This is a genomic window from Psychrobacter faecalis (assembly GCF_016107575.1).
Lineage (GTDB): Bacteria > Pseudomonadota > Gammaproteobacteria > Pseudomonadales > Moraxellaceae > Psychrobacter > Psychrobacter faecalis.
Genome location: NZ_JABAST010000014.1, coordinates 1 through 57,671, shown reverse-complemented (window position 1 = coordinate 57,671; position 57,671 = coordinate 1). Strand labels below are relative to the sequence as shown.

General features: G+C 44.0%; 47 protein-coding genes, 1 tRNA gene and 1 pseudogene. 28 read left to right on the top strand and 21 right to left on the bottom strand.

Annotation, left to right across the window (positions count from 1 at the left end; genetic code table 11):
- Positions 1–93: 93 nt before the first annotated feature.
- Positions 94–582, bottom strand: a complete 489-nt coding sequence (gene rlmH, locus JFC07_RS06425) for a 23S rRNA (pseudouridine(1915)-N(3))-methyltransferase RlmH (RefSeq protein WP_068406749.1) — start codon at positions 580–582, stop codon at positions 94–96.
- A gap of 275 nt (positions 583–857) precedes the next feature.
- Between rlmH and JFC07_RS06420 the strand changes: the two genes are divergently transcribed.
- Positions 858–1,304 carry a DUF2147 domain-containing protein gene (locus JFC07_RS06420; RefSeq protein WP_144296396.1) on the top strand — a complete coding sequence of 149 codons (447 nt, stop codon included), beginning with the start codon at positions 858–860 and terminating at the stop codon, positions 1,302–1,304.
- Between the two features lie 166 nt (positions 1,305–1,470).
- Here the strand turns inward: JFC07_RS06420 and JFC07_RS06415 are convergent, their stop codons facing one another.
- The 6 genes from JFC07_RS06415 to dapC all read right to left on the bottom strand — a co-directional run bounded on the left by JFC07_RS06415 (position 1,471) and on the right by dapC (position 9,298).
- Entirely contained in the window at positions 1,471–2,031 is a 561-nt protein-coding gene (locus JFC07_RS06415; RefSeq protein ID WP_198328671.1) for a DUF421 domain-containing protein, read from the bottom strand.
- Positions 2,032–2,212: 181 nt separating this feature from the next.
- Complete coding sequence (locus JFC07_RS06410) at positions 2,213–2,737, bottom strand: ABZJ_00895 family protein (RefSeq protein ID WP_191691646.1); 525 nt, start codon at positions 2,735–2,737, stop codon at positions 2,213–2,215.
- A 99-nt stretch (positions 2,738–2,836) separates the two neighbouring features.
- The gene (locus tag JFC07_RS06405) at positions 2,837–4,894 is read right to left on the bottom strand and encodes a D-alanyl-D-alanine carboxypeptidase/D-alanyl-D-alanine-endopeptidase (RefSeq protein ID WP_191691648.1); all 2,058 of its coding nucleotides are present in this window, start codon (positions 4,892–4,894) and stop codon (positions 2,837–2,839) included.
- Positions 4,895–4,959: 65 nt separating this feature from the next.
- A complete protein-coding gene (locus JFC07_RS06400; RefSeq protein ID WP_191691650.1) occupies positions 4,960–5,571 on the bottom strand; it encodes a 3'-5' exonuclease in 612 nt (203 codons plus the stop codon).
- A gap of 59 nt (positions 5,572–5,630) precedes the next feature.
- Positions 5,631–7,727 carry a DUF294 nucleotidyltransferase-like domain-containing protein gene (locus JFC07_RS06395; protein ID WP_191691652.1) on the bottom strand — a complete coding sequence of 699 codons (2,097 nt, stop codon included), beginning with the start codon at positions 7,725–7,727 and terminating at the stop codon, positions 5,631–5,633.
- 296 nt (positions 7,728–8,023) lie between these two features.
- A complete protein-coding gene (gene dapC / locus JFC07_RS06390; protein ID WP_191691654.1) occupies positions 8,024–9,298 on the bottom strand; it encodes a succinyldiaminopimelate transaminase in 1,275 nt (424 codons plus the stop codon).
- Between the two features lie 313 nt (positions 9,299–9,611).
- Here dapC and JFC07_RS06385 point away from each other — a divergent pair, with 313 nt between their 5' ends.
- Positions 9,612–10,280, top strand: a complete 669-nt coding sequence (locus tag JFC07_RS06385; RefSeq protein WP_068406706.1) for a hypothetical protein — start codon at positions 9,612–9,614, stop codon at positions 10,278–10,280.
- A 165-nt stretch (positions 10,281–10,445) separates the two neighbouring features.
- Here JFC07_RS06385 and glnD read toward each other — a convergent pair whose 3' ends face one another.
- Together glnD and map are read right to left on the bottom strand one after the other, a co-directional pair.
- Positions 10,446–13,232 carry a [protein-PII] uridylyltransferase gene (glnD, locus tag JFC07_RS06380; protein ID WP_198328670.1) on the bottom strand — a complete coding sequence of 929 codons (2,787 nt, stop codon included), beginning with the start codon at positions 13,230–13,232 and terminating at the stop codon, positions 10,446–10,448.
- A gap of 146 nt (positions 13,233–13,378) precedes the next feature.
- A complete protein-coding gene (gene map, locus JFC07_RS06375) occupies positions 13,379–14,170 on the bottom strand; it encodes a type I methionyl aminopeptidase (RefSeq protein ID WP_369811258.1) in 792 nt (263 codons plus the stop codon).
- A 372-nt stretch (positions 14,171–14,542) separates the two neighbouring features.
- Here map and JFC07_RS06370 point away from each other — a divergent pair, with 372 nt between their 5' ends.
- The 5 genes from JFC07_RS06370 (at position 14,543) to JFC07_RS06350 (ending at position 19,141) form a co-directional block, all read left to right on the top strand.
- A complete protein-coding gene (locus JFC07_RS06370; RefSeq protein ID WP_068406697.1) occupies positions 14,543–15,613 on the top strand; it encodes a lipase family alpha/beta hydrolase in 1,071 nt (356 codons plus the stop codon).
- Between the two features lie 172 nt (positions 15,614–15,785).
- Entirely contained in the window at positions 15,786–16,892 is a 1,107-nt protein-coding gene (locus JFC07_RS06365) for a lipase secretion chaperone (RefSeq protein WP_068406695.1), read from the top strand.
- A 346-nt stretch (positions 16,893–17,238) separates the two neighbouring features.
- Positions 17,239–17,730, top strand: coding sequence for an META domain-containing protein (locus JFC07_RS06360; protein WP_198328669.1), 492 nt, complete (start codon positions 17,239–17,241; stop codon positions 17,728–17,730).
- A gap of 223 nt (positions 17,731–17,953) precedes the next feature.
- The gene (locus tag JFC07_RS06355) at positions 17,954–18,964 is read left to right on the top strand and encodes a beta-propeller domain-containing protein (RefSeq protein ID WP_191691658.1); all 1,011 of its coding nucleotides are present in this window, start codon (positions 17,954–17,956) and stop codon (positions 18,962–18,964) included.
- Between the two features lie 27 nt (positions 18,965–18,991).
- Positions 18,992–19,141, top strand: coding sequence for a DUF2256 domain-containing protein (locus JFC07_RS06350; RefSeq protein WP_082894404.1), 150 nt, complete (start codon positions 18,992–18,994; stop codon positions 19,139–19,141).
- A gap of 71 nt (positions 19,142–19,212) precedes the next feature.
- Here the strand turns inward: JFC07_RS06350 and JFC07_RS06345 are convergent, their stop codons facing one another.
- The gene (locus tag JFC07_RS06345; protein WP_191691660.1) at positions 19,213–20,745 is read right to left on the bottom strand and encodes a hypothetical protein; all 1,533 of its coding nucleotides are present in this window, start codon (positions 20,743–20,745) and stop codon (positions 19,213–19,215) included.
- A 322-nt stretch (positions 20,746–21,067) separates the two neighbouring features.
- Positions 21,068–24,724 carry a methionine synthase gene (gene metH, locus JFC07_RS06340; protein WP_373429180.1) on the bottom strand — a complete coding sequence of 1,219 codons (3,657 nt, stop codon included), beginning with the start codon at positions 24,722–24,724 and terminating at the stop codon, positions 21,068–21,070.
- 938 nt (positions 24,725–25,662) lie between these two features.
- On the opposite strand from metH, the gene JFC07_RS06335 reads away from it, so the two are divergent.
- Together JFC07_RS06335 and JFC07_RS06330 are read left to right on the top strand one after the other, a co-directional pair.
- Positions 25,663–26,217 (top strand): fasciclin domain-containing protein, encoded by a 555-nt coding sequence (locus JFC07_RS06335; protein WP_068408549.1) that lies wholly within the window; start codon positions 25,663–25,665, stop codon positions 26,215–26,217.
- Positions 26,218–26,614: 397 nt separating this feature from the next.
- Positions 26,615–27,235, top strand: coding sequence for a fasciclin domain-containing protein (locus JFC07_RS06330; protein ID WP_068408547.1), 621 nt, complete (start codon positions 26,615–26,617; stop codon positions 27,233–27,235).
- A 364-nt stretch (positions 27,236–27,599) separates the two neighbouring features.
- Here the strand turns inward: JFC07_RS06330 and JFC07_RS06325 are convergent, their stop codons facing one another.
- Positions 27,600–29,150 carry an alanine/glycine:cation symporter family protein gene (locus JFC07_RS06325; RefSeq protein WP_193030099.1) on the bottom strand — a complete coding sequence of 517 codons (1,551 nt, stop codon included), beginning with the start codon at positions 29,148–29,150 and terminating at the stop codon, positions 27,600–27,602.
- Between the two features lie 974 nt (positions 29,151–30,124).
- Here JFC07_RS06325 and JFC07_RS06320 point away from each other — a divergent pair.
- The 4 genes from JFC07_RS06320 to JFC07_RS06305 all read left to right on the top strand — a co-directional run bounded on the left by JFC07_RS06320 (position 30,125) and on the right by JFC07_RS06305 (position 33,882).
- The gene (locus JFC07_RS06320) at positions 30,125–30,757 is read left to right on the top strand and encodes a LemA family protein (protein ID WP_144296370.1); all 633 of its coding nucleotides are present in this window, start codon (positions 30,125–30,127) and stop codon (positions 30,755–30,757) included.
- Positions 30,758–30,966: 209 nt separating this feature from the next.
- Positions 30,967–32,145 (top strand): TPM domain-containing protein, encoded by a 1,179-nt coding sequence (locus JFC07_RS06315; RefSeq protein WP_198328667.1) that lies wholly within the window; start codon positions 30,967–30,969, stop codon positions 32,143–32,145.
- An 86-nt stretch (positions 32,146–32,231) separates the two neighbouring features.
- Complete coding sequence (locus JFC07_RS06310; RefSeq protein WP_068408537.1) at positions 32,232–32,756, top strand: TPM domain-containing protein; 525 nt, start codon at positions 32,232–32,234, stop codon at positions 32,754–32,756.
- A gap of 127 nt (positions 32,757–32,883) precedes the next feature.
- On the top strand, positions 32,884–33,882 hold the full coding sequence (locus JFC07_RS06305; RefSeq protein WP_198328666.1) for an adenosine deaminase: 999 nt from the start codon (positions 32,884–32,886) through the stop codon (positions 33,880–33,882).
- A 93-nt stretch (positions 33,883–33,975) separates the two neighbouring features.
- Here JFC07_RS06305 and JFC07_RS06300 read toward each other — a convergent pair whose 3' ends face one another.
- Positions 33,976–34,776, bottom strand: a complete 801-nt coding sequence (locus JFC07_RS06300; RefSeq protein WP_198328665.1) for an SIR2 family NAD-dependent protein deacylase — start codon at positions 34,774–34,776, stop codon at positions 33,976–33,978.
- A 35-nt stretch (positions 34,777–34,811) separates the two neighbouring features.
- Between JFC07_RS06300 and JFC07_RS06295 the strand changes: the two genes are divergently transcribed.
- The gene (locus JFC07_RS06295) at positions 34,812–35,177 is read left to right on the top strand and encodes a hypothetical protein (protein ID WP_198328664.1); all 366 of its coding nucleotides are present in this window, start codon (positions 34,812–34,814) and stop codon (positions 35,175–35,177) included.
- A 162-nt stretch (positions 35,178–35,339) separates the two neighbouring features.
- Here JFC07_RS06295 and JFC07_RS06290 read toward each other — a convergent pair.
- Positions 35,340–35,416, bottom strand: a tRNA-Arg gene (locus JFC07_RS06290).
- Between the two features lie 371 nt (positions 35,417–35,787).
- Here JFC07_RS06290 and JFC07_RS06285 point away from each other — a divergent pair.
- The 4 genes from JFC07_RS06285 to queF all read left to right on the top strand — a co-directional run bounded on the left by JFC07_RS06285 (position 35,788) and on the right by queF (position 39,663).
- Entirely contained in the window at positions 35,788–36,468 is a 681-nt protein-coding gene (locus tag JFC07_RS06285; RefSeq protein WP_198328663.1) for a c-type cytochrome, read from the top strand.
- Between the two features lie 387 nt (positions 36,469–36,855).
- Positions 36,856–37,803 carry an ABC transporter ATP-binding protein gene (locus tag JFC07_RS06280; RefSeq protein WP_068408527.1) on the top strand — a complete coding sequence of 316 codons (948 nt, stop codon included), beginning with the start codon at positions 36,856–36,858 and terminating at the stop codon, positions 37,801–37,803.
- Positions 37,804–37,935: 132 nt separating this feature from the next.
- Complete coding sequence (locus JFC07_RS06275; protein WP_068408525.1) at positions 37,936–38,709, top strand: ABC transporter permease; 774 nt, start codon at positions 37,936–37,938, stop codon at positions 38,707–38,709.
- 66 nt (positions 38,710–38,775) lie between these two features.
- On the top strand, positions 38,776–39,663 hold the full coding sequence (queF, locus tag JFC07_RS06270) for an NADPH-dependent 7-cyano-7-deazaguanine reductase QueF (protein WP_198328662.1): 888 nt from the start codon (positions 38,776–38,778) through the stop codon (positions 39,661–39,663).
- A 101-nt stretch (positions 39,664–39,764) separates the two neighbouring features.
- On the opposite strand, the gene JFC07_RS06265 is transcribed toward queF, so the two are convergent.
- Positions 39,765–41,483, bottom strand: a complete 1,719-nt coding sequence (locus JFC07_RS06265) for a proline--tRNA ligase (RefSeq protein WP_198328661.1) — start codon at positions 41,481–41,483, stop codon at positions 39,765–39,767.
- 661 nt (positions 41,484–42,144) lie between these two features.
- Between JFC07_RS06265 and JFC07_RS06260 the strand changes: the two genes are divergently transcribed.
- Positions 42,145–42,885 (top strand): DUF4230 domain-containing protein, encoded by a 741-nt coding sequence (locus tag JFC07_RS06260; RefSeq protein ID WP_198328660.1) that lies wholly within the window; start codon positions 42,145–42,147, stop codon positions 42,883–42,885.
- 163 nt (positions 42,886–43,048) lie between these two features.
- The gene (locus tag JFC07_RS06255) at positions 43,049–43,297 is read left to right on the top strand and encodes a hypothetical protein (RefSeq protein WP_198328659.1); all 249 of its coding nucleotides are present in this window, start codon (positions 43,049–43,051) and stop codon (positions 43,295–43,297) included.
- An 18-nt stretch (positions 43,298–43,315) separates the two neighbouring features.
- Here JFC07_RS06255 and JFC07_RS06250 read toward each other — a convergent pair whose 3' ends face one another.
- Positions 43,316–44,950, bottom strand: coding sequence for a cryptochrome/photolyase family protein (locus JFC07_RS06250; protein WP_198328658.1), 1,635 nt, complete (start codon positions 44,948–44,950; stop codon positions 43,316–43,318).
- A gap of 225 nt (positions 44,951–45,175) precedes the next feature.
- On the opposite strand from JFC07_RS06250, the gene JFC07_RS06245 reads away from it, so the two are divergent.
- The 7 genes from JFC07_RS06245 (at position 45,176) to JFC07_RS06215 (ending at position 53,267) form a co-directional block, all read left to right on the top strand.
- Positions 45,176–45,859: a phosphoribosylanthranilate isomerase gene (locus JFC07_RS06245; protein WP_190295464.1), complete on the top strand. Its 684-nt coding sequence runs from the start codon at positions 45,176–45,178 to the stop codon at positions 45,857–45,859.
- Between the two features lie 99 nt (positions 45,860–45,958).
- Positions 45,959–47,233 (top strand): tryptophan synthase subunit beta, encoded by a 1,275-nt coding sequence (gene trpB, locus JFC07_RS06240; protein ID WP_227671257.1) that lies wholly within the window; start codon positions 45,959–45,961, stop codon positions 47,231–47,233.
- Between the two features lie 111 nt (positions 47,234–47,344).
- Positions 47,345–48,169 carry a tryptophan synthase subunit alpha gene (gene trpA / locus JFC07_RS06235; protein WP_198328657.1) on the top strand — a complete coding sequence of 275 codons (825 nt, stop codon included), beginning with the start codon at positions 47,345–47,347 and terminating at the stop codon, positions 48,167–48,169.
- Positions 48,170–48,455: 286 nt separating this feature from the next.
- Positions 48,456–49,418, top strand: coding sequence for an acetyl-CoA carboxylase, carboxyltransferase subunit beta (gene accD, locus JFC07_RS06230; protein WP_198328656.1), 963 nt, complete (start codon positions 48,456–48,458; stop codon positions 49,416–49,418).
- A 181-nt stretch (positions 49,419–49,599) separates the two neighbouring features.
- Entirely contained in the window at positions 49,600–50,967 is a 1,368-nt protein-coding gene (locus JFC07_RS06225) for a bifunctional folylpolyglutamate synthase/dihydrofolate synthase (RefSeq protein ID WP_198328655.1), read from the top strand.
- A gap of 275 nt (positions 50,968–51,242) precedes the next feature.
- Positions 51,243–52,412, top strand: a complete 1,170-nt coding sequence (locus JFC07_RS06220; RefSeq protein ID WP_198328654.1) for an SPOR domain-containing protein — start codon at positions 51,243–51,245, stop codon at positions 52,410–52,412.
- Between the two features lie 324 nt (positions 52,413–52,736).
- Complete coding sequence (locus tag JFC07_RS06215; RefSeq protein ID WP_144296353.1) at positions 52,737–53,267, top strand: DUF2726 domain-containing protein; 531 nt, start codon at positions 52,737–52,739, stop codon at positions 53,265–53,267.
- A gap of 33 nt (positions 53,268–53,300) precedes the next feature.
- On the opposite strand, the gene JFC07_RS06210 is transcribed toward JFC07_RS06215, so the two are convergent.
- Positions 53,301–54,224 carry a DUF1853 family protein gene (locus JFC07_RS06210; RefSeq protein WP_198328653.1) on the bottom strand — a complete coding sequence of 308 codons (924 nt, stop codon included), beginning with the start codon at positions 54,222–54,224 and terminating at the stop codon, positions 53,301–53,303.
- Between the two features lie 160 nt (positions 54,225–54,384).
- Between JFC07_RS06210 and JFC07_RS06205 the strand changes: the two genes are divergently transcribed.
- On the top strand, positions 54,385–54,669 hold the full coding sequence (locus JFC07_RS06205) for a monooxygenase (RefSeq protein ID WP_227678267.1): 285 nt from the start codon (positions 54,385–54,387) through the stop codon (positions 54,667–54,669).
- 395 nt (positions 54,670–55,064) lie between these two features.
- Here the strand turns inward: JFC07_RS06205 and JFC07_RS06200 are convergent, their stop codons facing one another.
- From JFC07_RS06200 to JFC07_RS06185, 4 genes and pseudogenes are all read right to left on the bottom strand, one after another.
- Positions 55,065–55,559, bottom strand: a complete 495-nt coding sequence (locus tag JFC07_RS06200; RefSeq protein ID WP_198328652.1) for a glycoside hydrolase family 108 protein — start codon at positions 55,557–55,559, stop codon at positions 55,065–55,067.
- A 64-nt stretch (positions 55,560–55,623) separates the two neighbouring features.
- Complete coding sequence (locus JFC07_RS06195) at positions 55,624–56,016, bottom strand: hypothetical protein (RefSeq protein WP_198328651.1); 393 nt, start codon at positions 56,014–56,016, stop codon at positions 55,624–55,626.
- A gap of 126 nt (positions 56,017–56,142) precedes the next feature.
- Entirely contained in the window at positions 56,143–56,322 is a 180-nt protein-coding gene (locus JFC07_RS06190; RefSeq protein WP_198328650.1) for a hypothetical protein, read from the bottom strand.
- A 3-nt stretch (positions 56,323–56,325) separates the two neighbouring features.
- Positions 56,326–57,671, bottom strand: a pseudogene (locus JFC07_RS06185) (hypothetical protein); the annotation flags it as partial.

Sequence of the window (57,671 nt, the reverse complement as noted above, 5' to 3'; positions counted from 1 at the left end):
CTATATTTCAATCCGTTTTACCATGACGCGTCGCCATTATTTTTGATAGGGCATGGTTGATTTTTATAGCAAATGACTGTTTTTATAAAGGTTTTAATTACCGCGATGATAAGGATGGTTGTGATTGATACTCATGGCGCGATACAGCTGTTCCATTAATACCACGCGCACTAAAGGATGCGGCAGCGTCAGTGCAGATAACGACCATTTCACATCTGCTTTTGCCAATACCTCTGGCGATACGCCGTCAGCGCCGCCAATGACCAACGCAATATCATCGCCTTGCTGCATGCCATCCGCCAATTTTTCAGCCAGCTGTTCGGTTGAGAGCATTTTACCTTTTACGTCGAGCACCCATAATTGCTCGCGTCCAGCCGCAGCATGAGCGGCCAATATCGCTTGACCTTCTTGCTCACGGTACTGCGCCAAATTGGCGTCTGAGGGGTTTTTGGCGCGTTTAGCGGCGGCAATTTCTACGATTTCAGTATTAAGCATGGGCTGGATACGCTTAAAATATTCATCAAAACCAGTTTGTACCCATTTGGGCATTTTATTTCCAACACTCAATATTCTTACTTTCATAATATAGACCACTTTTATAATGGGTTAAATGTAACAAAAAGATTCTGCGCTTAAGGTATTGTAACAAACAGACCTTTTACAAAGTATTTTTTTATGCTTTACTAGCATTTGACCAACAGTTGTTCTTTTCTACACTCATTGCTTTTATCGTTACATGGTCTTATCTTTACATAGTCTTATCGTTGAATGGTAAAGAAAGCGTCAGCAACCCTGTACCGTCTTTTTGATAGAGCATAAGATAGTTTGCAATATTATTTAAACGAAAGGAGTCGTTCATGAACCGTACTATATCAAGCCTATTAGCACTTAGCGCAGGTGCGCTACTCTCAACCTCTGTGTTTGCTGCTTCTTTAAACGGCACGCAGTGGCAAACCATTGATGATAAAACCGGCGAGAAAAAAGCCGTTATTCAATTGACCGAAAGCGGTGGTAAAGTTTCAGGAAAAATCATCAAAGTATTGAATAAAGAAAAGGCAGACGCGCTTTGTACCAAATGTCCTGGCAGCCTAAAAAACAAACCGGTTGAAGGCCTACAGATCCTGTCAGGTCTAAAAGCCGATGGTAATAACCAGTGGAGTGACGGTAAGCTGGTCGACCCTGAGTCGGGAAAAACTTACTCTGGTAAGCTAACCTTGAGTGATAATGGCCAAAGCTTAAAACTGCGCGGTTATGTCGGTACACCTGTCTTTGGTCGCTCGCAAACCTGGCAACGCATTAAGTAGTTTTTACCAGTGCTCTTATAAAAGCAAATTTATAAAGCAAGCTTATAAAACAAAAAGGATAGCAGATTGAGATGTGCTGTCCTTTTTTCATGTTTTAAATTTTAGATTTTAACTCAATGTTTTTATTTTAAAACGCTATCACCTTAAAGCGCTTAGAGCATCTTTCCTAGTCATCATTTGACATTAGCGGCTTGATGGTTTCTGATACGCCGTCATCACTCTGTTGCTCGTCGTTTTTACTATTCGAGGGCGTAGGTTTTGGAATAATCGTCAATGTCGCATCTGACTCAAAAACAATCGCTTCGATATCATCAAAACTATTAATACCTTCAGAACGCATCGCGCTTTCTAGCTCTTGACGCGTTAGGCGCTCATTACGCATGGCATCTGGTAAGAATTGCCCTTGATAAAAAACAATCCGCGGCTCCGATAAAATAAGATGACTAAAACTGACCGAGACAGAAGCATATTTAGTCACTAAAAACTGTAAACAATACAAGGTCACAATAGCGGCGCTGCCTTCGATAAACGGGATTTCTTCGAGTAAAATCGTACTGGCGCTCAAAGAGCCAATCATCACCGTCACAATCCAGTCGAAGTGATTAAGCTGCGAGGTTGAGCGTTTGCCAGATACTTTGGTAATTAACACAATTAACGCATAAACCATGACCGCTGTTAAGATAATGCGCCCAAGTTTTTCTATATTGTCAAAAAGCAGCATGTCCATTATCTGGGCTCCTATTAATCATAAAATACTGTCCGCTATTTTGTCGCTAGCAAATATGGTTTGGCTACAAACAGCGTAACGGAATTTCATCATTAATAGGGCAAAAAGTTTGTATGAGGTTGTATTTTTGAGCATTTAGTAGCGAGTTAAGGGCAGCGATGGTCGTTCAATAAATTTATGCTTAACGGCTTTGCTTAGGATTAAGGAGGCGGTTGATTAATAAGATACTAAGACGCGCGCTGACTAAGCTCAACACCAATATCATCACCAATGCCGAAAGCAGCGGTAGCGGTCGCTGTATAGCCATCTCGGTTAATACCTCACGGCTTACGGCATCAAATAAGAAAAACCAGATACCTAAGAAATAAACTATGGTAAGTAGCCAAACCACCGCAACGCCGCCAAACATCAAGCGATTGATTTCCTTTTTATCTAGCGCGCGCTGTTGATGCTTAATAAATTTATGCACCGCGATATAAGCGCCGACGATGATGGATACGACAGTGACCAGCTGTGAGTTTAGGGCAAATTTGGTTTGCACCATCATAAATATGGCGCTGGCCAAAACATAACCCACCGCAAAGAATCCGATATATGGCGCCATTTTAGGCGGCATTACGTTTAGGTTGCTAGAAGTATTGCCCGCTGTTTGACCATCTTTTGCTGGACTAAGACGCTTGCTAAGCTGCATTGGTTTGCGTGACATAAAAATAACCTTTATAAAGGGTAAAGCATAGAGTGTTAAAACATATTAAGCATGAACGCTGATTTTTATTAATGCTTTCTATCAGTGTGGTCGATATTGTCAATGCTGTGCTGTCCAATCTAACATGCTATCTAATACGGTACGGGCAGTATAGGTATTAAGCGCATGATCGGTATTAATCAGTCCGACTACCACATAGTCTTGCCCAGACAAACCTTTGACATAGCCTGCCATCGAGGTGACATTATTTAAGGTACCCGTTTTTATCCAAGCGCGACCGATGGCTTGCGACTTGGGTAAACGGTCACTATGGGCGCTGATGGTGCCACTGACGCCAGCAATGCCTAGCGAGCTCACATAAGCATCAAAGCTTGGTTGGTTGTATGCGTAGGTCAACAGCTCGCTTAAGTTGGCGGCACTGATGCTGCAATCGCGGCAGAGTCCTGAGCCATTGGTCAAATGCGGCGGAGTAGTAGTTAAGTTGGTTTGCCACCACTGATTGATTGATTGCAGCGCTTGCGGATAGTCGGTCGCTGTTGGCTGACCAAATTGATATAAGCTGATTGCTTGATTGTTAATTGTTTTATCGGTATCAGTGCCTTGCTTATTAACGCTTTCTTGATGCGTGTCGTTTTTATTCACATCTGTTTTATAAGCGCCGATAGAAAGCGCTACTTGTTCGGTCATCACGTTATTAGAGAAGTGATTGATATCATAAATCTGCTGCTTAAGGTTTAAAGAAGGATAGCTGACGACGGGCAAGGGTGACATGGCAATCGCTGCCAAACCATGTGGCGATTTTTTCTGTTTATTGGCAGTTTCATTGGCATGATAAGGCGTTTCTTGAGCGATGACTTTGCCACTTAAGGTATTGCCAAGTGTTTGCCATTTAGAGGCAATGACGCGGGCGGCGAAATCTTTGGCATCAGGGTAGGCGACATAAAAAGCATGTTCGCCGCAGCTGTCTGGCAAATTGCTATTAAGCGTTAATTGTGCCGCTTGCCACTGCGGCGCAATACTATAGCGCGCTTGCCCGCAAGCAGCCGAGCGCATATTTATCATGCTTGGCAATTGATAATTTGCCAATTGCGGTGTGTAGGTTAGCTGCGCGCGCGTATTGTCTAGCGGATAGCTCTGAATACCGACACTGCTAAAATTGACCAAAAAACCATCGGGGCTGGCGTTGTAAGGACGTAGTGGCGAGTTGTCAAAGGCTGCAGGGTCTTTGGTGACGTTTTTAAACACACTACTATCGACGATGATATCGCCGTTGATATGGCGGATGCCAGCCGTTTGCACTTTATAAAGCAGTTGCTGTAAGCGTTCGTGGGTCATTTTTGGATCGCCACTGCCTTGAATAATCAAGTCGCCATAGAGCGTATCGCCAATAATAATACCCGTATGATAAACGCGGGTATGCCAAACGAAGTCAGCACCCAATGTATCTAAGGCGATAAAACTTGGCACCAGTTTCATGGTGCTGGCAGGCGTGCGCGCAATATCGGCTTGATGGCTTAATAGCGGTGAAAACGAAATTTTGATAGCGGGATTATGAGCAGTCGATTTGTCGTTATTGTTTTTGCTGCTTTCATTCTTAGTAGGATTTTTGGTGAGTTTTAAAGCGTCATCTGGCAGTAGCGGTGGCACGCTTTCTATACTTTGATAGGTATAAGGGTCATCGGTATAAGCGTGCAGCTGTCTTGCATGTTGCTTAATCGTCTGTTTTTCAATCGTCACTAAGGCGCTTTGATGTACCGTTATTTCTTTAGCATTAATATTATTATTTTGAGTCGTTTGTTTTTGGATGCTTTCAGGTTCAGCAGTGTCATTGCCAGTAGTTAACGATTCTGGCAGATTAGCGGCTTTAGGGCTATCAATTACCTGAATGGGCGCAGGCAAGCGGCTCGCAGTTTTATCACCGACTGGGGTGATGATAATACTAATATCGGTCGCGCTTAAGTTTGCGCGCGTAAGCGCTGTCTGAATCGCTTCTGGCAAAGCCGCTTGCGCACATAGCGGCGTCAGTATAACACTCGCCAATAAGGTCAGTGATGCTAGGTAGTGAGCAGGCTTATGTAGCGTATATGGTTGCTTAGAAAAAGGCGCTAATTTAGCAAAAGCGGTAGGGCGGTTATGAGTCTTAGAAGTGGGTAGCATGAGCGGTCTATTATCAGGTGACAAAAACAGCCTATGGTAACATGAGTTGCTATTTTCACGTAGTATCAGCGTTGGCGTAGGTGCAAAAATGCCATGGCTGTCATGATAGCATCGTTATAAGCATCGTGCGTGCCAAGCTCTGGGATCTCATAATGCGCTAAAATATTGGTCAAGTGCTGTGATTGATTGGGAATACCCTGCGTACGATCGCCCATACGCCGACTGTATAATTGCCGTATATCAATGACCTGGTTCGGTAGCGTGGTGCCCATATAGCGCTTGACCAAAGGATTCAAAAACCCTGTATCTATCTGCGGGCAAAAACCAACTAGCGGTCGATTGTCTATAAAAGGCAGTACTAACGCCAGCATTTCATCGTAGCTCATACCATGCTCAACATCGGCAGTGCGCAGCCCATGAATCACAATGGTATCACGATCAGGCATTACTGGCGGCCGACAAACCAGATGCAGACCGTTACCTGTATCAATGCTATCGCCATTGATATGAATGGCAGCGATAGATAGCAGGTGATGCTTTTTTGGATTGAGTCCTGTCATCTCACAATCAATCGCGACCCATTTATCAGCTAAAGGTTTATTAAACATCGATGCCAGCTCAGGGCGCTGCAAATGGGTCTTTTGCCAATGAGACGATAACTGTTTTAGCCAACGCATCTTATTTTTGCTCCCCTTTATTTTTTCTCGCAGCGTTCTTATCAGCTGACGTATGTATTTTAATTAAACTCTAGCTGATAATGGCGACTTAATTGACCCTTAAAGCTTTTGACCACGGCCAAGCACTCATTTAATAAGTCTCGCTCGAGTGCCGATAAAGTGGTCGGATCAACTTGCCGCGCATGCTTATCATCTGTTGATAGCGCCACTGACAAACGCTGCGCCATAAAAAACTCTAATGCTTCAAGCAAAGTGTCAGCGCGCTGTTGGTTTAAGGCGCGCACTTGTACCAAGGCTTTAAGGCGTCCTTTACTACTCGGCGCATCAAAAATATCGTTTTCTAAGGCTAAAGTACGAATGCCATGCACCAGCGGAAAAATACCAGCTTTTTTAAGATCGATATCGTAGGCGCTTTTTTTACCGCCAAGGAGCGGCACAAACTTTTGCCACCATTGACCGACATCACCAAACTGTAAAGCGGCACGAGCGAACTGACGGACAAACATCAAATCTGACTGGCGATGGGCAATTTTTAAATGCTCGCGCACACTCGTCAGTAGCGATTCATCGCCGCAGACATATTCGCCATCAAATATGGCCGACAAATAAATACTGTGTATCGGGTCGGTATTTCTAAACCATAAGCTAATCTGCGCTTTGAACTGTTTGAGCGGCTGCCGCCACAGCGGATTGGTCATCATGATATTGCCATCGCAAAGCGGATAACCCAAGGTTGCTAAATGATGGTTAAAGGTTTCAGCGAACTGAGCTAAGTCAGAATGGCTATAACCATCACGAATAATCAGCGCATTGTCTTGGTCGGTACGCATGATTTGCTCGCCGCGACCCTCTGAGCCCATGACGATAACGCAAGTGTTTTTCATCACTTCATCAGGTACGATAAGTTGCCACAGTTTGGTAAAAACTTGCGCGTTAAGGGTTTGTACCATACGGCTGACATTACCAATTTTGATACCATTTTGGTGCTGCGCGCGAATATAGCGCCCAATGAGCTCAACCGCAGTAGCCAAGCTCGGCAAATCTTTTGCTTGCTCAATCTGCAGACTAATCAGCTGCGAATGATGACCAATATGAGCGAGCATATCACTTTGCCCAAGCACGCCTGCAACCTCGCCGTTGGCATCAATCACTGGCAGTCTATGGATACGGTAGCGCGTCATGGTCAATAGCGCATCGCCAATCTCGTCGTCCGCATCAATGGTGCGCAGATTGAAACTTGCATAGCGCTGGCAAGGCGTCGTCGCAGGGTTTTGCTGGTCGCTTACCGCGCGGCAGATATCGGTATCGGTTAAAATACCTAACGTACGACCAGAATAGTTATTGGAAGTTTGCGTATTGGCGCTATCAGTAACTAAGCTGCTATCTAGGTTGTTGTCTAAATTTCGGTCTAAGTTTCGGTCTAAATCTGTTTTTAAATCATTATCTAATGTTTGCTTTTCAGCAGGGTGTGATTGGTCGAGCGGCCGCACCAACACATGCTTAAGCCCAGCTTTGGTCATGATATGTGCCGCCTCATAGAGGCTGCTGGTGGCATCAATGATATGCACGGGTAATAAGCTGACATCAATTACAGGCTGCATCATGATTTGCTGCACTTCTTGCTGTTCATTATAGCCATGATAGCTAGCATCTAAGCTTTGCCCGCTGCGCCGCTGCTGTAATGCCTTTAATCGTTCAGGTAAATCTTCTGAGAGTAATTGGCGCACCAAATGATTCTGCGCACTGATTTTATCAACGGTTGCGCCATTGATTTGCAGCAGCAGGGTGTCTTCAATCGCACGAAACTCGTAGGGCGTTACAGTATTCTCGTTCGTAGGGACGCTACTTTTTATAGGTATGAAAGTGGCTGCTTCGTTATCCTCTTCTATAAACGTTTTTGGCAACCGCCGACTGTCAAACCAATCATTACTATTTAGATGGTCGGTATGATTGCTACCCAAATACGTCGCCACGAACTCGCCAGCAAGCAGCTGCTCGATTTGTCCTTTAATGACCACATAAAAATAGCTTAAATCAGCGGCAGATAAACGCTCATCTTTAGCAAGATAACGGATTTGGGTATTTTTTCTGACGCTTTGGCGTTCAGCCGCGCTTAATACGTCAAAAGGTGGCTGGGTAAAATCAAGATGGGGCATGGCATCATCCTTGATGGCATATTTAACAAAATTTTTGGAAGAGGGATTTTATGAGTGATAAGGATATATAAAAAAGTGTCGCGTTATTTCTACTATAGCATTGTTTAATCGGCAAGATAGCAAGAAACCACACATAACCATGATAATATTGTGGTTATGTGTGGTTCTCTGATACTATGTTGAATATTGAGGTGTTATTTATTGTTTAATACTTAGGTTTTCTGGCCAATGTTTGAGACAGGTTTTTAAACTAAGCATTTAAACTCAGTCTTTAAAAATGTTGTTTCAGCGGCAAGTTAAGCGCCAAGTAATTGACGGATACGATTGATGGCTTCACGGCTTTCCTCAACGCTGGCAACCAAGGCAATGCGCACATAACCTTGCCCAGGATTTTTACCATTGACCTCGCGTGACAGATAACGCCCAGCCAGCGCGTGAATATTTGCTTGCTCATATAAAGCTTTGACAAAGATTTCGTCGTCGCCATTAAATTGCTCAGGCACTTTTACCCAAAAGTAAAAACCCGCCTCTGGCATGCGTAAATCAAGCAATTCGCCAAGCTCGGACATCCATAAGGCGAATTTTTCTTGATAAAGCGCTCGATTACGCGCCACGTGCTTTTCATCTTCCCAAGCAGCGATGGAAGCCAGCTGATGCGGTATCGGCATTGCACAGCCCTGATAAGTGCGATATTGCAAATAAGGCTGCAAAATATTGGCGTCACCGGCCACAAAGCCTGAGCGCAGGCCGGGCAAGTTTGAACGCTTGGATAAAGAGTGAAATACCACGCAATTTTTAAAGTTATGACGACCGAGCGCCGCGCAAGCTTGCAGCAGGCCAATCGGCGCGCGATCAAAATACAGCTCGCTATAGCACTCGTCGCTGGCAATGATAAAGCCGTACTGGTCGGATAAACGCAGTAAGTGTTCCCAATCATCCATGGTCATGACGGAACCGGTTGGATTATTTGGGCTACAGACAAACAATAGCTGCGTGCGCGTCCAAACGTCCCTCGGTACCGCGCGATAGTCACCTTTAAATTCATTATCAATGCTGCAAGGCATAAAGTACGGCGTCGCTTGCGCGAGTATGGCAGCGCCCTCGTATATCTGATAAAACGGATTGGGCATCACAATGGTTGGTGCCTCATCTGCTTTTTGCAAGGGCTGCGCGCTTGGCTGATTATGAGCTGCCAGTTGATTGGTTTCGTCTTCGGACAACTCGGTTTGTGGATGGTCAATAACCGCTTGCACCAAGCTAAAAATCGCCTCGCGCGTACCCATAACCGGCAATACTTGCGTATGCGGGTCGAGATGATTGAGAAAGAAGCGCTTTTCTAACCAGTGAGCGATGGTTTGACGCAGCTCAAACAGCCCGTTGGTGGTTGGATATTGGCTTATTTTGTCCAAGTTTTCGCGTAGGACGTCCAACACAAATGCTGGCGGCTCGTGTTTTGGCTCTCCAATACCGAGCTTAATTTCACTATAGTTATAGGCTGGCGTACTGTCCGCGAGTAAAGTCGCCATCTTAGCGAACGGATAAGGGTGCAGAGTCGTCAAGTTGTGATTCATAGGTAGGCTAACTATAATAGACAATTAATAATAAAGTGATAAAGAAAAATTACATTTAAGCAGTGTAGCACTTCTCTTATTTTTTGTCTTTTTTCTTCTCAGACGGTTTATTGTTGAGTTAAAACCAGCACTTAAAGCAATTTATACGGTGAATAACCTTGCATAGCGCTTGTTTTTTAGACGGTAACCCGTATTGAGATTGGCCAATTTTAATAATGCGATTAAGTATAGATAAAATTAAAATAGCGTCATTTATTAACCAAGCAAAAAATAACTGTCCGTAAAAACGTCAGATTATTTAAGGAAACTTGATATGTCTAGTGTTTTAAAAACCGATGAGCGTGGCGCTAAAGATATCAATGTGCAACAATTTGAGGGTAGCCAGCGTGTTGAGCTATACGAGCAACTAAAACAGCGCGAGCACAATTGGTGGCATGCGCGGCAGCAGTTGACGCTGTTAAAAGAGCGGCAGATGTTTTGGTTTGGCGATAACAGCTTTATGATGTGGCTGCTCTGGCAATTGGTCAGCTATGTGGTGGTGGCGATGGTGCTTATGCTCCTGAGCAAACTGTCAAACATCTCATTGCCTTTATGGCAGTATATGGGTTTATTTGCGGTACAGACGCTGATTTTTATTGTCATGTTGGGCTTTAAGGGCCGTATGGCCACGCATTTACAAAATAAGATCAATCAAGTCGATGTCTTGCGTGAAGAAGCGCTTAACGAGATGACCATTTTGGCCGCTGACACGCTTTATAATGATGTGCATGCCAAAGCCCCGATTTCCTTACAGCAAATCTTTGAGTACTACGACGGCGAATTTCATTTAGCCAGTTTGCATCGTCTGCTACAAAAAGAGGTGGACACTGGGCGCTTGATGCTTGGGCAGCAGCAAGTAGAAGCAGAGATTTTGCCGTTGGAGCTTGCCGATGAGGAGCTTAAAGAGATGGCAAGCGAGATGGTCTATAAAAGCGTCTTATAAAGTATGCGTTTAATATAAGTAGCTTATAAATATTTGGTCAAAAGCTATCGTTGATATTTCGTCTTAAAAAAATGCTTTATCGTTGAAGGTTAACGATAAAGCGTTTTTCGTATTTATAATTTAGCTTCTAACGATTAACTTCTAACATAAGCAGCTATATAGCAATTAACCATCGTTACGAATGCTCAGGCTTGCTATCAATGCCGCCTTCAATGTCTCAAGTTTATCCGCCGACAATGCCTGATCGTTTTGATCGCTGATATAAAACATATCTTCTGCGCGCTCGCCTAACGTGGTAATACGGGCGGCATGCACTTCAATTTGTTGTTGTAAAAACACCTGACCAACGCGGGCCAGTAAGCCTGGTTGATCAAGCGTCTCTAAGCTCATGATATGCTGATTTGAGGCTTCATTAAACTCAAAGTGAATCGTCGTAGCAACATCGAAATGTCGCAACTGGCGCGGCATTTTTCTATTGGTAAGCTTGGGCACCGTCGGATTTTTAAAGGCGTCGATTAAGCGCTGTTTAAGCTCTTGTTGGCTGTCTGTATCGACCAATAACGTGCCGCTGCGGTCGAGCAGCACGTAGGAATCTAAGGCAAAATCACGCGTTGCGGTAATGATGCGGGCATCCAAAACATCGAGATTCATTTGGTCAAATACCGCCATGGTAACGGCAAATAAATTGACCTGATCTTGGGTATAAACAAACACTTGCACCGCATCAAGTGCCAGCTCGCGATGCTCACGTAACACGACCAAGGGCTGACTATTGGCATCGGAGGCGCGGCCGATGGGCGGATGGTTTAAGATGGCTTCAGTATGCCACAAGATATCTTCTGCGATCTCGCGCAAAAAATACTCATCGCCCAAGTCATCCCATAACCTTAAAACCTCTTCGCGATTCATGTGCTGATTATCGACATTATCAAGCATCGCCAGCGCCTGTTTGCGCGTGGCTTTAATCATATCTTGGCGGTTGGTTGGGGCGTCAATATCAGCGCGCAGGATACGCCGTGTTTGTGAATACAGCTGCTTCATCAAGGTTGCGCGCCAGCTGTTCCAAAGCTGGGGATTGGTGGCATTCATATCGGCGACCGTCAGCACATACAGATGGTTTAAATGGGTGACATTTCCGACTAAATCGGCAAATAGCGTCACCACTTCTGGGTCTGAGATGTCCTTTTTCTGCGCTGTCATCGACATCAGCAAATGATAGCGGGTCAACCAGCCGACCAAATGCGCGTCCGCAGTACTCATGCCATGAGCAAGACAAAACTCAATCGCTTCTGTTTCGCCAAGCTGGCTATGATTACCGCCGCGGCCTTTAGCGATATCATGAAACATCGCCGCCAGCACCAAAATCTCTTTGCGCTCGATACGCTGAAAGATAGAGCTGACCAGTGGAAAGTCCTCAAAAAAGCGCGGATCGGTAAAGCGGTGCAAAATACGAATCAAAAATAACGTATGCGCATCAACGGTATAACGATGAAATAAATCGTACTGCATCAGCCCCGTTACTTGCGCAAAAGCTGGGATATAGCTGCCCAAAACGCCGTAACGATTCATGGTACGCAGGCGATGAAATAAATAATTTTGCTCTTTTAAATTGGCTAAAAATAGCGCTTGATGCGACGGGTTGTCTCTATACGCTTGATCGATGCCGCGCGCCGCTATTTTTAACGCACGCAAGGTATGGGTACGGACGTTTTTGATACCGTATTGACCCATCAGCAAAAACATCTCTAAAATCGCCTCAGGGTGCTGAGCAAAGACGCGATGATGCGATATTGCAATCTGTTCGCCGACTCGGTTAAAGCGGGCGTTAATCGGATGTTTTTTTGGTCGTTCTTCATCCGGCAGTTGCGGCTCGATAATGGTCTCATAATAATGATTGGTCAGCATCTCAGATAGCGTCGATATCTGCATGGCACAGCGATAATAATCGCGCATAAAGCGCTCAACGGCAGCATTTGGTTGGTCGTCAGGCTGCGTCTCATAGCCCATCATTTGCGCAATTTCACGCTGATAATCAAATAGCAGCTTGTTTTCATTGCGCCCAGTCAGCTCATGCAAATAATGGCGGATTTGCCATAAATAACCTTCGGCAAAGTTAAGCTCATCAAACTCTTTTTCGGTCAAAAAGTTTTGCTGCACCAGGTCATAAAGCTTACTGACGCGAAAGTAGCGTTTGGTCACCCAACCAATAATATGAATGTCACGCAGACCACCGGGCGCCGTTTTAATGTTAGGCTCAAGATTGTACTCGGTGGCATTGTGCTGCAAATAACGCGCTTTTGCTTCAGCGATTTTCACCTCATAAAAATCACGTGGCGACCACTGGGTATTGACGATTCTATGGGGCACATCTTGCAATGCTTCATTGCCGACTAACAACCGCGCCTCTAGTAAAGTACTGGCAACGGTGTGGTCGAGCGCCGCCTCCAAGCATTCGCTGACGCTGCGCACCGATAGGGCAGGCTCAAGTCCAATATCCCACAATAGTGCCACTAAATTATCGATTTTCTCTTTATTATCAGCCGCAATCTCGTCTGGCGTTAGCAGCAAAATATCGACATCTGAATATAACGACAGCTCACCGCGGCCATAACCGCCAGTGGCAAATAATGCTAAGTCCGTTTTATCAAGCTCAAACCATTTGAACAACGCAATGAGTAACTCATCGATGACACAGGCACGAGCCGCTACCAATTGGCGGATATTGACGCCGCGTTCGAGCTCGCGGCTGATATCGTCATTGATTTGAATCAGCCATTCAGCAATACTCTGTTCGGAAATACTGTGCTTAGAAATACTGTGCTTAGAAATACTGTGCTTAGAAATATTTTGCTCGCGATTACTGAGCGACGTCGCGCTATCGGTTGTAGTGCTATGGTCTGATAATAGAGGCATAGGCGTCAAATCAATGGTCGCGACATCACAAGTAAACATGAAGGGTATCCGATTAAGAGGTTGTAAATAGAGGCGCTAAAAAAATGGGTGAATGCAAATATCACGCTGAAAAACAAAAAATAGCACCGCCAATATGCCTGAATTTTCAGGCAAAAAAAAGACCGCCTAGGCGATCTTTTTAAGTATTACTGGGTCAAAAAGCTTAAGTCTTCTTCGGGGCGCGTAGTAAAGACTTCACAGCCATTGTCCGTCACCACCATGGTATGTTCCCACTGTGCTGACAGCTTGCGGTCTTTAGTAATCGCCGTCCATTCGTCCGGTAAAATTTTGGTCTGCCACGTGCCTTGGTTAATCATCGGCTCAATGGTAAAAGTCATACCGGTTTTTAGCTCAAAGCCTGTGCCTTTTTTACCATAGTGCATGACTTGCGGCTCGTGATGGAATTCATTACTAATACCGTGACCACAGAACTCGCGCACGATACTAAAGCGCTCAGGCTCGACCACTTCTTGAATAGCCGCACCGACATCGCCTAAGCGCGCGCCATTTTTGACCACGCTCATACCGGCATAAAGGGCTTCTTGTGCCACTTTGCAAATACGCTGCGCCATGATAGAGCCATTGCCGACAATCCACATTTTCGAAGTATCGCCGTAATAGCCATCTTTGATAACCGTGACATCAATATTGATGATATCGCCATCTTTTAGTAGTTTATTGTCGGTTGGAATACCGTGACAAACCACATGGTTGACAGAGGTACAGATAGATTTTGGGAAGCCATTATAGTTAAGGGGCGCAGGAATCGCTTCTTGCACATTAACGATATAATCGTGAGCGATTTGGTTCAATGCTTCGGTACTGACGCCAACTTTGACGTGCTCATCGAGCATTACAAGCACATCGCTGGCAAGTTTACCGGCCACGCGCATTTTTTCTATGGCTTCAGGAGATTGGATAAGGGATTTTTTGGTCATCATAGTCGTACTTATAGTTATAGAATTTAGGTAGGCAATTATACCATAAATGCAAGCGTCGCTGTTCTGCTAACCCTTAGCAACTTTGTACGCATTTATCAAGCCTAGCGTTATAGTGATATTAACTGTCTCAGCTTATTTATATGTAGATACGTGACTATAAAGTCATGGAAATATGACACATATGTCAAAAAGCAGTTGAATGTTGTAGATGATAGAAGTATTGTAATTTTGTTTGCTAAATGAATTGGCAACGATTTTTAGCGCTTAGTGCAGGATGCAATAGCTAAACGTTAAAGAAGAATAAACGTTAAAGATAAGCCGCATAAAAATGGCTTCACACTTTTATTTTACAATAACAAGGAAGTTGTTATGACTCTAAAATCTCGCCTGCGCGCTGCCATAATGCCCAGCGCCTTTCTACCTTCACTTGGCGCTATTGCTGTCGGTGTGCTCCTCATGACCTTACAAACCACTTCTGCTCAAGCAGCGGGACAATTTTATAATTGCGCCAATGCCACCGGCTGTAAAATGGTCGATAGCAAATTTTTCACCTCAAAACATACTGATACCAAATATCCCATTGTCATGACTCATGGTCTGGTCGGCTTTACCAAGCTACTCGGTGTCGATTACTTTTATGGCATTCCGCAAACCCTGATGAGTGGCGGCTCAAAAGTCTACGCGACCAAGACCTCTTCTTTTAATGATAGCCGAGTGCGCGGCGAGCAGCTACTACAGCAAGTAAAAACCATTAGCGCGATATCTGGTAGCCCCAAGGTGAACTTAATCGGGCATAGTCATGGCGGGCATGATATTCGTTATGTTGCTGCTGTTGAGCCAAAGTATGTGGCGTCAGTGACGGCAGTTGCCAGCCCAGAGCAAGGGGCGGCATTAGCCGATTGGGTGGTTGAGCAGATTGATAATGACAGAGTCAATGGTGAGTATAATACTGCTACCAAAGCCGCGCTTACCTTGTTTGGTTTCTTAGGTAATTTTATGGATTTAAACGCTGGCATCCCTATCGATAAGCTGCAAGAGCAAGACGGGTTTGGTGCGGTTACCGCCTTATCAACTGACTATATGGCGGATTTTAACCGCGAGTTCCCAGCGGCCATGCCTTCAAGCTATTGTGGTCAACCAAAAGATACCAAGGTAAACGGTATCAACTACTATTCATTCAGTGGTGTCGGGCAAGTAACCAATGCGCTAGACCCGATGGATTATGTGTTATTAGCGACCTCACAAGTATTTAAAAATGACCCAAATGATGGGTTGGTTTCTGCTTGTTCAAGCCGTCTAGGTCATGTCATCCGCGATGATTACAAAATGAATCATATGGATTCGGTCAATCAACTATTAGGCTTGGTCGCATGGGGACAACCTAATCCTAAAACTGTTTATCGCGAACAGGTTAACCGTTTAAAAAATGCCAATTTATAAAACCAATTTCTAAATTTAGTAATTAAATTTAATTATTAAGGCTTAAATGTAAATTAGCAAATAAACCGCTTTTGCCTAAAAGGGTCACTATGTAACGGGCCCTTTTATTTTGCCCCATTTTATGAATAGTAAATTCCTTATAAACCGCTTGATTAAATAAGATAGTGTCGTTATGCCAACTAAGCGCCGTTCACCATTTTTGCTCATCATTATCGCCGTGATAATCATTTTAGTTGTGGCGATTATTTGGTGGTTTAAGCCCGATAATGCTCGCAAACCTTTTTCTCAAACAGAGTCTACGGCGCTGAATAGCCAAGCCAATGTCAGCATCATAGACGAGGCGAATGTTAATAATAATGTTGGCACGTTCGCTAAGCAAGACGCTTCTCAATTTACGACGGGTCTTGAGAATTTACCGCGCTCCTTGCAAGGAACGGAGGTCGATGGAGAGATTATCATTGATGAAAATAAACAGCTGGTCGTCACCGAAGGGCTACGGCGTTTATTTGATTATTTTCTGTCAGCGCTAGGCGAAGAGGACGAAGCGGTTGTTTATGCGCGGGTGGAGAGTTATATCCGCAGTCATACGCCAGAGCCTGCCGCCAGCCAAGCGATGAAGATATTTGACCAGTACATCGCCTATCTTAAAGCGATTCCTGCAATAGAAAGCCGTTATGGCAATCTGCAACTACAGGCGACCAAAAATGGCGAGCTGGATTTAAGTGTGGTGGCGCAGCAGCAGCAAGATGTTGCCAAATTACGCCAGCAGTATTTTGATAAAAATACTATCACCGCCTTTTTTGGCGCAGAAGATGAATATGATGATTATAGTATGGCGATGGTCAAAATTAACCAAGATAAGCAAATGTCTGACGCCCAAAAAAAAGCGGCAAAGCAAGATTATATTAGCCGGATGCCCAATAATGCGACCAAAGCCAACATCGCTCAGCAGGCGAATCTGGAGGAGTTACTTAGTCGTACAGAGCAGCTGCAAGCAATGGGTGCAACGGCTGAAGAGTTATATAATATGCGTCGTGAGTTGGTTGGCGCGCCAGCAGCAGCAAGGCTTGCGCAGGTCGATCAACAAGATGCTCATTTTGATCAGCGTTTTAAGCAGTATCAAGCTCAAAAACAGCAGCTACTAAGTCAAAGCGCTGATAAAACGCAAGCGCAAGCCCGAATCAGTCAAATGGAGCAGCAATTATTTAATGAGACTGAACGCAAACGTTTGGCAGGTTATGCCGCTTTGCAACAACAAAAGGCTGCAACTCCCAATTAAATCCGATGTTAATTTTTAGGTAAAAATAAAAAGTATTTAACGGTGAAATTGAATTATCAGCACTCTAAATAGTGTTATTAGCTAAAGTGCTAGCAGGGAATAGGTATTGTAACAAGGTATGTTAGCAAAAAAGCTATAAAGTAGAACAAATATAGCGGTAATTGGTACTCAATCTATCATGACAGGCTTATGAAAAATGGGCATAATAACCTCACTGTTTAGACTAACGATAAAAACACATTAAGCAGAGCACATTAACCTGAGAAAATGCTGCTTAATATGATAAAAACAATATTTTTTTACCTTTGCACTCTTATTTTTATATTTGAAACCTCTAGGAGTTTATATGAAAAACATGACTAAAATGATGATGGCTGCTACCCTTGCGGTTGGTACACTTGCTGCTGCTGGCTGCCAAACCACACCTAGCGTGACCGCGCCTGTGAACCAGCCAATTACTGTTGACGCCCTACAAGCGTATAACTGGCAGCTTGTCGATGCTAAGCGCACTAATGGCGACAAAGTTAGCCAATTATTCTTTGATCCAAGCAAACCATTGACGCTTAATTTTTTTAAAGATAACGGTAATGACCGCGTGAGCTTTATCAATACCTGCAATAATATGGGTGCCAACTATAGTGTGGTAAATGGCAATGTCGTACTCGGTAATGTTTTATCAACAATGATGGCGTGCCCTGAGCCACAAGCCAGCTTTGATACAGCGACACTTGCAACGGTACAAGGTAAATATAGCATTAATAAGAATGCCAATAACACACCTATCTTGACGATTACTAATAGCAATCAAGTGGCTCATTTTAAAGCCGTTTCTAAATAAGTTAATCGTTTAATATAAACGTTTTAAAATCTGACCATTTAAAAATGCCTCACTAAACAGTGGGGCATTTTTTTTATCTAAAATTCGTGACGCTTTCCGCTACACTGTCATAAGTCGCTAAGGTCAAATGTTTAAGCCATTAAGATATTTCTTATGCCATCAACTTTTTAACCTTATCAAAACTCTCATTTTGTATTTATCAGCATTTTATTGGATGTCATTTATGTTAGAAATATTTGGAGAAAAATCAACTGTCAACCTACGCACAATAACTGGCATCACGGCGATAACGGCTTTTGGTCTATTAACGGGCTGTCAAACGTTGCCAAGTACGATGGCTAAAGCGAATCATGCAACCAAAACACCTATTGATACAAGTGCGAGTAATCCTCTAACGGCGCGCATGCCAGCGATAGATCGGCAAGGGCGCATCGCTTATGTCGAAGAGCAGGGAGCAGGCGCAGCAAAGATATCAACGCTATATAGCATTCGTCCTGATGGTAGCGACCGCCAATTGATAGATCAGTTGAATGGTTATATTTATGCGCCAGCGTGGTCTGCGGATGGTCAAATGATCGTCTATAGCAAACAAGTCGCGCGCCAGTCTCCCAAGATTTATACTTATGATCGCAACAGCAACACCCAAAATTTAATCGTCAATACTGAGGGCAGTAACTTATCAGCATCATTTTCACCTAATGGGCAAAAACTGCTTTATAGCTCAACCGTCGGCGGCAATGCTGATATCTATGAGATGCGCTTAAGTGACGGGCATACCAAACAGCTCACAACCTTACCGAGCACAGAAGTGCAGCCAAGCTATGCAAACGATGGGCAAAGCTTTGTTTATACCAGCGATAAAGTCCGCGCTGGTCGTCCCAGTATTTATCGTTATCACTTTGCTACCGGTAAGGCGACATTGATACCGACCGCAGGCTATGCGGCCAGTCCGCAACTGAGCTTGGATGGACAGTATTTAGCCTATCTTAATGGTCGTAAGGCGGCGGTAATGACACTTGTGACAGGGCAAGTAATTAATCTAGCTGAGACAGGACTTGATGAGCCCGCGCGCCTGTCGCCTTCTGCACAGTACGCCGTTTATCCCACAAAGCTTTCGCAAGTGAGCGGTCAAAATGGTAGCAGTTTAGTGATTCATTCTTTAGCTGGCCATTCAAGCTACGCGATTAGCAGTAAGACGGGCGGCGTTGTGCGCTCACCGATTTGGGGTCGGTAAAAAATTTTTAATGTAAAGGTAAATATCATGGCGCACAAAAAAGTAAACCTACCGCAAAAAATCTGCCCTGTTTGCCAGCGACCGTTTACGTGGCGCAAAAAGTGGGAGAGGGATTGGGAGCAGGTGACTTATTGTTCTGAAAAGTGTCGGCGAGGGAAGGTAAATAATGAATATTAATGACTCAAAGAGTTTAGCCACTTATTAAAGTGGCTAAACTTTACTTTCAAAATTACAATTGGTTTTGATCATTACTGGCGCTGAAAATGGAAAAACTCATCATCGTCTATGATGCCATTCTTATTTTCATCAACTTCAAGCGTCAGTCGTTTATCATTTACTCTTACATACCGAGATAGAGCATCTGACAATCCAGTACTACCATTGTTATCTAGTATTTGATTAACTGTTAATGCTCCTGTTATGCCATTGATAGTATAGTTTCCCCACTCCATACCGGATATTTCTTTATCCATATTATCGAAAGGTGGTGCATTGTCGACTTCCATGTGAACATAGGTGCCATCATCGAAAAATGCTAATGCCAATAGCTCATTGTTAGTGTCTTTATTTCTCCAAAGTCCTACTATTTTTTCAGACTTGGCCTTTTCGAATTTAAAAGACTCATCATTATCTATTGCACCATTTCTATTTTCATCAACTTCCAGAGTCAGGGTGTCACCAGATATTCGAGCGTATCGGATAAGAATATCTGATAATCCAGTGTCGCCATTATTATCGAAAATCTGATTTACTTTTAATTCTCCTGTTTTATCATTTAAAGTAAATCTACCCCATTCCATACCAGACTTCTCATTATTAGGGTTGTCAAAAGGTGGCCTTTCGTCAACTTCCATATGAACATAGGTGCCGTCATCAAAGAATGCTAACGCTAATAAATCATTGCTAGTATCTTTATTTTCCCAAAGCCCTATAAGTTTTTTAGACGTTGGCATTACAATAGGTCTGTTTTTCGAAAAATCAAAGGATTCATTTTCATCTATAACGCCATTCTGATTCTCATCAACGTCAAGTGTAAGTTCGCCACTAGATGCTTTAAGGTAGCGTGTAAGAGGTTCTGAAAATCCTGAGATACCATTATCATCAAAGATTTGACTGGTTTCCAATCTATCCGTGTTAGCGTCAACGGTATAATTACCCCACTCCATACCGTTTTCTGGGTTATCTAATGATTTTTCTGCATCAACTTTAAGCTGAATATAAGTACCATCTTCAAAAAAAGCAACTGACTCTAACTCGTCCTCTGTTTCCTCGCCTCTCCAAATTCCTAAATATCCGTCATTTTTAGCTTTTGAGAAACTGAAAGACTCATTGCTATCTATAACGCCATTATTATTCTCATCAATCTGAATGGTAAGTATCCCTTCAGATACTGAAATATACTGAGTCAGGTTTTCTGATAGACCGTTTTCACCATTATCATCGAAAATTTGATTAACCTTCAATGCTCCTGTTTTATTGTCTATAGTATATTTCCCCCACTCCATGCCATCATTTGCAACGTTTCCTGACTGGATTGTAAAAGCTTGTCTTAATAGAGGTTCAGGCTTGTTTTCTACCTCTACATGAATATAAGAACCATCTTCGAAGAAAGCTAGAGCCAAAAGATCACTTTCGGTATCATTGCTAGTCCAAAGTCCTGTCATTTCAGATTTAATATCAGGTGGCTGTGAAGGTGGCTGATAGGAATCGGAATCATCATTACATCCTTGTAAGAGCAGAGAAGTAGTGATGGCTAATAATGCTAATTTAAATGATTTCATTTTTTATCTCTCCTTGAATGAAAAATGTAAAATCTTGGCGGCTATACAAACGACGTCCTTGTCCCTTCTTTTTTAAAGTATTTAATTTTTATTATATATAAATGTTTTTTTATGAATATAACAAATATTTTTAGTGAATCCAACCAAAAAAAGTATTTATGCGTTTTAATAGCTTAAAAAGGTCGGTAAGTAACGTTAGTATTGAATGTCAGCAGATAGAAAGTGGACATAAAAAAATACCGCCACATCTCCTATAGCATCTTTATTAAATGAGATAGGAGGTATGACGGTATGATTAAACGTTATATTTAAATGAGTTTTTTTACAAATTCGGATTTAACCATTTCTCAGCCGTTTTCATATCCCAGCCTTTACGCTCAGCATAGCTTTCTAACTGATCGGTACTGATTTTACCGACGTTAAAGTACTCGCTATTAGGATGCGAGTAGTAGAAACCACTGACCGATGACGCAGGCCACATCGCATAGCTTTCGGTGAGCTTAGTACCGATAGCATCGCCCGTACCAATCCACTCAAATAACTTGCCTTTTTCGGTATGCTCAGGGCAAGCAGGGTAGCCAGGCGCAGGACGGATACCGACGTATTTTTCTTTGATCATCTCGTCATTGGTTAGATTCTCGTCAGCCTGATAACCCCAGTACTCTTTACGTATGAGCTCATGTAAATGTTCGGCAAAGGCTTCCGCTAAGCGGTCAGATAAGGCTTGGGTCATGATGGCATTATAGTCGTCGCCAGCTGCTTTGTACTGCTCAGCAAGCGCCTCTGTGCCAACGATAGAGACGGTAAAACCGCCAAGATAATCGGTATGCGCAACTGATGGCGAGATAAAGTCTGCCAAGCTAAAGTTTGGCTTGCCGCTGGCTTTATCTGACTGTTGACGCAAATGCTCAAATTGATATTCTGCTGTGCCGCCATCAGTTGGTGCTTTATCATAGACAGTAACGGTATCCGCGCCAGTGCGCTTAGCTGGCATGAGTTTAAACACGCCTTTAGCGACGATTAACTTTTCATCAATCATCTTTTGCATCAAGTCATTGGCATTATCAAACAAATCACGCGCGGCTTCACCAACCACATCATCTTGCAAGATTTTTGGGTATTTACCCGCCAAGCCCCAAGAGATAAAGAACGGCGTCCAGTCGATATAAGGCAATATATTGGTAATCGGGTAATCATCAAGAATGACTTGACCTAGCTTATTTGGCACTGGCGGTACATAGTTGTCCCAATCGTACTGAAAACCAAGCTCAATCGACTCAACATAAGAGATTTTCGCCGCTTTTGGTTGGCGTTTAGCGAGACGTTCACGTACTTTGATGTACTCTTCACGCGTCTCATTGATGAGGCCTTGACGGTGCTCTTTGGATAGTAGCTTAGTGACGACGCCAACTGAGCGTGAAGCGTCTGATACATAAATAACCGCATCGTTTTGGTATTGAGGTTCGACTTTTACTGCCGTATGCGCTTTAGAGGTTGTTGCCCCTCCAATCATCAAGGGTAGGGTCATGCCGCGTTCTTGCATTTGCTTGGCGACATAGACCATCTCATCGAGACTTGGGGTGATCAGACCTGATAAACCGATGATATCAACTTCTTCTGCAAGCGCGGTATCGAGGATTTTTTCACACGGTACCATCACGCCAAGATCGAGGATTTCATAGCCGTTACAGCCAAGGACCACGCCGACGATGTTTTTGCCGATATCATGGACGTCACCTTTGACCGTCGCCATAAGGATTTTACCTTTCTTTTCGCCCTCAACTTTTTCCGCTTCGATATAAGGGTTGAGCCAAGCGACTGATTGTTTCATGACGCGGGCAGATTTTACCACTTGTGGTAAGAACATTTTACCCGCGCCAAATAAGTCGCCGACGATATTCATGCCGTCCATTAATGGCCCTTCGATGACTTCTAGTGGCTTAGGATATTTCTCCCACGCCTCTTTGGTATCGGCATCTATAAAGGTGGTGATACCTTTTACCAATGCATGGGCAATGCGCTCTTCGACCGTGCCTTCGCGCCATGACATATCGATGGTGCTGTCTTTTTTCTTACCGCCGTCTTGATAACTTTCAGCGATGGTCATCAAACGTTCGGTCGCCTCTTGACCGCTTTCGCCTTGATTGCGGTTGAGCATCACATCTTCGATGGCGTCGCGAGCTTCCTTCGGAATGTCATCATAAACCTCCAGCATAGCTGGGTTAACGATACCCATGGTTAAGCCGTTTTGAATCGCATGGTATAGAAAGACTGAATTGATGGCTTCACGGATCGGGTTGCCACGGAAACTAAAAGACACGTTGGAGACGCCGCCCGATACCATGGCGTTTGGTAAATTATCGGTTATCCATTTGGTGGCATTGATAAAGTCAGCGCCGTAATTATTATGCTCGGTAATACCGGTCGCAACCGCAAAGATATTCGGGTCAAAAATGATATCCTCGCTAGGGAAGCCGACTTCATTGACCAAGACATCATAACTGCGCTGACAAATCTCGATTTTGCGCTCATAGGTATCGGCCTGACCGTCCTCATCAAACGCCATGACGATGACCGCTGCGCCATAGCGCATACAAAGCTTGGCGCGCTCGACGAACTCAGCATGACCTTCTTTTAATGAGATAGAGTTGACGACGGATTTACCTTGAATGCGTTTAAGTCCTTCTTCGATAATGTCCCATTTTGATGAGTCAATCATCAAGGGCACGCGGCTGATATCCGGCTCACCAGAGACCAAATTGACGAAGTGAATCATCGCTTGCTTGGAGTCGAGCATGCCCTCGTCCATATTGATATCGACGATTTGTGCGCCGCCCTCGACTTGGTCACGCGCGACATCGAGTGCTTCGGTATAAGCTTCGGTTTTAATCAAGCGTAGGAATTTTTTCGAACCCGTCACGTTGGTACGCTCACCGACGTTAACGAATAAGCTTTCAGGGGTAATGGTAAATGGCTCAAGTCCTGATAAGCGGCAGGCAGGCGGTATTTCAGGAATCACGCGCGGTGAGTAATTGGCGACCATCTCCGCAATTAGGCGAATATGCTCAGGCGTGGTACCGCAGCAGCCGCCGACGATATTTAAAATGCCAGCTTTGGCAAAGCCTTCGAGCAGGGCCGCCGTTTGCTCTGGTGTTTCATCGTACTCACCAAACTCATTGGGCAAACCTGCGTTTGGATGCGCTGACACATAAGTATCGGCGATATTTGACAGCGTTTGAATATGCGGACGCAGCGCATCAGCACCAAGCGCACAGTTAAAGCCAACCGATAAGGGCTTAGCATGGCGAATCGAGTTATAAAACGCCTCAGCCGTTTGACCTGAAAGCGTCCGACCTGAGGCATCGGTAATCGTTCCCGAAATCATAATCGGTAATTCAAAACCAATATCATCAAACACGCCCGTGACCGCAAAGATTGCTGCCTTAGCATTTAGCGTATCAAAAATGGTCTCGATTAATAGAATATCGACGCCGCCTTCTATCAAGGCCAGCGTCGCCTCACGGTAATTAAGCACCAACTCATCAAAGGTGATATTACGAAAGGCGGGGTCATTGACGTCAGGAGATAACGAACAGGTGCGCGACGTCGGCCCAATAACGCCTGCCACAAAGCGCGGCTTTTCTGGGGTCTTAGCGGTGTATTCATCAGCAGCTTCGCGGGCAATTTTCGCAGCGGTTTTATTGAGCTCAGGCACGAGGTGCTGCATGTCGTAGTCGGCCATCGATAGGCGCGTACCGTTAAAGCTATTGGTTTCAATGATATCGGCACCTGCTTTTAGGTGCGCGCTATGAATCTCTTTAATCATCTGCGGCTGCGTGAGCACCAACAAATCGTTATTACCGCGTACATCTTGCTCAATATCGGCAAAACGCTCGCCGCGATAATCGGCTTCCTCTAACTTAAAGGTCTGAATATGGGTACCCATCGCGCCATCTAGCATTATAATTCGCGCCGCCATCTGCTCGGTGAGGCGTGCGCGCGCGGTTAACTGCTGCGCTTTATAAGGAAATACAGCAGGCGGCGTCAAAATAAAGTCACTAGCCGTGCTTAATACATTGGTGGCATTGGCTGTATTGGTATTGGCGACACCAGTATGATTATGAGAACAGGTCGGTGGGGTGGTGGTTTGAGTCATAGGAGCGCTGCTTATTAGAGTCAAGATAAGAAAAGGAAGAAGATAAAGTCTTTCAAAGTTTTTAGGGCGAGCTTACTAAGTTAGCTACTTATAAAATAGGCTATATAAAACAATAGTATTGATAAAAAGGTGGCTTCAAAATCGATAAGCAAATCTAGATTATTCTAGCACGAAACGGCTATTACTCGCGGGATTGTGCTTATTCCGCTTATTCCATTTCGGCACTATCACTGACGCCATCGTATTTAAAAATAACAAAAATTGATTACTATAACCAATTATCGTTGCACCAAATGAGCATGGTATTAAAAGTTAGCACATTATTAAAACTACCAAATTAAAAATACAGTTATAACAAATTCTATTGCATAACGCCGCTTGGAACAAATGAATATCATTTCAGTAGAGGATTACCTAAAGCTTTGATTTGTATTTATAAAGCAGCTATTTATACCAGGTTTTATTAAACTGATTTGGTTTACATGCAAGCTACAAAAATTAGCCTAAACGCAAGTTTATAATGCTTTGTGATATGTTAATTTAATTTCAGAAGGATTGACGTTTCATAAGCAATGCTTATTAGTAACTGTTAATGGTTTTTATTTGAGAGTGGTTAGCAATTAAGAATTAAAAACGGAATAGGCAAGGATTTTAAGAAAAGACAATCTGCCCGTAAGACCGTAATAAAAATCCATAAATTGTAATCAGTGAACTATTCATTTATTAAACCATGTAGTCATTCAATCATTAAGGACAATGTTATGAAACTGATCAAAATCGCCACTCTTGGTACCTTAGCCCTTTCAATTGCCGGCCTTAGCGCTTGTAATAATATGATGCCAACCAAAACTCCTGTCACAACAGCGCCCATGCACAGCCAACCAACTGCCAATATGAACGTGGTACAGATTGCTCAAAGCAACGCTGATTTCTCACTGTTAGTAGAAGCCTTGCAAGCGGCAGGTTTAGCAGGCGCGCTGACCGATACCAGTGCAAGCTACACGATACTGGCTCCGACCAATACCGCTTTTGTGCAAGCGTTACAAGAAACCGGCATGACCAAAGCTGAGCTGTTTGCTAATAAGCCATTGTTGACCAAAATCTTGACCTATCATGTGCTCAAAGGCAATACGCCTGTTTATCAAAAACACGTCAGACCGGGTAATTACACCATGCTCAGTAATGATACGCTGGTGATTACGCCACAAGGCCGACTGATGGATGAAAATGGTCGTACCATCAAGATTTTAAAAACAGATATCGCGGCGAGTAATGGCGTGATACATGTGATAGATAGAGTGTTGCTGCCTAAATAACCCACTGCCTAAATAATCCTGTCGCTTAAACAACTTATTGCTTAAATAAGCAGTAAAAGAGCGACAAATTATCTACTTAGGTAGTAGGCAGATTCAAATGCTATATCACCATTGCTAGGTTATAAACTTAAGATTGCTCTTTAGCCTAGCAATGGGGCGCTATACGCGATCGATACAGTGTTGCTACCTAAGTCAGCAGTAAGTAAAAAATAATCAGCTAAGATAGTAGACACCGAGTGATATTACTTAACTTCTTGCTCATTTACCGGCATTTTCATTCAGAAGCTTTTATTTATCAGTATTTATATCAGTATCTAAATTTAAAAGTTCCAAAACTAAAACCGTTCTAAAATCAAAAAACACCATCCATAAACCCGTTATTTCAAAGGAATGATCTATGTTAAAAAAGAATTTATTATCTATCGCTGTCGTTACCGCTGCTATGTCATTGGCGGCCTGTAACGATAAAGAAGCCGTTACTGAGCCAGTTGAGCCAGCCGCAACTACTGACGTAGCCGTTGAACCAGAAACCACCACAGATATGCCAGCTGAAGCAGTGGCTGAGTCTACTGATGCGATGCCTGTAGATGCAGCAGCGACGCAAAGTATCGGTGAGATGGCTGCTGGTAATGAGAATCTAACCATCCTAACCGAAGCGCTGCAAGCGGCTGATCTTGATGACATGATGATGGCAGAAGGTCAATACACGGTATTCGCCCCAACCGATGATGCCTTTGCTGCTTTGTTGACCAAACTAAACGTCACTAAAGAGGAATTGCTCGGTGATAAAGAGATGTTGACTAGCGTATTGACGTATCATGTCGTGCCGATGGTGGTCAAAGCTGCTGATATTCCTTATGGTACCGCTATCGACACGGCAAACGGTCAAACCATCTCTATTAGTGATGCTAACGTGATTACTGATGCCAGTGGCAACACTGCAAACATCGTTGGTACCGATATGATGGCAACCAACGGCGTAGTTCATGTAATTGATACAGTTTTATTGCCTAAATAAGGCTCAGCGATTCACACCAATCTTACTTTAAAATGCCAAAAGCCTAGCTATAAAGCTAGGCTTTTTTATGTTTGCTGACTGATGAAAAATTTATCCCAGTCACCCTGTATAGTCAAGATATTCTAAAAACGCTACGGTATTGCTGATATCAATTTTTTGTAGCCTCTGTCTGCGCAGGCACAGCAAGCAAGAAAAATTGATATCAGCAGTGCGTGTTGTATCGATATTGCTTTTCACTCACTCTGTAACGATTTTGAAATAAATCGCCCAATAAAAAAGCCTGAAACCATTGCCTCAGGCTTTTTGTTTTATCGATGCTTGTAGTGTCATCAATACTGCTTAGATAACATTATAGCTCAGTAAACTATAGATGTTCTTTATGTAATGGGTCTTGAGCTGCCATTCTTTGTTGCTGCTTTAGATGACGCTCTTCCCAATACGGCGCATTTTTGATACCGAATTTTGCTGGATCAAAGGTATAGTGCTTCACGCCTGCTTTACGCTGTGCTTCATAATCCCTAAGCATAGTAAGCGTTGGACGCGCGACAATAAAGATAACCAAAATACCAACGATATTTAACCACGCCATTAGGCCTACGCCGATATCACCGATATCCCAAATGTAGCCTGCAGAGTTAAGACCACCGTAGGCAACCATTACCATGATTAAGATTTTAACTAAGAATAGACCAGTTCTATTAGCACCGCGACTGATAAAGCGCGTCAAGTAAGCCACGTTTACTTCAGCGATATAGTAGTACGCCAAGATGGTGGTAAAGGCAAAGAAGAAGACCGCAACGGCAATAAAGATATTACCAAATTGACCGTACATGGTTTCCATTGCCATCTGCGTAAAGGCAGGCGAGTTGATCTCAACACCAGCCGCGACGTTTTGTACGATGAATTGACCGTCAGGTAGTGTACCTTGGATATTATAAGTACCCATGGTGATGATCATAAACGCAGTCGCAGAACAGACTAGTAGGGTATCAACATACACTGAGAATGCTTGTACCAAACCTTGCTGTGATGGATGCTCAACTTCCGCGGCCGCCGCAGCGTGAGGACCTGTACCTTGACCCGCTTCGTTAGAGTAAATACCACGTTTGACACCCCAACCGATAGCAGCACCAAAGCCTGCTTGTGCGGTAAACGCATCACTGATAATCAAACCAAAGACTTCTGGAATCATCTGGTAATTGGTAAACATAATGACGAGTGCAAGGCCAATATAACCAAGAGCCATAAAAGGAACAGCATACTCGGTAAAGGTTGCGATACGTTTGATACCACCAAAGATAATAGTACCTAAGATGACCAAAATGATAGCAAGACCGACCAAGCGCATAGAGCCAACTTCTAAGCCCATGATATTCATCGGCGTGCCTTCACCCATGACTTGGGCAAACGCGCTGATAACGCCGTTCGCCTGCACGCCCGGTAAGAACATACCGCAAGCTAAGATAGACGCGACGGCAAAAAGAATGCCATACCAGCGTTGACCAAGGGCGCGCTCAAAATAGTAAGCTGGACCGCCGCGGTATTCGCCAGTGATGACGTCTTTTTCTTTATAAATCTGTGCAAGGGTTGCTTCGACATAAGCGGTAGATGCGCCTAAGAAAGCCACAACCCACATCCAAAATACTGCACCAGGACCACCGAAACCAATAGCGGCGGCGACCCCAGCGATGTTACCCATACCCACACGCCCTGCTAGAGATACGGCGAGTGCCTGAAATGATGAAATACCCTGTGCACTTGATTTACCGGTAAAAAGTAAGGTAATCATTTCCCCGAATAAACGTACTTGTACGAAGCGCGTCATGATGGAATAAAATAAACCTGCGCCCAAGCAGAGATAAACCAATGCTGGGCTCCAGATAATTCCGTTTACTAAATCGACTAAACCTTCCATATGTATATTCCTAGTACTGTCTCAAAGTGGTTATATATGATGATGCTAAGAGTAGACCAGCTTTAATATCCTTATTAAAACCAACCACTCAAATAATCTGCATGCACTTAACTGCGGTGGAAATTCTCCTTACAGATTAAGTTTCATACGCGCTTAGCCACCAAGGATGGACTGTAGTTGTCTGCTGTTATCCGTCTGGTTTATGAACAATAATGAGCGTATGCAACCGCTTATCAGCGTTGATAGTTTATTAAGGCTACTTTTATGTAAAGCGCTTAAAATAAACCAGTGGATAAAACAGGCGGTTATAATATAAATAACCATCATCTCAGTAAGCGAGAAGATGGCACTTAACTTTTTATGAGTCATATCAGCTGGCTACACTTACATGGTAGAGTAGGGTAATAGAGCAGTCTTTAGTCGTTTATCAATCCTTTTTGATGCGACATTGACGAGCTGCTAGTACCTAAATTCTTATAAGTCCACTACCAAATGTATTCAAACCGTACGGCTACGTAACTGCAATTTGCCATATTTTTTAGGCAATTACTAGAATTTTCTTTATAAGGGCGTTCATTTATAAATGGTTTTCTTCGCTTGATTGCCTATACAAGGTCAAAAAATCTTCTGTTTATCTTGTATTGGCCAATACTTTTTAATTAACCGTTAATGAGGGCTTAAAAGACAGTCGCGTTAACAGTAGTGCTAAATGCCTAAAATGCGCCACAGCCCTACGATAAACGCTGCTTTGCGGTTGTGTTTTGGTAACGATGAATTGTAAAAGTGACGGTATAGCGCCATTATTAGCACAATATATTGCTGCTGCGATATTCACGCCATGAAACAGTTAGCTGCGAAACTGTCGGTTATAAAATCCAGTAGGCAATAAACTATAAGTGCATATTAAGTGGTTAACATTAAAAAAAGCGATTAAAAAACGTTTTGTTTGTTATTTATCATTAGGAGAGTCAACGATGACGCGTAAATCTTTTTTAAAACCTATGTTGCTATCAGCAGTATTAGCGACCTCTACTGTCGGTTTGAGCGGTTGTGGCTATAACAATTTGCAGGCGCAAGATGAGCAGGTCACCGCGGCTTGGTCAGAAGTGGTCAACCAATATCAGCGTCGTTCGGACTTGGTGCCAAACCTGGTCAAAGTCGTGCAGCAATACGCCAAGCAAGAGCAAGAAGTATTTACTCAAGTCGCGGCAGCGCGCTCACAAGCGGGTGGTATTACGGTCACGCCAGAGCTGCTTAATGACCCTGAAGCGATGGAGCGCTATGCGGCTGCCCAAGACCAGATGACCGGCGCGCTATCGCGTTTGATGGCGGTTTCTGAGCGCTATCCTGAGCTAAAATCTGATGCTTTGTTCCAAGATTTGCAGGCGCAGCTGGAAGGTACAGAAAACCGTATTACGGTGGCGCGTAATCGTTATATTCAAGAAGTTCAGGGCTATAACACTACCGTGCGTCAGTTCCCAACCAATATTACAGCCAAAGTATTTGGTATGGACGCCAAACCAAACTTTAGCGTTGCCAATGAAAAAGAAATATCGACTGCACCAAGTGTCAACTTCGGCGACGATAATGCGCAGACGGCGCAGTAAAGCAAAGTTTTCAGTTTAGGCGTTCTATCTACCATGATGGCGTATAAATGCTACTGTTTATATGACAGTGCGTTTATTTAACAGTCCGTTTATTTGCTCAAAAATGATAGAACGCCTTAATCGTCAGTCGTTTTTTTTGTTGTCGTTTATAGCAGTTGGTTTTGTCGTCATTTATTAGTACAGATGTCATTTGAGGTGGTATAGATTAGATGAAGCATTCAACAGCACTATTATCCGCATTATTATTTACTCTAAGTATTGGGAGTGGCTCGCTGCTGCATGCAGCACCCGATGCTAATAATAATACGGCGGTTGCTAGCGATAGCACCTCAGATATGCAAAACCGTAGTGTCGAGGAATTGGTAGCGATTGCAAAAGCTGCCGAAACTAATGAAGCCATCAACGATGCCGTCTTAGGTAACGAAGCAATTAACGAAGCTGTTCTTGGCAATGATGCTATCAATCCTAATGCTGCTAATTCCGATAGTAATACGACCACCTCAACAACTTCTAATCGTCCGCCTGTACAATCAAGCGCTCAGGGTGTCGATGCCGATAAGCTCATCTTAAACTCGCCAGTTATCGACCAAGCCAATATCTTAAACCCGCAAGAAAAGCAGCGTTTAGAGGCGCAGCTAAGAGGCATTTATCAGCAAGGTTTGGCGCAAGCTGCGGTGGTCATTGTACCGACCACCAATGGCATGCCAATCTTTGATTATGCGCTACAGGTTGCGGAAAAATGGCAGCTGGGTAATAAAGATATTGACGATGGCCTGCTAATGGTTGTTGCCGTTAATGACCGCAATATCTATATTTTAACGGGTTACGGACTAGAAGGGGTGTTGCCAGATTCGGCGGTCAACCGTATTATTCGCGAAGACATCACACCGCTATTTAAGCAAAATGACTATGGCGCTGGGATATTAGCGGGCATTGGCGCGCTGCAAACGCGCCTGACCGCTGATCCTGAAGTATTGGCGCGTGCCGATGCGCAAGCGGCCGAACGCAGTCAAAATCAAAATGACATTGGTGATAACCCATCGCCAGTGTTTTTATTTGTCATGGCAATGATATTTGGTAGCTTTATTACCAGTATCTTTGGGCGCATCTTTGGTTCTATCCTGACCGCTGGCGGTTTCTTTGTAGGCTCGCTGGCCTTGGGCGGCGGTTTCTTTATGACGTTAATTATGGCGATATTTATATGGCTGTTTTTAATTTCGCGTGGCTCAGGCGGCGGTCGTGGAGGACGCGGCGGTGGCGGCGGTATAGTATTCCTGCCCGGTATGGGCGGTGGTAGTGGAGGTTTCGGCGGCGGAGGTTTTGGTGGTGGCGGCTTCGGCGGCGGTGGCGGCGGCTTTGGCGGCGGCGGGGCAGGCGGCTCTTGGTAGAGGCGATTTCTATAAGAGTAAGAAGGGTAAATTAGGCTCAGACATTAGAAAATTGCCAGCAATGGCGTACTTGAGGATATAATATAATGGTAAAAAGCAATTCGTCGCAGGCAAGTTTTGCGCGTTGGTGGCGTCAAGTACTGTTTGTCCCTATGTTGCATAGCAAGTGGCTCACGCCCGCGGCCAAAGCTCGGCTGACAGAGCAGGTGACGCTGGCTGAGCGCGGACATCGCGGCGAGGTGTTTTTAATTATCGAAAATCACTTACCTATCCAAGATGCTTATCATCTTGACTGCCGCGATCGAGCAATTGATTTATTTAGCGAATATCGCGTGTGGGATACCGAAGAAAATACCGGCGTTTTGATTTATGTCAATATTTGCGAGCACAAGCTAGAAATCGTCGCTGACCGCGGTATCAGCACACATGTCAGTCCAACCGTTTGGAGCGCCATGTGCGAAAAAGCGGTCTCAGGTATCGCCAATCAAAAAACTGAAGAAAGTCTGATGGAGTTATTGGATGAGGTAGGTCAGTTATTGCGTCAGTATTATCATCTTGAACATGACCCTGCCGGTAATGAGCTGTCCGATACTGTGGTGTTTTTAAAATAGCAATTTTTTAAAATAATAGTTTTCAAAATAGCAGTTTCTTTAATAATAGTTTTCAAACTAACAGCATTTTTAAAATAACGCTTAAAGAAATAACAAGTAAGTTTAGATACAGGACCATGCCAATACCATGATTGAGCTGATAAAAAAATTGCCGAAAGCAGAGCTGCATTTACATATCGAAGGCTCATTAGAACCGGAGCTGATGTTTAGACTGGCGAAAAAGAATAATATCGCTATCCCTTATAACGATATCGAAGACGTCCGCCGTGCCTATAATTTTACCAATCTACAAACTTTCTTAGATATCTATTATGCGGGCGCCAACGTTCTGATTACCAAAGACGATTTTTATGATTTAACGTGGGAATATATTCTAAAGTGTGTCGAAGATAATGTCGTCCATACGGAAATATTTTTTGATCCGCAAACTCATACTGCAAGAGGGGTTGAGTTTGCGACAGTCATTACTGGTATTAAAGAAGCGCTTGCCGATGCCAAAGAAAAATACGGCATCACCTCTTGTATTATCATGTGCTTTTTACGCCACTTATCGCAAGAAGAGGCGTTTGAGACTTTAGAGCAAGCAATGGCGTTTAAAGATGATATTATCGGCGTCGGTCTGGATTCTTCAGAATTGGGCAACCCTCCCGCCAAGTTTAAAGAAGTGTTTAAAAAGGCCAAAGAAGCAGGCTTTAAGCTGGTCGCTCATGCTGGCGAAGAAGCAGATTTTTCTTATATTTATGAAGCGTTAGATTTATTGCAAATCAATCGCATTGATCACGGCGTACAATCGATAAAAAGTGCAGCGTTGATGCAACGCCTAAAAGATGAGCAAATGCCGCTGACAGTTTGCCCTAATTCTAATATTGAGCTCAAGGTATTTGAGGATTACAAACAGCACAATATTAAAGAGTTGCTCGATTATGGATTGAATGTCAGCGTCAACTCTGATGACCCTGCTTATTTTAAAGGCTATATGAATCAAAACTTTATCAATATATGTAACCATCTACCGCTGACAGAAAATGATATCGTTACTTTGGTAAAAAACTCTTTTAGATCTTCATTTATAAATAATGAATTAAAAGAGAAATACCTAGCGCAAGTGGATTTTGCTCTGCAATAGAGTGAGTAAAGTTATTTTCAATAGTTAAGACTTAATGGTTGTATAAATCATTAAGTCTTTTCTTTTTCGCTAGGCACTTTTCAACGTAATTGATTACATAGCCGTAATTTTTTGGATTAATAACGGCATAATAATCCCAGCCTTTTCTGCTAGAGTAATATCAACGATGGTATTTGGCGTTGGATGTGGGTTTATCTCGATGATTTTAGCGCCGTTATCTTTTGCCAATTGTGCGAGACCTGCCGCAGGATAAACGAGACTTGAGGTGCCAATACTCATAAACACTTCACAATTGGCCGCCGCGTCCTCCGCTGTCTGCCATGCTTGTACAGGCAACGCCTCGCCAAACCAGACGATATCGGGACGTATATAGCCTTCACAGTGCGAGCAAGTAATCAGAGCGTCACTATAATCTACGGTATCAGCACTATTATATGAGCCTCTAGATTGCTCTTGGTAGGGCGCATCGCATTGACTGCAGCGATTTTGCCAAAGATTGCCATGTAAATGGGTGACACTACTACCTGCCTGTTCATGCAAATCGTCGACATTTTGGGTAATAAGCGTCAATTGCTGATCGGTAGATTGGCTATGATATTGCCACTGCGCTAAAGCTTCATGGGCAGGGTTTGGTTTTTTCTCAGCGACCAATTGCCTGCGCCACTGATACCATGACCACACCAGTTTTGGGTCGCGAGCAAAAGCCTCAGGCGTTGCCAAGTCCTCAGCCACATAGTTTTCCCAAAGGCCTGTTTGCTTATCTCGAAACGTTGGAATGCCACTTTCTGCTGAAATCCCAGCGCCCGTTAAAATACAGATGCACTGTTTTGAGCACAGCAATTTGGCAGCGCGCTCGACTTCGGCTATTAACGCAGGTGATAATTCTGTTAACATGAGCCATCCCTTTTTAAGATTGGATATAGACTTCTATGATAGATGGTATTTGGTGGCTTGTCATATTGCTCGCGGTTGTCATCGGACTATGGGTATTGGCAAAATCGCGCGCGCCTAAAGCCGCCGATAAGCACAACCTAAAGTTAGGGCGCGCAAAAACACCACTCAATGATGCGCTACAAAAAACTGCAGAATTGGTTAAGCGGTATTTTCCTGACTACCGTGTCAACCGTAAAGCCAATCATTTACTGATTAGCAAGCAAGATAAAAAAGTGGCTATGATTACCATTGATAAAAAGCTTGCCGCGGGTCAGCGCCGTTTGGGAGACGTACCCGTGATTAATTATCACCGTATCCCCAGCCGTGCTCAGCTAATGGCGAATTTGCAAGATGCAGAGTAGGTTTTTATAAATTAAATAGATTTAACAACTTTATATACAACATTTTAACGTTGTTAGCGCACAATGATAGGCCGAAGTTAACAGCGCAAAGCGTTGCCGTTAAAGTGTTATGAGGTAATAGGTAAGACTAGAAAAGGGTAAAACACGACTGATTATGATGATTGGTGCGCTCGGCGGGAATCGAACCCACGACCCTCGGCTTCGGAAACCGATACTCTATCCAACTGAGCTACGAGCGCATAATTGATCGACTAAAATCCAATAAACCGATGACGTGTATAAATAAGTGCAATTGGCTGTCGTTAGAACGAAAAGGCGTCTAAAAATTAAGACCGCTTAGTCTAACAAATAAAAGTCATAAAGCCAATGAATGAAGGCCGCTATTGGCGTTTTTTAAGAAAAAACACCATAGTCGGCAAACAGGCATGGCAATCCACCTGTCTTTTCCCTTATAATGTCAGGGAGAATTCATATTTATAATCACCGATTACAAGCGCGCCCGTATGCGGGATGGCTGTTTGCTATTGATAACTGCTTGGTTATCAAAGGAGGACAAACAGAATGTCCAAGTCGTGTCGGCCCTTGTATACGCAATAAGAGAACGTGACGAATGAGAAAAGTAGTTATGTTATCGGCAGCTGCCATTCTAGGAATCGCTAGTATCGCTGTGAGCCAAGCCGAAAGTGTTGTAGACACGCCTGTAACCGTATCTGATGTCGCAGAAGGGCAAGAGGTTGTCGATAACTTGCCTGAAAAATTGGGTGACGATACCAAAGCTGCTGCTGATACTACCGATGGCGCTGCAGCTACCGATGAAGCTGCACAAGCAGACGCGACCGATGCAGATGCACCTGCTGAAGAAGCAACAGCCGCTGCCGCACCTGCCGCTGAAGAAGAGCCTATTCCGCAAGATACGCCACAAGTACAAAAGCTCATCGCTTTGTATCCTAACTTGATTGCTCGTATTCAGCCGGTGGCTAAAGTCTGCTTTGAGGACGACGAAGTATGCGACGTCACTGCACGTTCTGCAGGGCCAGCAGCAGGTGATGGTCCTCGTGATGGTAAAGCCGTTTATAACGCTGTCTGCCAAACGTGTCACGCCTCAGGCTTACTTGGCTCGCCTATGCTAGGTGATGCTGGCGCTTGGGGTCCTCGTATCGCCAAAGGTAAAGATACCTTGTATACCCATGCTATCAACGGCTTTAACGCTATGCCTGCCAAAGGTGGTGCTGACATCCCTGATGAAGAAGTACAAAGCGCAGTGGATTATATGGTTGATGAAGCAAGCTAATTGCCTGTGCTATATGTAAAAAAGCAATAGAAAAAAGTAGGAGACGGTAAAGCAGTTATCGTCTCTTACTTTGCTTTTTTATAATTATTCTGCTTAATATAGTCAAAATATTCTAAAAACGCTACAGTATTGGGAATAACAGCAGTCATATCTAGAAGCTTATAAAGCGCCTATTTCATTTAATGAGGTAGGCGTTTTTTTGTGGTCGTCGATTGATATTATTAATATCGTGGTTATATCATCCTAACGTTGAAATCTGCGACCGCGAGCCTCACATCTAGACACTAGACTCGTCGTAAGAGACGAGAGCAAATATGAGAGAAACTAACTTTTCCCGAATCGTCTTCTATATTCCTTTATAGATACATCATTATTAAAGAGGTATTCATGTCTGAGGTGCCAGCGCTATCTATTCAGAACCTATCTAAAACCTATGGCAACGGGTTTTCGGCATTAAAAGATGTCAGCTTGACAGTGCCACAAGGTGGATTTTTTGCGCTCCTTGGGCCAAATGGTGCGGGCAAATCAACGATGATTGGTATCATTAGCTCCCTGTTTAAGCCAACGGCGGGTAGTGTGCATATCTTTGGTACTGACTTATTGGCTGAACCTTCAAAAGCCAAACAGTTTTTGGGCGTGGTACCGCAAGAATTTAACTTTAATCAGTTTGAAAAAGTTGAAGATATTTTGATTACTCAAGCCGGCTATTTTGGTATTGCAGCAAAAGAATCCAAACCGCGAGCAGAAAAACTGCTCAAAGCATTGGGCTTATGGGATAAGCGCGATAATAAAGCGCGCGAGCTATCGGGCGGTATGAAGCGCCGATTGATGATTGCGCGCGCCTTGATTCATAAACCAAAGCTATTGATACTCGACGAACCAACGGCTGGGGTTGATATCGAGCTGCGCCGCTCGATGTGGGAATTTATGCAGCAGATTAACGTTGAAGAAAATACCACGATTATTTTGACCACCCATTATTTGGAAGAAGCAGAGCAGCTTTGTAAGCGTATCGCTATTTTGGATCACGGTGAGATTCGTATTAATACAGAAATGAAAGATTTATTAGCGCAGTTATCGGTCGAAACTTTTGTCTTTGATTTGGCGACGCCATTGACCAAGCAAATTGCTTTAACAGGGGTTACTGACACGCTACAGCCTGATGATTTAACGCTTGAAGTGACCCTGACAGAAGGGGAGTCGCTAAACGGTGTCTTTGAGCAGTTGTCTAAGCAAGGCGTTTTGGTCGCCAGTATGCGTAATAAAGCCAACCGTTTAGAAGAGTTGTTTATGCGCTTGGTCGATAAAAGCTTGCATGAACCTTTAAGCTCGTAGGCTGTTTTATTCATAATTTCTCGATTTACCCATATAAATAGACCACTATAAATATAGCAACCATATAGGCAACACTGCGGGCCGTGATAGCGTTTTGATATTAGCCTGTAGACTGCTTAGGAGAGATAACGCATGAACTTCGCACAACGCTGGATTGCTTTTCGCACCCTGCTGATTAAAGAGATTCGCCGCATATTACGCATCTGGCCGCAAACATTATTGCCGCCAGTCATTACGATGAGCCTGTATTTTGTCATCTTTGGTAAAATGATCGGTTCGCGCGTGGGCGAGATGGGCGGTGTGCCATACATGCAGTTTATCGTGCCCGGTTTGATTATGATGGCGATTATCACCAACAGTTACTCAAACGTGGTCTCGAGCTTTTTTAGTGCTAAGTTTCACTCGAGCATTGAGGAGCTGCTGGTATCGCCAATCTCTAAGCACGCTATTTTGACCGGTTATATCAGTGGCGGTATTTTCCGCGGACTGGCGGTTGGGGTCATCGTCTTTATTGTGGCGTTATTTTTTACCAAGCTGGGTATTGAGCACTTATTTATCACCCTATTTACGGTGATTGGCACCTCGGTTTTATTCTCGCTTGGCGGCTTTATCAACGCCGTATTTGCGCGCTCATTTGATGATATTTCTATTATTCCAAGCTTTGTCTTGACGCCGCTGACCTATCTTGGCGGGGTGTTTTATTCGATGGAAAATTTATCACCATTTTGGCAAAATATTTCGCTGTTAAACCCAATCGTTTATATGGTGAACTCTTTCCGCTACGGTATCCTTGGCTATTCTGATGTCAATGTGTGGTATTCGATGGCGGCTATCTTTGCTTTTTGCGTCATTTTTTATATCATCTCTTATCGACTATTAAGTGATGGTTCGCGTATTCGTTTATAAATTGCTGTGAGTATTTATAATCTCTAACATTTTAAATATCATCAGTTTTACTATTAGGAAGTAGCCATGAGTATTCACGGTATTTTGGGCGAACAAACCACTGATTATCCGACTGAGTATAGTCCCGAGACACTCTATCCAATAGCGCGCAATCTAGGGCGCGATGTGATTGGCTGGCAAGATGATAAGCTAGCAGTGGGCGTCGATTGGTGGCACGCCTTTGAGCTGTCTTGGTTAAATGCACAAGGTGTTTCACAAGTGGCTATTGCGCGCTTTGCTATTCCTGCCAGCTCGCCATTTATCGTCGAATCAAAGTCATTAAAACTATATTTAAATAGTATTAACTTTACCGAGTTCGCTAGTTGGAATGAAGTACAAGCGCTGATTGCTAAAGACTTATCGTCATGCGTTCAGGCAAAGGTAACTGTTGAGTTATTTGGCTTAGATAATGAATTGAGCTATAGAATAATAGGCTTATTAACTGCTCAACCTGAAGGCGTCTGTATTGATGAGGCACTTGCCAATAGCAGCGAGAAAGTCGCGCTAACGGAACATCCTGACGCGTCATTGCTAGAGAGCAAGGCAGATGATAATAATGTAGCAAGCAACAATACGGCGGAAGTTGCTCAGCCTTATACTTTTTATTCTAACTTGCTGCGGAGTAATTGTCCGGTGACCAATCAGCCCGATTGGGGGACGTTAGCGGTTTCGATTACTAGTAATAAAGTAGTCGATGCAGCGAGCATGTTACGTTATATTTTAAGTTTCCGTCAGCATAATGGCTTTCATGAGCAGTGTGTCGAACAGATATTTGCTGATTTAAGCAAATATTATGAGCCAAGCGAGCTGATGGTGCGCGCGTGGTATACACGTCGCGGCGGTATCGATATCAATCCTTGCCGCGTCAGTGACATAAAACTATTACCGCAGCCAAGCCGCTTGATTCGCCAGTAAGGTAATGGTTTTATTTAAATTGGTTTTGCAGCATTCAACTGATAAAAAAGCGCCTATCTGAATCAGATAGGCGCTTTTTATTGAGCAAGTTTTATTAAAAACTATTTGCCGCTTACTTTTGCCATCACTTCTTCGCGGCTCAGCATTTGCTTTTCTGTTTCGCGGCGATTGACATATTCGTATTTGCCTTCAGCCAAGTTACGGTCTGAAACCACGATACGATGCGGAATACCAATCAATTCAAGGTCGGCAAACTTCACGCCCGGGCGCTCGTTACGGTCATCAAGCAAGACGTTAACACCTTGAGCTTTTAGCTCTTCATACAGCGCGGTCGCTGTCTGCATGACGGTGTCTTCTTTTGACTTCATCGGAATGATAGCGACTTCAAACGGCGCAATTGAATCGTCAACGCTTGGCGTTTGTGGCCACATGATGCCGTTTTCATCGTTGTTCTGCTCGATAGCAGCCGCGATGATACGACTAACGCCAATACCGTAGCAGCCCATCATCATGGTCACAGGCTTGCCATCTTCACCAGAGACAGTCGCATTCATCGCTTGCGAGTATTTATCACCCAACTGGAAGATATGACCCACTTCGATGCCGCGCTTGATTTTTAGGCTGCCTTTACCATCAGGAGAGGGGTCGCCTTCTTGTACATTGCGCACATCAACGACGCGGGTAATGCTGGCATCACGCGCCCAGTTCATACCGATGGTATGTTTATTGACTGCGTTTGCGCCCGAGACAAAATCTGACAAAGACGCTGCCGAGCGATCGACGAATACGGGCATATCCAAATCAACGCCGATATAGCCTTTATGCAAACCAGCGGCTTTAAGCTCTTCATCAGAAGCCATCGTTAGCGGTACATTGGCTTCTTCGATTTTTTCAGCTTTAATGGTATTTAGCTGATGGTCACCGCGTAAGACAATCGCGATTAATTGCGCCTCACCGTCCTCTGTATGACCGTGGACGATTAAGGTTTTCACCGTGGTTTCTAACGGTACGCCTAGATGCTCAGCAACCATTTTACAGCTGGTCATGTCTTCTGTTAAAACATCTTCGCGCTCCATTTTTGGTGGCTGACGCTCAGCGGTGCTGACCGATTCGGCAAGCTCAACGTTGGCTGCATAATCAGAAACGTCAGAGAAAGCGATATCATCTTCACCGCTGTCTGCCAACACATGAAACTCATGCGACGCAAAACCGCCAATAGAACCGGTATCCGCTTGCACGGCACGGAAATCTAAACCCAAACGGGTAAAGATGCGCGTATAAGCGTCGTACATCTCATGGTAAGTCTTTGCCAAAGACGCTTGGTCAGCGTGGAACGAGTAAGCGTCTTTCATGGTGAATTCACGCGCACGCATCACGCCAAAACGTGGACGAATCTCGTCACGGAACTTACCTTGGATTTGGAAAAAGGTAATCGGCAACTGCTTATAACTGCGCAGCTCACCTTGAGCAAGGTTGGTGATGACTTCTTCGTGCGTCGGCCCCAAGACAAAATCGCGGTCATGACGGTCTTTAAAGCGTAGCAGCTCAGGACCATAGTCATTAAAACGCCCGGTCGTTTGCCAAAGCTCGGCAGGCTGGGTCATTGGCATTAGCACTTCTTGAGCGCCGACGTTTTGCATCTCTTCGCGAACGATGCGTTCGACTTTTTGCAACACGCGTAAACCCATCGGCAGCCAGATATACAATCCAGAAGCGATTTTACGAATAAGACCTGCTCTTACCATGAGTTGGCTTGAGGCGATATCAGCGTCGCTGGGCGTTTCTTTTAGCGTGGCAAACAAAAATTGACTGGCTTTCATAAATAAAGCGGAACCTTATCAACGATAAAATAAATAAGAAATAGGAGGATATTTAGCGTGTGCTTTGGTGGCCGACGCAAGCTTACCTTTTATCACTTGGTAATAGTCTAGGACCTGCCTAGCTAAAAAGTACTGCAACAAGCAGCACGTTATTAGAAAGTGCGTTTATAAAACGCCTTACAAAAAGGGTGAAACTTTTATTTTTGTATGAATACATCCATATCGACAGCGTCATATTTTTGGCAAAAAAGCCAGAAAAATGGGTGCATGCCAACATTTTGCTTATACAATCTGACTATGTTAGGTAAAGTTCGCCTAAGACGCAATGACTTTTTGTTGTTTCATCCCAAACAGTGGCTAAACTCAATAACAATGCTAAAAATAAGCGGATTTTTAAACTCAAAATCCACCAATTTTGGAGACTCAAAGATAAAACTCTGGTTAGCTGATAAAGCAGCACGATTTATAGATTCTGGACATAAAAGAATAAAGGGATAAATAGTGAAGCAAAAGCTAGTTTTTAAAGTGGCATCAAGCTCATTAATTATGTAGAAGAATGGTAGTAACTGCTTGAAATGCTTATAAACAACTAGCATTAAAGGTTTGGTATTTAGCAATTTTATGCTGATAAGAATTAATATAAAACCTTGAGGTAGTTTACATGGTCAACCCTGATAATCACTCTCCCGCGGCTAATAATAATGACAAGCACCCGCAAGCGAAAAAACCCATCTCCATGCTATCGTGGCTGGTATTGCTTATCGGTCTTGCCGCGCTCGCTTTTGCGATATACAGCGCGCAAAACCTCAGCAAAGAAGAACCGATAGAAACCATTACCCGTGAAGGGGTGGTGATGCAAATTCAAAAATTAAATCGTTTGGAGACGGTGGCGTTTAGTGTCGATACCGTTATCACTAGCCAAAAACCAGGCAGTTGGATGAAGCTGTGGCAAGATGAGCAAAAGGGTTTGTTTATTGCACGCGGGCGCGTAGAAGCAGGGATTGATTTGAGTGCGTTAACGCCAGAGATGGTACAGGTGGTGCAGCCAGAGATTGATGTTGAACAGCTGCAGGAAGCTGATGCTAATACGCCTGTCTCAATGATGCCGCAAATCAATATCACCTTGCCGCCGTCAGAAATATTTTCTGTTTATTTAGACGATATCGAAATCTATGATTGGCAAACGGGCGCTTTTGGTATGATGCAGGTCGATCCAAAGATCTTGCAACAAGCGCAAAGTATGGCGAAAAAAGAAGTGCTTGAGCGTGCTTGCCGCGGTGATGTGATGAATTTAGCATTAGAAAATGCGCAAACCCAATTGCAGCAGTTGTTTTCATTGACCGGTGCTGTCGTAACGGTAACCACGCAGGGCGCAGGCGCGTGTCAAATGCCAACGGCTTAATACTTAAAATGGTTTAACGAACCACTACGCCACTTAACAGATGTTGCTTGAATTTATTGGTAATAGGGTTACTATATTATATAGCAGGACTTATTTATCATTAACGACAGCCTTATAAATGCTGTCGTTGAAATAAGCTTATATGATATAAGAGGTGGCATCTATGACAACTTCCAATAATCAGCCCTCCGTTCATGAGAAACACGAATTAATCAAGCAGCCTAAAGCAAAAGAATCGCTACCTTTTGCGACGTGGGTGCTGCTCATCATAAGCTTTACTTGTCTTGCGTATGCTATTTATACCATTCAGACACGAATAGTAAAGCCAACTATCGATATCGATAGTGCAGCACAAAGCAGTTTGGTGCAAACTGGCAGTGTGCCACAAGAGGTAGCTCAAGTAGAAAACTAGCGCTTTTTACTAAAAATGTCAGCGTTGTTTTTTAAATTCAGCAATCGCCAGTTGTCGTGCTGCCTTATGCTCAACCATCGGCACAGGATAAGCAGTATCAGCAAACTGACCGCCCTTTGTGAGCGCTTTACGCATTTTATCTTCACTATGCAAAATACTGCTCGGCACGTCTTTTAATTCTGGCAGCCAAGTCTTAATAAATAATGCATCAGCATCATGACTCTTAGCTTGGCTAAAAGGGTTCATAATACGGAAGTAAGGTGCGGAGTCTGTGCCTGTCGACGCGCTCCATTGCCAGCCGCCATTATTGGACGCAAAATCACCGTCTATTAGCTGCTTCATAAAATAGCGCTCACCTAAGCGCCAGTCAATCAGTAAGTCCTTGGTAAAAAACATCGCCGTCACCATCCGCAAGCGATTGTGCATAAATCCGGTCGCATTGAGACAGTGCATGGCCGCATCGACCAATGGCACGCCTGTCTTACCTGTACACCATGCCTTAAAATCATCCTGATTATATGACCAGTGAATCTTGTTATCGGTTTCTTCTTTATAAGCTTTATGGCGAATCAGCCCGGGCTTATCATCTAAAACATGACGATAAAAGTCACGCCACGCCAGCTCACTTATCCAGCGATTAATATCGTTGTTATCAGAGCTGCTAAAGTTGTCGCTATCATTACCCTGTAATCTCTCTAATGATTTTGTGGCTTGCAGATAGCAAAGTCTTGGGCTTATTGCGCCAATAGTGAGGTAAGCTGATAGCTGGCTGGTCGCTTGCAAATTTGGCACATCGCGGCTGATGTCATAGTTATCGATATCATCAGCGATGAAATCCTTTAAACGCTTGCAAGCAGCATCTACACCCGCTGGATAAGCCATCCTAGCGTGCTCAAGCTGAGCACCAAAATCAATGTGCTGATACTCTACAGCAGTCTCTAACTGTTTCTGATAATCTTCGACGGCTTTTTTACTGAGTTGTTCTATGTCTTTAACAGTATGAGCGCTATCTTTTGCAGTTTTTAGGGCGGTTTTTGACTGATTATTTACCGCCATGGCTTGGTGCATTTGTAAGCTGCTAACATCTAAAGTGTGCTGCCATTTGTTATAAAATGGGGTAAAGACCTGATACATGCTATCGTCATTGGTGGTAATGGTTTTTGGTGGCAAGATGCACTGGTCGTGCCAGCGGATAAATTCGATATCGGATTTAGCAAGTTGTTTGGTTAGTTCTTGGTCGCGGTCAATCTCATTACCTTCGTACTCATGATTTGCCATGACAACACTGATATCATTTACCTCACACAACGTGCTTAGCGTCTCAACACAGTCAGAAAAGCTGGCACAGAGCTGGACGGTTAAGTTGATATTTAAGCGTTTTTGCAAAGAGGTTGCTAAGAGTGGCAAGGTGCGGGCGATATGATCGAGCTGGGTGAGTGACATATCATGTGCATGCCATTGTTCAGGCGTCATAAAAAAAATAGCGCTGACTCGCGCATTATCCTCATTTGCACGTTCACAAAGCGCTGCCAATGCCGTATTGTCATGAACTCGCAGGTCACGACGAAACCACATTAAATAATGTGCGGGGTTTGCACTCGTCGTATTATTGCTAGCAATGTGCTGAGACGTTGCCGCCACCGTTTTAGACATTCTACCTTTCCTATATTAATCAATCGCAATCATAAACAAAACTGTGAATAAAAGTATGCTAGGATAAGTTTTTGGATGCAATGGATTTGCCATTCAATTAACAAATCATCATATTTGCTTTTTAGCGTTGGCAATCAATATTTATCGTCATCTATGTATTCGAGCCAATCTATCAACGTTATATTTAGTGTCATGTCTATTTTATGTTATATCTAAGGTCACATTATGCAGGTGAAGTTTTGTGGTTTTACCCAGCCTAGTGATATTAAAATGGCTGCTCAGTTGGGTGTCGATGCCGTCGGCTTGGTGTTTTATCCACCAAGTCCGCGCGCTGTTACTATTGAGCAGGCGCAATTGCTAAGTGCTTCTTTGCCCGCTTTTATAAGTGTCGTGGCCTTGGTGGTCAATATGCCGCGAGCAGAACTTATTGAACTGGCAAACCATGTCCCTTTTGATATCATTCAATTTCACGGTGATGAAACGCCCGAACAGTGTCAGCAGCTGGCAAGCGCGGTCAATAAACGCTGGATAAAAGCCTTACGTATTAATACCGAGCAGCACACCACTGCTGGCGTAAGCGCTCAAATTGATGAGTTTGCTGTTGCTGGCGCGAACAGTATTTTGCTCGATGCTTACCATCCTCATAAGTATGGCGGCACAGGTGCACGTTTTGACTGGAGTTTGCTACCGCAAGACAGCTCGCTGCCTATTATTTTAGCGGGCGGGCTTGATGCCGACAATGTCGCTGCTACTTTAGAGCTGCCGATTTATGCCGTCGATGTCAGTGGCGGTATTGAGTCGGGCAAAGGTAAAAAAGACGCTGCCAAAATGCGTGCCTTTATGAAAGCAGTTAAACGCGACCGATGGCAAAACGAGACGCCGAGCGAACCTTCGAATAACAGTAATTAGCTTTTTAACGGTGGATTTATATTTATTAAATAGCTCATTACCTAAAATCTTTCCCTTTATTTATTCTAAAAAATACCACTTATTATAGTAGGAATTATCATGAGTCATGTCGCAAACAAAGATGTATCTGCTACTGCTAAAGCTATCAATACCTTTACCAATCCAGAAAACGTACAAGACTTTAACCAATATCCTGATGCGCGCGGACATTTCGGTGTGCATGGCGGTCGTTTTGTGTCTGAAACCCTGATGGCAGCGCTTGAAGAGCTTGAAACCTTATATACCAAAGTAAAAGCCGATCCGGCGTTTTGGGAAGAGTATCATAACGATTTGGTCAATTATGTCGGTCGTCCAACCCCGCTTTATCATGCCAAGCGCTTGAGTAATGAGATTGGTGGCGCGCAGATTTATTTTAAACGCGAAGACTTAAATCATACGGGCGCGCATAAGGTAAATAACACCATCGGGCAGGCGCTACTTGCCAAAATGTGCGGTAAAAAGCGTATCATCGCCGAAACTGGGGCGGGACAACATGGCGTTGCGACGGCAACGATTGCTGCGCGCCTAGGGTTAGAGTGTATCGTTTATATGGGTGCCGATGATGTCGAGCGCCAAAAGATGAACGTCTATCGTATGCGTTTGCTTGGTGCGACAGTGGTGCCAGTGACTTCAGGTTCGCGGACGCTGAAAGACGCCATGAACGAGGCCATGCGCGACTGGGTGACTAACGTTGATACGACCTATTATATTATTGGCACGGTTGCAGGGCCGCACCCTTATCCGCTACTGGTACGTGATTTCCAAGCGATTATCGGTAAAGAAGCGCGTATTCAACATTTAGAAAAAACCGGTAAATTGCCTGATGCGTTGGTTGCCTGTGTTGGTGGTGGCTCAAACGCGATTGGTCTATTCTTTGATTTCCTAAACGATACTGAAGTTAAAATGTATGGTGTCGAAGCGACAGGTGACGGCATTGAGACCGGTCGTCATTCAGCGCCATTGGCCGCTGGTCGTATCGGCGTATTGCATGGCAATCGTACTTATCTAATGGCAGATGATGAAGGCCAAATCCAAGAGACGCATTCTATCTCAGCGGGACTTGATTATCCGGGCGTTGGCCCTGAGCACAGCTTCTTAAAAGACATGAAACGCGTCGAATATGTTGGCTGTACCGATAAAGAGTCATTGGAGGGTTTTCATGAAGTGACGCGTAAAGAAGGGATTATCCCTGCGCTTGAATCTGCTCATGCGGTCGCCTATGCGCTGAAGCTGGCTAAAACCATGACGCCTGAGCAAAGCATTATCGTTAATATGTCAGGTCGCGGTGATAAGGATTTGCATTCGGTAATGAAAGCGGAAGGTATTGAGTTGTAGCCACGTATTGTACTGCACCCTATAAATCCACTTTTATAAAATAAATTGATTGGCTCTTTTTAATATATATAGAGCCAATATAGCCAGTTTGAATTAATTGTAGAGAACACTATGACCCGAATTGAAAGCACCTTTGAAACCTTAAAAGCCCAAAATAAAAAATCCCTGATTCCTTATGTAATGGCAGGCGATCCAACCCCTGCTAACTTTGTTGGCTTACTACATGACTTGGTTAAGCACGGCGCAGATATGATTGAAGTCGGCTTGCCGTTTTCTGATCCAATGGCCGATGGCCCAACTGTTGCATCAGCTGGTGAGCGTGCGTTAGCAGCCGGTACTAGTACGCGTGATGCACTAAACATGGTGGCAGAATTCCGCAAACAAGATACGCAGACGCCGATTATCTTAATGGGTTATCTGAATCCCGTGGAAATCATCGGTTATGACAATTTTGTCGCTTTATGCGAGCAATCAGGCGTCGATGGGATTTTGATGGTTGATTTGCCACCAGCTGAGGCGGGCAGCTTCACGCAGCATTTGACTGAGCATGCGATGAATGAAATTTTCTTATTATCGCCAACGACTTTGCCTGAGCGTCGCGAGCAAGTTCTGACCCATTGCGGTGGTTATATTTACTATGTGTCATTAAAAGGCGTGACCGGTTCGGCGACGCTCGATACCGATGATGTGGCTACCCAAGTGCAAGCGATTAAAGCCGAGACCGATTTGCCAGTATGTGTGGGCTTTGGTATTCGTGATGCGGCCTCTGCCAAAGCGATCGGTCAGCACGCCGATGGTATTATCGTCGGTAGTGCGCTGGTGCAAAACTTTGCTGTTATCGATGCTAAAGATGCGACTGCGGTTGCAGCTGCTCAGCAAAAAATTATGGCAAAAATGGACGAGTTACGCGGCGCACTTGATAGTTTAACCGCCTAATATTATATCGAGTTTATTGGTATCTAAATTTGAAAGGCTTAGAAGGTCAGCGCAATTTTTATAACAATGTTTATAAAGACACAGGCAAATGACTTTGCTAAAGTTAGTTTACGTGTGTAAACTAACATCCCATATAGATTGTTACAGTTGCGCATAAGCGTGCTTTATAACTGCTGATGTTTAAGGCTATGTGACTTTTAAATTGATTCTTATAAACGGACTTCTTAGGGACAAGAGACTAAGCCAATGAAACCAACCTGGCCAACTTGTCGATAAGCCTTTGATAATGGCGAACATTATGACTGATACGATAACAAAACCTGATATGACCACTGCAAATAATACTGAAACAAGCACGACTGAAAAAAATGGCAGTTCCGCTGGGCAATCATGGTTTGAGCGCCCGATACCGGGCATTAAACAGCAACTGACCGCACCTTTGACGGCTGTCGAAACTGAACCGTCAACCAAGTGTAGCAGCTGTCATTCGATGATTACCAATACGGCGCTGATTTTCAATTGCTATGTCTGCCCGCATTGTGACCATCATTTACCGATGAGTGCTCGTGAACGCTTAAACTGGCTACTCGACCAAGTAGAGGGTGAGCTAGGACAGCAATTCACTGCCAAAGACCCATTGAGCTTTGTGGATAGTAAGCCGTATCCGCAGCGCATGAGCGAAGCACAAGACAAAACCGGCGAGTCTGAAGCAATGATTGTGATGTATGGTAAATTGCGCAACCTTGATATCGTGACGTGTGCCTTTGACTTCCGTTTTATGGGTGGCTCTATGGGCTCCGTGGTCGGCGACCGTTTTGTAGAAGCGGCTGAAAAAGCCCTTAAAGATAAAGTACCCTTAGTCTGCTTTGCGGCCTCTGGCGGTGCGCGTATGCAAGAGGGTCTGCTATCCTTGATGCAAATGGCTCGTACGGCAGCGGCGATTGAGCGTTTGCGCTTAGCTGGCGTGCCATATATTGTAGTATTGACCAACCCTGTTTATGGCGGGGTGACGGCATCGCTTGCTATGCTTGGCGATATTCATTTGGCAGAACCAAAAGCCATGATTGGCTTTGCTGGTAAGCGCGTGATTGAACAAACGGTGCGTGAGACGCTAGAAGAGCCGTTCCAGCGTGCCGAGTTCTTATTAGAGCACGGGGTGGTTGATGAAGTGGTACATCGTCATCAATTGATTGATACCATTTATCGTCTGCTGGCAAAGTTATGCCGCGTACCGAATGTTGATGCTTAACATGTGCTGAGCTGGTTTAGTAAACAGACAATCGAGATCGTTATGACTTAATAGCATTTATCGTCAATCACGGTAAATGCTATTTTTGCTTTTTGGCTAGGTAGTTATATACTGTCTCTATTTCTTATTTAACCATTTTCTCATTCTCTATTTTCCCGAAAATTTCATATAGGTTCCGCCCATGTCTGACTCTACCGTTTCTAATTCTAACATTCCTAATGAGCACTCGAGTTTGACCGAATGGCTCGATTATATGCAGCAAATTCATGTCTCGGCGATAGATATGGGCTTATCGCGCGTATTGCCGGTTGCTGAGGCGTTAGGCGTGGTACAGTCAGCCAAAGACGATGCTTATGTATATACCGTAGCGGGCACCAATGGTAAAGGCTCAACGACCGCGGTCATCGCGCAGATGTGCCAAGCGGCAGGTTATAAAACGGCACTGTATCAGTCACCGCATCTGAGTGTGTTTAACGAGCGCGTGCGTATCAATGGCGAGATGGTCAGTGATGAGACGTTGATTGATGCCTTTAACAAAGTAGAGGCGGCAAGGTTACAGTGCGCTTTAACCTTATCATTTTTTGAGATGACAACATTGGCCGCACTATTAATCTTTGCCGAAGCAGACTGCGATGTTTGGGTATTAGAAGTGGGACTCGGCGGTCGCTTAGATGTGGTTAATATCATTGATCCTGATATGGCGGTGATTACCAATATCGCTATCGATCATGTCGATTGGCTAGGGGACAATGTTGAAGATATCGGCCGTGAAAAAGTGGGTATTTTACGCGATGGTATTACCTTAGTTTATGGTGCTACTGCGATGCCAGCGAGTGTGCAACAAGCGATTGCTACGCATCAGGCAACTTGTTATCAAGCTGGACAAGACTTTGATTATCGTGAAGTAGATTCCGACGTTTGGCAATATAGTAATGCTGCTGTCACTATGCAACTACCGCGTCCAGCACTGTCATTGACCAATACCGCCAATGCTTTATCAGCGGTGCTGGCAAGCCCATTAAATATTGATAAAAGTGCTATTGAAAAGGCATTGCAGACGGTCAAGCTCGCCGGTCGTTTTGATTATAGTGAGACCCATAATCGCCATTGGCTATTTGATGTGGCGCATAACGAGCAAGGCGTTGAGTTTTTATTGGCGCAATTATTACCGCTTTGGCAGCAGCATTTGGCTAAACAAAATAGTTGCGAACACTTAAGTAGCAGGCCTGCCAGCATTAAAATGCTGTTTTCTATGTTGGGCGATAAGGATATCAATAAAGTCGTGCAGCGTTTGACTGAAGCGGGCTTGCCTATTAGCGATTGGTTTATCGCTGAGATTGATTATCCACGTGCAGCAAGCTCATCGCAGCTGCAAAGTATTTTAGCAAGCTATGTTGATAAGGCACAAATACATGCGTTTAAACGTTTATCAGAAGCCACCGCTGCTGTTATAAAGGGCAGCCAAGCGCAAGACTTAATCGTGGTATGTGGCTCGTTCCATACAATTGGCGAGGCGCTAGCGGCGCTTGCTGCTGATAATTTAAATTAAAATCATAATGATTTAATGTTAGTCTTAGCAGAAGCATGATAGCAGACAGTATAAAAAATATGCTTTATAATCAAACTGCTTTAACATACTGCAATACAATGTTATGTACAAATTAAAATGGATATGTACAGCTTGACTTAGCATTTAAAAATGGCTGGACGTAACTGGCGGCGATATTAAGTTTCAAAATTGTTTATTAAAGCTATATAAACATAGCTTGGGACGATAGTTGCGCCGCTCAATCAACCTTATTACCAACTAAGAGACGTAAACGGATGAACTTTTCGAGACAAGCCTTATTGGGCATTGGGATGATTATTGGCGGTAGCGTGATGCTGTACGCCATGGTGCAACAAATTGGCGATAGCAATAAAACAAAACCTGCTTCAGCGATGATAGAAAAACAAAGCCCGGCGCAAGAATCTCCACAACCCTTGACGACTGATATCGAGACTGAAAAGCGCATCTTGGCACAAAAACAAAAAGAGCGCGCCGCCCGCGTAGCAGAGCAAGAAAGACGTGCACAGCAATTTTTAAGTGAGCAAGAGGCGGCTGAAGCGCAAGCATTGGCCAAAGCGCGCGCCGAAAGTCAGCAATATTTGGCAAGCACCGCACCTGCTAAAGATAAAGAAGCCGAGGAGAGTAAAGACGCTGAACAAGACACGGCGACCGCGACCAAATCTAGTACAGATAGCGATAATACTGCCACGGCAACTGAGAGTGATAATAGCGCCCGTGAGCAGCAAAAAGTGGCTCAAGCGCAACAAGAAGCCAAGCTGAAAGAACAAGCAGCAGCTAAAAAGCTAGCAGAGAGTAAAAAGGAAGCGGAAGCAAAAAAACAGGCTGAAGCTGAGAAAAAACAAAAAGCTGCAGAAATCGCTAAAAATGAGGTGCCAAAATCGCCTACGGATTATCAGGTCAAAAAGGGTGATGGGCTGATTAAACTGGCACGGCAACACAATATGCCCGTAGAAGTCTTGGCACAAGCGAATAACCTTTCACCGTCGACCTCGCTACAACTGGGTCAGAATATCACCATCCCATCGCGTCAGCAGGTTGATCGCTTAGCACGTGAAGCAGCAGCGGCTGAAAAAGCGCGTGAAGAAAAGCGTCAAAAAGAAGAAGCGTTAGCCAAGAAATCGGCCGATGCCAAGCGTGAAGCGCAGCAGAAACTGAACGAAGCGCGTAAAGAAGTGAAAGAAACCGATGCTAAAGGCAGTTTTGGTGTACAAGTGGCACTGGCGAATGACCAAGCCAAAGCGGATGAGTTGGCAAAAAAATTCCAATCAGCAGGCTATCAAGTCAAAACCAGTCCTACCAGTCGTGGTGTGCGCGTCATCGTCGGTCCTGAACGCGGTAAAGTGGCCGCTTTGGCGCTAAAAGATAAGATTAATAGCGACCCGAAAGTTAATACGACAAGTGCTTGGGTTTTATACTGGCGCTAAAATAAATTTAAATTGCTGCAATCTGATAGCCATTAGCGCTAAATAAACCGCACAATTTTAACTACGCCCGTTTTCACTTTTATCATTCTCACTAAATTTTTTAACACGACATCTATTGTCGTGTTTTTCGTTTTATCGTTTGCCGATTGGGGCCAGCTTGGTTACGATGTGCGCCGCTATTTTCTGTTTCTTCCTGTTCTTTTCTGTACTGTATAACCTGTCAGCCTATAAAGGCTGCCCTGCCGCGGTTAGCTATGTTTCGTCATTTTATTTAATGACATCCTCTACGTAGCTGACGGCTTTCATTATGTATAAGGTAAAACCATGTCATTTGGCGTTATATTTTTAATATTGGCAGTTGGATTTGTCGGGCTGATCACCCTGCCAAAACTGTTTTCTGATAAGCAGGCCACTGAGCCTGAGCCACCACCTGTGCGCGGTGATGAGCTGGCTATTTGGCCATTTGCGCCCATGCCTATTATGACTGATACGGAAGTTATCTTCTTTAAAAAGTTAAAAAATGCCTTGCCCGAATATCATATCTTTGTCCAAGTTCAGCTGTCTCGTATCATTGAAGCAAACAGTGACGAAACCTCGGAGCGTAGCTTTTGGTTCAATCGCATTTGTCGCCAAAGCGTCGACTATGTCATCGTGGATATCGATGCGCAGACTACCTTGCTGGCCATCGAGCTTGATGATTGGACGCATAATAGTAAAGCGCGGCAAAAGGCGGATGATAAAAAGGATAAAGCGCTTGCCAGTGCCGGTATTGCTATCGTGCGCTTTCATGCCGAACGCATGCCGAGTGCCGATATGCTCAGATATGAACTGATGCAGGTGATTGAGAGTTATTGAGGTTATAATAAAAACTTAACCTTTATCTTTTGCTTAGCCAAGCTTTTTAGGATAAATCACAATCGGCCTGTCACCTTCAAAATATAATCCTGTTCTTAAAACACCGTTTTCAGAATAGATAAGTGGTAACAGCCGATTGTCATAAAAGTCGCGCTTGCTAAACCATTCAATATAATGAGCGGCGCGTAATGCAGTTACATCAATCGTTGCAAGCGTGGCATTATCAGCTTTATCGCACCATTCGTGCATCGGAAAGCTAGGTGTTAGCCAATGAGGGTAGACGAAATTAGCGATGTTCATTGGCAAAAAGAAGCGTCCTTTAATGACGCCATAACGCTTATCAATCTTCACTTGGCCATGACTTTTAGTCTCGACCCACACCGTACGAAACTGTTTGGTTTGCATGTGGGTCATTTTGCGCTGTAAATTGTCGTTAGAATTGATACCGACCCAATTTATCGGCGCAAACGGTGCTGAACCCATAAAAAACTTAATCGCCAGCTCCCAATGCTCAACCAGATTGTCTTCATGATTATACAAAATCAAATCCAGCTCGCCTGTTGTCTGCTTGACATTGTATAACTGCACGTTATTGGCAAGCGTCTCGTACCGATGTAATTTGCGTGCAAAGCCATCTTCTAGCCAAAACGATAACAATCCTTCAAAGTGAAAACCCAAGCGATTGGGGCTAGGACGTTTTAATAAATAGCGGGTTAATGCCTGATAGTCATTGGTGGTATCCAACTCTTTTAAACGCGGCTTATAAGCTTCAAACTGCTGTTGCCAAAAGTCTGCGCTATGTATTGCAACTTTGTGGGTAGTTTGATGCGGTGCGAAATCCAACCACGTCGTCAAGACGTTAGGGCAGGCGAGTACATACGCCAAATCACGCACAAAAGGTCGCCGATAAGCTTCCCAAGGTGCATAGCTATCAAGGCGCGGCGTAAGCTCAGACATAGGACAAACCAGAGTAAATATAAAGTATTTACCCTAGCGACTTGCTTACTAAAAGTCTATAGCGAATCGTAATATGTTAAGATTGTAGTCATCTGGCAGAATATATGATTGCCAACCCTTTAATAATACAGAGGATTAAGTTATGAAGTACCTTTTGTAAATCGACTTTCCTTATAGCGGTCCTTTTGGTAGTGCGTTTTTTGATGCCATGAAAGAGTTGGCTGAAGATATCGCAACCGTAAACGGTCTGGTCTATAAGCTATGGACAGAAAATGAAGCAACGCAAGAAGCGGGCGGGATTTATGTGTTTGATAATTTGGACGATGCCAACAGATATTTAGAAAAGCATACCCAAAGACTGACTTCATTTGGTTTTAAAGATATCAAATCCAAAATCTTTGTTATCAATGAAGCGCTAAGTGCGATTACTAAAGCGTCTTTGTAATACTTTATGAAGAATAATGAGCATAAAAAAAGCCAACCATTGATATCAATGGTTGGCTTTTTTGTTTAACTACTGTGTTTGGTCGGAACGGCAGGATTTGAACCTGTACAACGCGCGTAATAGTATTATATTGCACTACTAAACGTAGTAAACACAAGGGCTTAAATATTTAACGTGCAATACAATGCAATGGTTGTTGTGAAATCTGTGCCAAAATTTGTTCCAAGAGTGCGAGTAGGGGTGTGAGATACTCGAACTCTTTTTGATGGCAGTTAATATAAATCAGTTAAAAAGAAACATAATTAAATCATATGTTTATAAAAAATGGTTTTGGTTGATTTAAACTGATTTACTGCAAACTGCGCCAAAAACTGCGTCATGATTTAAGCAAAAATCTAATTATCTGCTGCTGCGTAACGTAGGTTTCCAACGATACGACGAGCCCAACCCTTACCGAAAGTTTGCCAAATGCGAAGGTTGGTGAAAAACTCTAGCCGCTCCGCTAAGAATAAAAACACTACGTCATTTTTATCCATCTCCGCAACTGCTGCAAGCGTGCGCGGACCAATCAACCCATCAGCAGTAACGCCAACTGCACGCTGCAGAAACTTAACAGCTTGGCGATTGCCGTGATTATATGCCGCATCTGTCAACTGCCATGCAATCAATCGGTCTAACTGATCGCCCTTCACTGCTTTATAGTATGACTTCTCGGTAATCGCTTTAGCAGTAGATTTTGGCAAACTACGCATTGGACCGTTATAGCCGTTTGCACGGGCAACACGTTTCGTCACGCCCCACATCGTTTCACCGCCAGGGTCGCTTGGATGATTGACGTAACCGCCTTCATGCAGCATCAATCGCTCAAAAATTGTGTCGAATACGCTCATAAATTTTACCTTATTTTTGACATTAAAAAAGCCTCTAAGTAGAGGCTGTATTTAATGATGATTATTATTTGCCAAAGATTGCAAACGCTGCATCTTTAACTTCTTTTATCACTTCAGCAAGCGTCTTGCCCTGCCACAGGGCTATAGCTTGATAAACAATGCCGATAGCTAACATGCCAAAGACGGCCCATAACAACATAACAAACCCGTGTGTCATCACGCTGTATGTTTGTAGCTTATAGTACTCAATAGACGCTTCGCCGCCGTACAAACTAATCGTGACTGCGATTGTAAACTTAATAATCACCGAGATATTGACTTGTATCTTACCGTCCCTGCCGATGTCGCCGCTTAGCATCAGACCAAGAATGGCGCCAATGACAGCTGCAAAAACTTTGGGCAGAAACGCCAAAAGCTTTAGTAAGATTATGTCCAAAAAAGGGGTGTTATTTGGCATACGCTTTCCTCAAATTTTAGATAATAAAAAACCCTCGTTATGAGGGTTGGTCTGCTATGCAAACTTGACGTTCATGTTGTCCATCGCCAAACACTCAACTATCTTCAGCAAGGGTTGCTATGTTGGTCAATCGGACTTCGCTACTAACTTTCCATTCTCAATAATCTCTGTCGCGTCATTTGCTTGTCTTGGTATTTCAATAATTGCTTGACCTGTCTCCAATACCTCACGGCTTAATAAGAACTCAGGCATGTCAAGCGTCTTTAAAATAGTACCTGTTGATGCCTCATACACTGCATAAATCATAAACTACCTCCTCATTGTAATAGAGTGAATATAGCGATTAGATATATCAACAACTCCTCCTGATGTAGCAATAATTTGCAACTCATATGTTCCTGCTACCATTGTTGTGTCATGGCGCGACAAACTGAATGTTGAGCTATTTCGTGTTTCATTCTCCACTATCACAGTATGAGAATGTGAACCTGAACCCCTAGTGTCACCCCACGCCGTAACGAAAGCACCATTCACAACAGGGTAGCCGTAAGAGTATTGGTGGGTATGCGAGCCGCTATCCGATGTAGAATAGGCTTTCGAGGTATTAGTTTCGTTATAGAATACCTCTAAGTCAGTCAGTATAGGTACGCCATTCTTTAGTATTCTACATTTTAATTGCTGTCTGGTAGAAAACTCTGTGAACGAGAATACACAGTTAAAGGTTAGCATTGTAGCACCCATGTCCGATGGCACTGTAAGTTCTTGAATAGTTTTGTAGGAATTACCCACGACAATAACTGCCTCGGTGAACGCAGATTTTGGGGCTGTAATAGCGTTGCCTGCGACTTGTAACGTATCAATAGAGCCTTTCGGCGCGTAGAAGTCACGCATATAAGTGCCAGCAGGCACACTCACACCGTCAATCACTTGCGGATTGGTCAGTACCATGAAAGGACTTGTGCCGTTCACATCGTTAGGATTGTCAGATGGTGCTGATATGCTAAACCTGTCGGCTCTCACATCAAAGGCACTTGTCGCGCCATCGTTCATCAGTCCAAATCCTGATATTTTACCGCCACTGTCTAGCTTGACCGTGTATTGCAAGTTAATGCCGTCGATACTACTTTGCGCTGTCTGTATGCTTGCTGTATTACCTGCTACTGTCGTTTGCAATGTACCAACTGATGTTGCTGTGGCATTGGTTTTTGATGTTGTGGCTGTCAACTCGGTTTGTATCGTTGCGATATTGCTTGTCGCGGTGTTTGCTTTACCTAGCGCCTCAGTTGCTGTTGCTTGCGCTGCATTGGCTGCTGATTGTGCATCGGTTGCGGCTTTATCGGTTACGATTGACCATGCGTTGCCATCCCAGCGCTTAGGCGTGTTTTTACCTCCTGTTGTATCAATCCATAAGTTTTGCGCTAATTGCTTAGCTGCAACCGGCGTTGTTGAGCCAAAGATAACCTCGCCTTTATTTCCCGCTGCTGTCGCTGCTGCGTTGGCGGCAGTTTGGGCGGTCGCTGCATCAGCTTCAGCTTTGTCAGCTTTAGACTGTGCTGTGTCAGTTGATGACTGCACGGTATCGACACGTTGCGACAGCGCTGTGTCGGCATCGGTGCGAGCAGTAACTTCGGTCTGTATGGCAGCCGTATTCCCAT

Coding starts and splice junctions, on each gene's coding strand:
- rlmH (WP_068406749.1), bottom strand. CDS start 582: ATGAAAGTAAGAATATTGAGTGTTGGAAATAAAATGCCCAAATGGGTA.
- JFC07_RS06420 (WP_144296396.1), top strand. CDS start 858: ATGAACCGTACTATATCAAGCCTATTAGCACTTAGCGCAGGTGCGCTA.
- JFC07_RS06415 (WP_198328671.1), bottom strand. CDS start 2,031: ATGGACATGCTGCTTTTTGACAATATAGAAAAACTTGGGCGCATTATC.
- JFC07_RS06410 (WP_191691646.1), bottom strand. CDS start 2,737: ATGTCACGCAAACCAATGCAGCTTAGCAAGCGTCTTAGTCCAGCAAAA.
- JFC07_RS06405 (WP_191691648.1), bottom strand. CDS start 4,894: ATGCTACCCACTTCTAAGACTCATAACCGCCCTACCGCTTTTGCTAAA.
- JFC07_RS06400 (WP_191691650.1), bottom strand. CDS start 5,571: ATGCGTTGGCTAAAACAGTTATCGTCTCATTGGCAAAAGACCCATTTG.
- JFC07_RS06395 (WP_191691652.1), bottom strand. CDS start 7,727: ATGCCCCATCTTGATTTTACCCAGCCACCTTTTGACGTATTAAGCGCG.
- dapC (WP_191691654.1), bottom strand. CDS start 9,298: ATGAATCACAACTTGACGACTCTGCACCCTTATCCGTTCGCTAAGATG.
- JFC07_RS06385 (WP_068406706.1), top strand. CDS start 9,612: ATGTCTAGTGTTTTAAAAACCGATGAGCGTGGCGCTAAAGATATCAAT.
- glnD (WP_198328670.1), bottom strand. CDS start 13,232: ATGTTTACTTGTGATGTCGCGACCATTGATTTGACGCCTATGCCTCTA.
- map (WP_369811258.1), bottom strand. CDS start 14,170: ATGACCAAAAAATCCCTTATCCAATCTCCTGAAGCCATAGAAAAAATG.
- JFC07_RS06370 (WP_068406697.1), top strand. CDS start 14,543: ATGACTCTAAAATCTCGCCTGCGCGCTGCCATAATGCCCAGCGCCTTT.
- JFC07_RS06365 (WP_068406695.1), top strand. CDS start 15,786: ATGCCAACTAAGCGCCGTTCACCATTTTTGCTCATCATTATCGCCGTG.
- JFC07_RS06360 (WP_198328669.1), top strand. CDS start 17,239: ATGAAAAACATGACTAAAATGATGATGGCTGCTACCCTTGCGGTTGGT.
- JFC07_RS06355 (WP_191691658.1), top strand. CDS start 17,954: ATGTTAGAAATATTTGGAGAAAAATCAACTGTCAACCTACGCACAATA.
- JFC07_RS06350 (WP_082894404.1), top strand. CDS start 18,992: ATGGCGCACAAAAAAGTAAACCTACCGCAAAAAATCTGCCCTGTTTGC.
- JFC07_RS06345 (WP_191691660.1), bottom strand. CDS start 20,745: ATGAAATCATTTAAATTAGCATTATTAGCCATCACTACTTCTCTGCTC.
- metH (WP_373429180.1), bottom strand. CDS start 24,724: ATGGCGGCGCGAATTATAATGCTAGATGGCGCGATGGGTACCCATATT.
- JFC07_RS06335 (WP_068408549.1), top strand. CDS start 25,663: ATGAAACTGATCAAAATCGCCACTCTTGGTACCTTAGCCCTTTCAATT.
- JFC07_RS06330 (WP_068408547.1), top strand. CDS start 26,615: ATGTTAAAAAAGAATTTATTATCTATCGCTGTCGTTACCGCTGCTATG.
- JFC07_RS06325 (WP_193030099.1), bottom strand. CDS start 29,150: ATGGAAGGTTTAGTCGATTTAGTAAACGGAATTATCTGGAGCCCAGCA.
- JFC07_RS06320 (WP_144296370.1), top strand. CDS start 30,125: ATGACGCGTAAATCTTTTTTAAAACCTATGTTGCTATCAGCAGTATTA.
- JFC07_RS06315 (WP_198328667.1), top strand. CDS start 30,967: ATGAAGCATTCAACAGCACTATTATCCGCATTATTATTTACTCTAAGT.
- JFC07_RS06310 (WP_068408537.1), top strand. CDS start 32,232: ATGGTAAAAAGCAATTCGTCGCAGGCAAGTTTTGCGCGTTGGTGGCGT.
- JFC07_RS06305 (WP_198328666.1), top strand. CDS start 32,884: ATGATTGAGCTGATAAAAAAATTGCCGAAAGCAGAGCTGCATTTACAT.
- JFC07_RS06300 (WP_198328665.1), bottom strand. CDS start 34,776: ATGTTAACAGAATTATCACCTGCGTTAATAGCCGAAGTCGAGCGCGCT.
- JFC07_RS06295 (WP_198328664.1), top strand. CDS start 34,812: ATGATAGATGGTATTTGGTGGCTTGTCATATTGCTCGCGGTTGTCATC.
- JFC07_RS06285 (WP_198328663.1), top strand. CDS start 35,788: ATGAGAAAAGTAGTTATGTTATCGGCAGCTGCCATTCTAGGAATCGCT.
- JFC07_RS06280 (WP_068408527.1), top strand. CDS start 36,856: ATGTCTGAGGTGCCAGCGCTATCTATTCAGAACCTATCTAAAACCTAT.
- JFC07_RS06275 (WP_068408525.1), top strand. CDS start 37,936: ATGAACTTCGCACAACGCTGGATTGCTTTTCGCACCCTGCTGATTAAA.
- queF (WP_198328662.1), top strand. CDS start 38,776: ATGAGTATTCACGGTATTTTGGGCGAACAAACCACTGATTATCCGACT.
- JFC07_RS06265 (WP_198328661.1), bottom strand. CDS start 41,483: ATGAAAGCCAGTCAATTTTTGTTTGCCACGCTAAAAGAAACGCCCAGC.
- JFC07_RS06260 (WP_198328660.1), top strand. CDS start 42,145: ATGGTCAACCCTGATAATCACTCTCCCGCGGCTAATAATAATGACAAG.
- JFC07_RS06255 (WP_198328659.1), top strand. CDS start 43,049: ATGACAACTTCCAATAATCAGCCCTCCGTTCATGAGAAACACGAATTA.
- JFC07_RS06250 (WP_198328658.1), bottom strand. CDS start 44,950: ATGTCTAAAACGGTGGCGGCAACGTCTCAGCACATTGCTAGCAATAAT.
- JFC07_RS06245 (WP_190295464.1), top strand. CDS start 45,176: ATGCAGGTGAAGTTTTGTGGTTTTACCCAGCCTAGTGATATTAAAATG.
- trpB (WP_227671257.1), top strand. CDS start 45,959: ATGAGTCATGTCGCAAACAAAGATGTATCTGCTACTGCTAAAGCTATC.
- trpA (WP_198328657.1), top strand. CDS start 47,345: ATGACCCGAATTGAAAGCACCTTTGAAACCTTAAAAGCCCAAAATAAA.
- accD (WP_198328656.1), top strand. CDS start 48,456: ATGGCGAACATTATGACTGATACGATAACAAAACCTGATATGACCACT.
- JFC07_RS06225 (WP_198328655.1), top strand. CDS start 49,600: ATGTCTGACTCTACCGTTTCTAATTCTAACATTCCTAATGAGCACTCG.
- JFC07_RS06220 (WP_198328654.1), top strand. CDS start 51,243: ATGAACTTTTCGAGACAAGCCTTATTGGGCATTGGGATGATTATTGGC.
- JFC07_RS06215 (WP_144296353.1), top strand. CDS start 52,737: ATGTCATTTGGCGTTATATTTTTAATATTGGCAGTTGGATTTGTCGGG.
- JFC07_RS06210 (WP_198328653.1), bottom strand. CDS start 54,224: ATGTCTGAGCTTACGCCGCGCCTTGATAGCTATGCACCTTGGGAAGCT.
- JFC07_RS06200 (WP_198328652.1), bottom strand. CDS start 55,559: ATGAGCGTATTCGACACAATTTTTGAGCGATTGATGCTGCATGAAGGC.
- JFC07_RS06195 (WP_198328651.1), bottom strand. CDS start 56,016: ATGCCAAATAACACCCCTTTTTTGGACATAATCTTACTAAAGCTTTTG.
- JFC07_RS06190 (WP_198328650.1), bottom strand. CDS start 56,322: ATGATTTATGCAGTGTATGAGGCATCAACAGGTACTATTTTAAAGACG.